The sequence below is a fragment of the Brevibacillus jepli genome (assembly GCF_047229145.1).
GTDB lineage: Bacteria > Bacillota > Bacilli > Brevibacillales > Brevibacillaceae > Brevibacillus.
Map to the genome: position 1 here is coordinate 57,672 of NZ_JBFEFW010000018.1, position 57,671 is coordinate 115,342.

A 57,671-nucleotide genomic window follows, 5' to 3' on the forward strand; every position below is an offset into this window, starting at 1 on the left:
TGCCTTTTCCAAATCAAGTGAATATTTCTCCAGCTCAGCTGGAGACAAAGCGCCTGCGTCAAACAGTGCTTTCATCCGATTGTAGTTGCTCTCGACCACTTTCAGGCTGGCTTCGGCCTGTGTGACGATACTGGCTAGCTGCGTTAGCTGCTCGTTGCGTGCTCCTGCTTTCGTATCTCTCAGCTTTGCCTGAGCACCGGCGATAGCTGCCTGTGCCTGGTTGATCTGCTGCTGATAGTCGGCTGCCTCCAGTGTGACCAGAACGTCGCCTTTCTTGACCACGGCGCCTTCTTTTGCGTTCACGCTGGCTGCTTTTCCCGATACTTTGGAGACGACCTGGATCTCCTCAGATGCTGCCACTTTACCATTGGCGATGACACCCGTAGAGGCAGAGGTCACCTTCCACGTCTTCACAACCGGGACGGTCTCCCCCGCTTGCGATGCAGAAGATGTCTCGCTACAGCCCGCGGTAATGAGCGAGACGGCCGCCATGACTGCTGCGATTGCTTTCCATTGTGCTGTCTTTTTCATGCTTGATTACATCTCCTTCACGTGCACTTTGATCTCGGCGTTCAATCCGGCAACGAGCTCCAGACCTGCTGTGTCATCAATAGCAATTTTGATTGGAATACGCTGGGTTACCTTGGTGAAGTTTCCGCTCGTGTTGGTCGCTGGCATCAAGGAAAATGTGGAATTCGTCGCTTTCCCGATCTCGATCAGATGTCCAACCATTTTCTTACCTGGGTAAGCATCCAATGTAAAATCGACCTTTTGTCCAAGCTTCAGCCGTTCGATCTCAGTCTCTTCCAAATTGGCGGAGATGTACAATTTGCTTTCGTCAATTACGAGAGCGACGGATTGTCCTGTAGAAACAATCTCTCCCTCTTTTGCTTGCGTCTTGATCACGGTTCCTGTAATCGGAGAACGCAACACGCTGTTTTCTAGCATCGTTGTTGCAACGTTGCTTGTATCTTGCTGCCCTACGATTTGATCCGCAATGACGGTGTCGCCTTCTTTGACAGCGAGTCCGGTCAGTTTGCCTGTCATTTTGGGCATGACCCGATAAATGTCACCTGCAATCCGGGCATCTTGTGTGGTCACATAGTGTGCACCTTGATACCAATAGTAGTAACCGATCCCTCCACCACCAGCCACGAACAGGAGCAAAATGACATACAAAACCAGTTTTCGCTTCATGGTTTCTCCTCAACTTTCTCTTTCTTCTAGTTTCGCAATCAACGTTTCCATTGAATAGATGATGTTGTCCAAATCCGCATCGGAAAACCCTTGAAAGGTATGATGAAAATAGCTTTCGGAGAATAGATTAACCTTGGAGAACAACTCCGTAATTTTCTCTGTTTTGCGAATCCAGATCACACGTCGATCGTTCTCATCTCGTATTCGCTCCACCATTTGTTCTCTCTCCAAACGGTCAATAATACCCGATACGGTGCTGTACGAGAGATCAACCGCTTTGCTGAGCTGACCGATCGTCTTTGGTTCACAATGGATTTCCCGAATGACCATTAGCTGAGAGACTGTCAGACCGTATTGGCGCAGTTCCTTTGTAGCCATCGTTCCAAACGTTTTGTTCAATCGCTTCAACAAGTCTCGAATATGTAATGGCTTATCCATTTACGCACTCCTTTCTTAGGTAATATTTCGAACACGAAATTTTAACACATGAAAACTATACTGCGTTTTTCTTTCCGTGACAACTATTTCTTTAGGTTAAACTTTAACTAGGTAATATTTTAAAACATGCGTTGGTCGGGCTGTGGTGGTGGGGAGGAAACAGGAGAAAACGCTCAGCTTCTTGTCCCACCCGCTGCGGGATTCACTGCCCGACTCCATGCAAAAAGCGAAACCGCGTCCAAAGTGGTCCTTTCAGGATGTGTTTCAGAGGTGGACGCTTAAGGGCGTATTTCGCTTTTTGCATTCCGTCTCGGTCGGTGTACCAAAGATCTTCGCTTATTTCTCCTGTTTCCTCTACGAGCTTTCGGTCTTCACCGGGTTTTGAAAGCCTTAAAAGATTGAAGAACGTAATCAGTCACGACAGAGAAGAATATTTCCAGACGTAGCGACTTGTGGAGTCCTACCGAGCGGAGAAGGGATTGGCGGGCAAAAGAAACGCAACCGTGCCCACGCGACGTAGCGGCTACCACTTTTGCGTTTCCCCGCTAATCCCTTCGGAGCGGCCAGTCCAGGCTTCCCCGAGGGACGGAGCACTGAGCCTAGTCTGGAAATATTCTTCTCCCCACCGCAGCCTCGTATCCAAAACGAGAAAACCGACACCTCCCTTTTCATCAAGGAATTGTCGGTTCATTTCCATTCATAATGGATGGAGCGTCCAATGCTTCCTCAGGAGTCGTACGGCGCACACTTGGTACATTTCGCGGCTCATGTTCGATTTCAGGAAAAGAGTGAACGGTCACGTACATGCTTCCGTTGCCAGCGATTGCTCGAATCAAGACCGGGTATGCGTATTTGTTTTGGAAAACAAAATCAGGGCCGTACCAGCTCACTGTCGCATCTCGTCCAGGGGGTACGTATGCTACGTTTCTGGTGTGCGAATAGCGCTGCATAATGTGCAGCCCCGCCTTGTCTACCGCATTGAACAACGTAGACGATACTTGGCAGATTCCTCCCCCGATGCCTTCCGACAGCTCTCCTCTTACAATGATTGGCGCCTGCAAGTAACCTTTTTCCTTCGTACGCTTCCCCACTACCTTATTAAAAGAAAAAATTTCACCTGGCAATACCACGTAATTGTTGATCGCCTGTGAAGCGAGCTTTATATTGTGCACACGATTGCGGTTGCCTGCGTTGAAGTAGGTCGCATATTGTCCGATCCTTTTTTTGCGAACCTGACTCATGAGAGCCTTATCTACCTTCGGGAAAACCTCTTGGTAGCTGACATTCATTGTAGCAGCGCCCGTCCCGTAAAAGTAATCGTAAAAGCGTTCGTGAAAAGCTACGTCGTTTAATCTTCGTCCTTTGGTTTCAGAAACGATGGCTCCAGCGTTATTGATCGTCGCATTAATCGGTTCCATGTACGCCTGTTTGGCCAATTCTTCCACCAATCGCGCAAGCTTGCTGTCATCGACCAAAGGCACACCATCGAAGGGAAGAGAATAATCAGACCGATTGAGAATAGCTACCGTTCTGTTCTCCATCTCTATCTGCAAAAAGCTCGTTGGATCGAGGGGATTGATGAATAGTAACAGAGCCAGCGTCATAGCAAAACCCATCCGGCTGCTCACCTCCTTCATACAACAACGATCATCTTCGTTATTGTAGTATGAGCAGTCAGACAGGTTTCATTCTGATTATCGGAATACGATTAACTCATCCTCGCTAATCTACTGACGATTGCTTGCGTGACGGCCTTTAAACGTTGCTGGTCAACCGCCTCCTGATAAGCGTTGTTCAGTTGGTCACGGAGCTCCTTGGCAGCGAGCAGACTGGCCGTTGCTTCCTTCACTTTTTGCGTATATCTTACCTTGATATCCATTAATTCTTCTTCGTATTTCTCATCTGTTCCAGGGGTAATGGCGCGTGCGTACATATCGATAACCTCATCTGTATCTTTGCTTGGAAAATACTCATGCGGCGCTGTGCTGTCAAAAATGGCGAGGCCCTTCTCAGGAACAATCACCATATCGAGGCTGTGCGGGTCCAGACCACAGTGGTACACTTCCACGTCAAAGCCACGTGCTTGGGCTTCCTTCACCAGCTTCTTCAGCATAGTTGACTTGCCTGAGCCTGGTCTGCCCTTGATAAAATAGCGCTTCTCCAATTGATCGGTCAGCTTCATAATATGATCGACGGGCCCCTGTGGAGTTGCTGCCCCCAAGTACATGCGCCGCACTTTTGCTTTCTTCTCTAATTGCTCCTCTCCGAAGAATAACGCTTTTACTTCTTCCGTAATACGGTTGGCTTCTTCCCTGTTCAGGTTCTCAATGTAAGGGGCCTCCCACTCATCGTGGATGCGCAGTGCCTCACCAAAGGTTTGATAAGCATCTTCACTCCACTCAAAAATCTCCTCGTACCAAGCTGCAATCCGGTCTTTGTAATCTACCAGCTTATCGATGTTTACCATCGCCTGCAAATTGACCTGAATTTCCGTTATACCAGGGGAAGCCGGTCTCCAAATGCGCGGATAGCTTCCATCCATAATCGCTACCCTATATTCAGGCAGAATGACACCATCAAACTGTCCATTCACAAATGGGGAATGAATCCACTCCACCTCATCTGTTTTTTGTGCCATTTGATTGCCGATCGACTCGATCAGTGGCGATGTTATTCCTTCCACCGTCCCTGTCAAAATATAAACGCGGTCCAATCCTCCCAAAACGGAGTCATAAAATGTCTTGTATCCTCGCGCAGTATTCCCTGCGGCATATATGTGGCGCACTTTTCTCGTCATTGCTTTTCCCTCCTGGACTTCTTCTAGCTGCCATTGAATCGATGTATTGTATGCACAAAAGGGAAATTAGGCGTCTGTCTACCAATTGAAAAAGCCGCTGCAAGCTACAATTTCATAGCTCACAGCGGCCTTCTGCCATTCAGGTATTATTTATTCAAATCCGTCATTTTACCGGTTGACATATAAATGATCCATTCGCAAATGTTCGTGACATGATCCGCAATCCGTTCCAAATATTGCGCGACCAAGAGCAAATGCGTTCCCTGCGAAATGGCCTGACTGTTTTTCGTCATCAATTCAATCAGATCGTGGAAAATCGTGGAGTACAGCTTATCAACAATGTCGTCACGTGCAGCGATCTCTTCTGCCGCTTCTTTATTGCGTGCAATATACGCATTTAAGCAATCTCGTACCATCGCCTTGACGTGATCAGCCATCATAGGAATATCGATGAGTGGTTTTACGTACGGGTCTGCCATCAGTCGCCGGGTTGTCTTGGCAATCGAAACGGCATGATCCCCCATTCTTTCCAAATCGGTCACCAGCTTCAACATCGTCCCTACACGACGCAGATCAGTTCCAACCGGCTGTTGCAGCGCAATGAGGCGGAAGCAATCGCTCTGTATGTCTTGCTCCAGCTCATTGATGACAGAATCGCTTGCGATGACCTGCTCAGCTAATTCAGTATCTCTTTCTACCAGACTTTTAATGGATTTATGGATCGCTTCTTCTACCAACGTGCCCATCGTCATGAGCTTCCGGTGCAAGATATCCTTCTGTTCTTCAAAAGCATGCCGCGTCATTTCCCTCTTCCCCCTTCTATTGTCTGACATGTCAAATAGTACAAGGCGATTGTATTGTAGAAGTAAAGCTACTATTTTGTTTGTGTAAATGTTTCAGAAGTTGGTTCGTTTAGGTGATCGGGAGTGTGACTGTGAAGGTTGTCCCTCTTCCTTCCGAGCTCTCTACACTGATATGTCCGTGCAAATTTTCCACGAGATGCTTCACAATTGCAAGGCCCAGACCTGTTCCACCTGAATCGCGGCTACGCGCCTTGTCTACGCGATAAAACCGCTCAAAAATACGCGTGAGATCCTTTTCAGGAATACCGATCCCGGTGTCCATGACTTGAATGGTGATGTTTTTGCTATCTGCTTGTGTCTTAACGTTGACTTTTCCACCTTCTGGCGTGTAGGCGATCGCATTCGTCAACAAATTCAAGATGATCTGCTGCAAGCAATCTTTATCCGTCATCAGCCAAATATCAGGCTTTGGTGAAGGAAGTGTGATCGTCAATTCCTTGCGCTGTGCCTGATCGTGCATGATGGCAACGGCCGAGCTAATCAAATCCTGCAAATGTACCTGACTCAGGTGCAGCGGAATTCGTTTTTGCTCGATCTTGGACAGATCCAAAATATCGCGGATCATGCGGTATAGTCGCTCGCTTTCATCCGAGATAATCTGCAGGAAGTTGCGACACGTCTCCTCGTCCTGCATAGCGCCTTCGAGCAAGGTTTCCGTGAAGCCCTTGATCGAGGTAATCGGTGTCCGAAGCTCATGAGATACGTTGGCAACAAAGTCACTGCGCATCTTCTCCAGCCGGCGGATGTCGGTGATGTCATGCAGCACCACGACCACACCTCTTGACTCCCCTTTGAAGTTAATATAGGGAGCAAAATTCACGTCCAGGATACGCTCCTGCGGATAATAGATGTGTACCTCTTGACGGAACTTCTCGCTTCTGTCGAGGCATCTGTCGATATATTGGCTAAGTCCAAAGCTCTTGCCTGCCTCAATGTGCAGCTTCCCGACGATTTCATGTCCAGCTGTCCCCAACAGCTTCTCCACCGCTGGATTGACGAGCATGATCCTGCGTTGCTCCGAAATGAAGATTACACCACTCGTCATATTCGTCAGCACACCTGACAGCCTTTGTTGGTTCTCCGAGATTTCGTACATCTGCTGCTCCAGACTCGATGCCATGAAATTGATTGCGCCTGCTAGCTGGCCGATCTCATCCTTGGCTTTGATCCTCACACGGCTTTCGTATTGGCGCTGTGTAATGTTGCGGGCTACCCGGGTGATCTCCTCGATCGGACGAATAATAGAAAAGGAAATGCGGGAAACAACAATCGATCCGACTACCAAAGTAACCAATAGGCCCGTGAGCAAGCTGTACCACATCTTGTGGATCGTATCGGTAATATCCTTCATGGACATCGCTGACCGCACGACACCGAATATTTCGTTGTTGAGTTCAACCGGAACGGCTACATACATCATGTCATAGCCGAGCGTCTCACTGAAACGGCGAGAAATACCCGTTTCTCCTTTTAACGCAGCCATCATTTCCGGCCGGTCTTGGTGGTTTTCCATCTCATCCGCGTGGGACGAGTTGTCGTACATCACCTGACCCTCTTTGTTAATGATCGTAATCCGTACTTCATCTATTGGTGCTACTTGTGTGACCCGTTCTGCTAACGTCGCCTCATCGCTAAAAACGTTCGGGAAGCGGACAGCCTGGGCGACGAGCTTCGACTCGCGGGACAATAGCTCATTCAGTGACTGGAGATAGGAATTCTCCAACACCTTGGCAAAATACATCCCCATCACCAAAAGAACGAGGGAGATTAAACCCAGAATAGTCAAAGTTAGTTTGATTCGAAAGCGAGTCAACTTAAATCCCCCGTTATCCTTCCAGTTTGTATCCTAATCCGCGAACCGTCTTGATGTACTTCGGATTCTTCGTATCATCCTCAAGCTTTTCGCGCAAATGACTGACATGCACGTCCACGATTCGAGAGTCCCCGATGAAATCGTAATTCCAAACAGCGTTCAACAGCTGATCGCGAGTCAGTACGCGCCCTTGATGGCTCGCCAAATAGTTGAGCAGCTCGAATTCCTTTGGCGTCAGTTCAACCTTCACGTCTTTACAGAACACTTCGTACTTCTCCGGGTAGATGCGAATATCCCCAAACTGAAGCAGCACCTCTTGAGGCCCTGTAGTCGCTTCAGGCACTGTCTGAAACCGGCGAAGAATCGCTTTCACGCGGGCAATCACTTCTCTTGGGCTGAATGGCTTTGTCAAATAATCATCCGCACCAAGCTCTAGCCCCAAAATCTTGTCGAGCTCGTCATCCTTAGCCGTAAGCATCAAGATCGGCGTATTATTACGTTCCTGGCGCAGTGTTTTACATACATCCATTCCATCCATCTTCGGCAGCATTAAATCGAGAATGATGAAATCAGGCTGCTCGCTTTTAACCATATCCAAGGCCTGTTTACCGTCAAAAGCAGTCACTACTTGAAACCCTGATTTTTCAAGATTAAATTGCAATAGCTTTACAATAGAAGCTTCGTCATCCACTACCAGTACTTTAATCATCTGTGTGTTTCCCCCTAGCGTTGCAATGCTTGCGCTCGATTTTCTAGCCTACGTCCCCTGAAAAATTCTTCTCTCTACATATTCAGTCTGCCAATGCTCATTGCGGAAAACAAGTAATTTTTTTGTAAAGACACGCTGACTGGGCTCATAGAACTTGCTTGCTTGGCAGTAGTATTCCTCGTTTAGGTAAAGGTATCTACGTCAAAAATCTTTGTTGTCTTTCAACTGTTGTGGTCGGGAAGAAGCCCTGCCACATATTTTCCAGTCGCCTGTATCCTCTCTACGTTCGGGCGGTCTCCTTCCAAACATGTGACAGTGCTTCCGTACAGTTATAGATGCAATTCGTGCTTTTATGACGTTTTGAGTAGGCACATCTTAGATCCACTTTCAAAAAACATTATTGAAAAGCTGCGTAGAAGAAGCGAATTTCCAGTCCAAGCGCCTCTGGAGCCCAACCTAGCGTAGGAAAAAATGGCGGGGAATTTCAGCTTCACTTATGGAAACCTTCCTCGAAACTTCTACGTTTGAAGCGCTCCCGCCATTTATTCCGAAGCGGACAGTCAATCCCCCCTTGCGGGGCGTAGGCCGAAGCGTAGACTGGAAATTCGCTTCTTCCCCCACCACAGCAACTTTCATCAATCACAAAAGACGCCTTCCCGAAGAAAGGCGTCTTACACGTATTTTGACCTATTTCAAAACAGCCATCACGCTGCGTACGGAGTCAGCAGATTTGTCGAGCGCTGCTTTCTCCTCAGCAGTCAGATCCAGCTCGATCACATTCTCGATACCGTTTGCACCGAGCAAAGTCGGTACGCCCAGGTAGATATCGTTGTAGCCGTACTCACCTTGCAGAAGTGCGATGGATGGCAGAATGCGTTTCTTGTCCTTGATAATAGCTTCAGCCATTTGTACCAAGGATGCCGCAGGTGCATAGTAAGCAGAACCGTTACCGAGCAGGTTAACGATCTCGCCGCCGCCCTTGCGGGTACGCTCTACGATCGCATCCAGGCGATCTTTCGGGATTAATTTTTCCAATGGGATACCGCCAGCATAGGAGTATCGAACCAATGGAACCATGTCATCACCGTGACCACCCAATACGAAGCCAGTTACATCTTCTACGGACACGTTCAGTTCCATACCCACGAAGGTACGGAAGCGAGCCGTATCCAGAACGCCGGATTGACCGATTACGCGCTCTTTCGGGAAGCCAGACGTCTTGAAGAAGGTGTACGTCATCGCGTCAACTGGGTTGGAAAGTACCAGCACGATAGAGTTAGGTGCATATGTTTTTACTTGCTCTGCAACAGATTTCATAATACCAGCATTGGTGTTAACCAGGTCATCGCGGGACATGCCAGGCTTGCGGGCAATACCTGCTGTGATGATGACGAGATCAGCATCTTTGATGTCTTCATAGTTCGCAGTACCTGTGATGTTCGCATCAAAGCCTAATACGGGAGAGGATTCCATCATGTCCAGCGCTTTACCTTTTGTTGGGTTTTCCAGTTGCGGAATGTCAACCAATACTACGTCGCCCAGCTCTTTTTGCCCCAAAATGAATGCAGTTGTTGCACCAGTGAAGCCACTACCGATAACAGCGATTTTTTTACGGTTGAATGCCATGAACTATTCCCCTCCAAAAATGTAAGTGTAAAAATTTGTCCCCAAATCTATCTTACATGTTTTGAATCAGAGCGTCAGCAAACTCGGAGCATTTCAGCTCGGAAGCGCCTTCCATCAGACGTGCGAAATCGTATGTTACTGTTTTCGCAGAGATGGTTTTTTCCATGGAGTTGATGATCAAATCAGCTGCTTCGTTCCAGCCCAGGTGACGCAGCATCATTTCTCCGGACAGGATCACGGAGGATGGGTTTACTTTGTCCAGACCCGCATATTTCGGAGCAGTACCATGAGTTGCTTCGAAGATCGCATGACCAGTCAGGTAGTTGATGTTTGCACCTGGAGCGATACCGATACCGCCTACTTGAGCTGCCAGAGCGTCAGATACATAGTCACCGTTCAGGTTGAGGGTTGCTACTACATCATACTCAGCTGGACGAGTCAGGATTTGTTGCAGGAACGCGTCAGCAATCACGTCTTTTACGATGATTTTGCCAGCTGCTTCTGCCTCTTTTTGTGCTTTGTCAGCGTCGCCGCCTTCAGCTTTGATGCGATCGTATTGTGCCCATGTGAACACTTTGTCACCGTATTCTGCTTCAGCCAGTGCATATCCCCAGCTTTTGAACGCGCCTTCGGTGAACTTCATGATGTTGCCTTTGTGTACGAGGGTAACGGATTTGCGCTTGTTATCGATAGCATAGTCGATTGCTGCACGAACCAGACGCTCAGTACCATCTTTGGAAACAGGCTTGATACCGATACCAGATGTTTCTGGGAAGCGGATTTTCTTCACGCCCATTTCGTTTTGCAGGAAGTCGATTACTTTTTTCACTTCTGGAGTACCTTCAGCCCACTCTACGCCAGCGTAGATGTCTTCAGTGTTCTCACGGAAGATAACCATGTCAGTCAATTCAGGATGTTTTACTGGGGATGGAACACCATCGAAGTATTGAACAGGACGTACGCAAGCATACAGATCCAGCTCTTGACGCAGTGCTACGTTGATAGAACGGATACCGCCACCTACTGGTGTAGTCAGAGGACCTTTGATTGCGATCAGGTATTCACGAACAGCAGTCAGCGTATCTTCTGGCAGCCACTCGCTGTATTGGTTGAAGGATTTTTCACCTGCGAATACTTCGAACCAAGCGATTTTCTTCTCGCCTTTGTAAGCTTTTTCTACAGCTGCATCCAGAACGCGAACGGAAGCTTTCCAGATGTCAGGGCCAGTACCGTCACCTTCGATAAAAGGAATGATCGGATTGTTTGGAACTACAAGTTTACCGTTATCCACAGTAATTTTTTCGCCTACAGTTGGTTGCGTCAGGTTTTTAAACACAAAAAATCCCTCCAGTGTTTTCTATATTTGGTGATTATGAATATTTCCAGACGTAGGAGAACTACCACCTACTTGTGGTAGTTCTCAAGCTTGCGCTCAGGAGCGATCAGCATGGCTGAACACCTGCCCTCCACGCTCGAAAATAGCGAGTTCTTAGCGGCGGTCAATTGGAACGTAGTGTTGATTGACCGGACCGGTGTAATCCGCGCGAGGACGGATCAAGCGATTATTTTCATACTGTTCCATGATGTGTGCCGTCCAACCGGACATACGGCTGATGGCAAAGATCGGAGTGAACAGGTCCGTTTCAAGACCGAGAGAAATGTAAACAGATGCGGAGTAGAAGTCAACGTTTGGCTTCAATCCTTTTTCGCCTGAAATCATCTCATCGATCTTCACAGACATCTCATACAGCTCAGGGCGACCGATTTGTGCGGTCAGTGCTTTGGACATTTGTTTCAGCCATTTCGCACGTGGGTCACCGTCTTTGTATACACGGTGTCCGAAGCCCATGATTTTTTCCTTGTTATCCAGCTTGGTGCGGATGTAGGATTCTACGTTAGCCATACCGCCGATTTCGTTCAGCATTTTCGCTACCGCTTCATTAGCGCCGCCATGCAGAGGGCCTTTAAGCGTACCAATTGCGGACACGATACCGGAATAAATGTCTGTCAGAGTCGCAACAGTTACGCGAGCAGAGAATGTAGATGCATTAAACTCATGGTCCGCATGCAGGATCAGAGCAACATCAAACGCTTTCACAGCTGTTTCAGTTGGCTCTTGGCCTGTGAGCATGTAGAGGAAGTTTTGTGCGATCGTGAAATCTGCACGTGGAGCTACTGGCTCCAAACCTTTACGCATACGCTCGTAAGCAGCGATCAAGGTAGGAGTTTGTGCCATCAGACGGATAGATTTCCGATAGTTGGCTTCAGGAGACATATCTTGCGCTTCTGTGTCGTAGAGCGCTAGCGAAGAGACAGCTGTGCGCAACGCCGCCATTGGGTGTACGCCTTTTGGATAGTGGCGAATGCTTTCCAGCACTTCTTTTGCCACTGCCGCATTTTCACCCAATTGTTTTTTCAAAGCGTCCAGCTGATCACGCTTCGGTAACGCTCCATGCCAGAGTAAATATACAACCTCTTCAAAAGTTGCATGTTCTGCCAGCTCATCGATGTTGATCCCGCCATAGCAAAGAACCCCATCGACGATCGAACAGATGGATGATTGAGCGGCAACAACGCCTTCAAGTCCACGAGTAGTTGTCATTGAACTCCCTCTCCTTTTCCACTCAAGTAGTAGTGCTTATCTAGCCTTCGCTTGTCCGCCATGACTGATAAACGACCTGATCCGGTAAAAAACCTCTAACGAAGCTTCTTCTATGAAATTGTAAGCAGCGGTTTCTTTCATCCACCACTCTTGACAGGGAATGTATCCACGCAAATCCTCACATGGTCATACATGAAAATGACGCTCATGAAAGGGGAGAGGCGAGAGAAAAGAATCCACTAAGACGACCCAATTATAAAAGATTATTGCGATTTTGTGAATAAGGTTGGCGAAAAAATGTTTCGAAGGGTGAAACGGAGTTTTGTTTTTTCACGATTCTTGCCCCAACTATCAGGCATGCTGCATAATAGAAATATCAGCAATTTGTTCGCACATTCGCGGCGGAAAGGAGAAGTCGTTTGAATCAGGAAAACTGGGTAGAGCGCCTCTTTCAAATCATTCGCTTGTTATGGGTCTGCCTGCTTATCTATGTAGGGATCTGGGTATTCCAACATGCAACACCCTTACTGTACCCATTTATAATCGCTTTAGTCATTGCGCTCATCATCAACAAGCCAGTCACTTTCATGACCAGCAAGTTCAAGTTTCCACGCTGGCTTTCGGTCATAATCGCTCTCTTGGTTTTGATGCTGATCGCTGGCGGAGTGGTCACACTGATCATCACAGAAACGGTCGTAGAAATCGGAGAGCTGGCCAAACGCTTGCCAGTCGTTGCACAGGAGCTGGCCCATTATTTGCAAAATACGATTTCTCAAGACTTCTTGATGGGGCTATACAATCAGATTCAGTGGTTTTACGATCAGCTTGATCAAGGATATCAAGAAAAACTCGCCAGTACGGTAGGCAGTGCGATCTCGACCATCACAAATGTCGGACAGGACTTGATCGTCAAATTCCTGGATGGATTGAAGAACCTGCTTGTCTCACTCCCGAATATGGCTACGGTTTCGGTTATCTCCCTCATGGGCGCCTTTTTCATCTCAAAAGATTTTGCTCTTTGGGAAGCACGGGCTCGCCGTCTTTTGCCAAAAGGGGTTAACAGCCGTCTCGATCAAATTATTATCGATTTGCGCAACGCCTTGTTCGGGTTCGTTAAAGCCCAGCTGACGCTTATCTCCCTAACCGCTGCCATTGTGATTATTGGCCTGTTGATTATGCGTGTCGAATACGCGATTACAATCGGCTTGATCACAGGCTTGGTCGATCTGCTGCCTTATCTTGGCACAGGAACCGTCTTTGTTCCTTGGATCATCTACATGTTTTTCAAGGGCAATTATACGATGGTTATCGGCCTGTCCATTTTGTACGGGATCGTCTTGATTTTCCGTCAAATTATCGAGCCAAAAGTTGTTGCAGAAAACGTCGGTCTCGACCCGCTCCTCACGCTGGTCGCTCTGTTTGTCGGACTCCAGCTGTTCGGATTCCTGGGCTTGATCATCGGACCTGTTTCACTCGTCATGATCAATGCTCTGGTAAAAGCCAACGTCTTCGTCGATGTTTGGGGCTACATCCGCGGGAAGAAAACCTGACCCAACGTAAAAAGAACCGCTTGCGAGCAGCTTGTCACAGCTCGTAGCGGTTCTTTTTCATATGGGAATATCTGTACTATCGGCGAAAAAACAATTGAACACGACCGGACGAGATGAGGTTCCACAACCAACGCTTCAACAGATGACGAATAATCATCCGGGTGTACGGGATGAGGAAGACCAGTCCGATCACATCCGTGACGAAGCCAGGCAACAAGAGCAAAATGCCACCGATCAAAATCAAAACACCATCGATAAGGGAATCAGTAGGCATTTGCCCACGCGCTAACTGGTGTTGAACCATCCGGAATACTTGCATACCTTGCTGCCTCGCGAGCCAAGCTCCCAAAATCCCCGTGAGAATGACGAGGGCGACAGTATTCCAACCGCCGATCCACGAACCAATGGTAATAAGCCCCCAAAGCTCTAATCCAAACGCGACTACAAACAGAATGGCAAAAAAGCGGAACATGCCTATTCCCCTCCTTTATGCTGGGAGTCCAACCACTCGTATATGTCAGGCTCCGCTCGCGATAAGCGGATCGGCCTCAAAGCTGTATTGGTAAATACGTGCATCGTTTCTCCTGACACCAGCAGCTGTTGGTCAGACACTCTCACAATCTCATAAGCAAAGGTGAGACGGACAGGACTGATCTCTTTTACGCGCGTCCGTATTTCTACCTCATCATCGTAGCGGGCGGGCTGTTTGTAAGAGATGTTGGCATCTGTGACGGGTAGAAGTACCCCTTTTTCCTCCAGCTCACGATAGGTGATGCCCGCATTGCGAATCAGTTCCGTTCTTCCTACTTCAAACCAGTTCAAATAGTTCGTATGGTAGACCACACCCATCTGATCGGTCTCGCCGTAGCGGACGCGCAATTGATGGGAATGAATAATGGGAGTCATTTTGGATCGCTCCTTTCTCTATAGAATGATTGTACCATAGTCCTACTACGTGGCTGTAGTGGTGGGGAGGAAACAGGAGAAAACGCTCAGATTCTTGTCCCACCCGCTGCGGGATTGACTGCCCGCCTCCATGCAAAAAGCGAAACCGCGTCCAAAGTAGTCCTTTCAGGATGTTTCTCAGAGGTGGACGCTTAAGAGCGTGTTTCGCTTTTTGCATTCCGTCTCGGTCGGTGTACCAAAGATCTTCGCTTATTTCTCCTGTTTCCTCTACGAGCTTTCCGAGTTAATCGGGTTTTAAAAGAATGGAAAGAATGAAGAACGTATTCAGTTACGCCAGAGAAGAATATTTTCAGACGTAGCGACTTGTGGAGTCCTACCGAGCGGAGAAGGGATTCGCGGGCAAAAGAAATGCAACGTGCTCGTGCTACGAAGCGGCTACCACTTTTGCATTTCCCCGCGAATCCCTTCGGAGCGTGCAGTCTTGACCCCTAGCAGGACGGAGCACTGAGCCTAGACTGGAAATATTCTTCTCTCCACTACAGCTACATAGAACCTCGTATACGTGACTGTAGTGGTGGCGAGGAAACAGGAGAAAACGCTCAGATTCTTGTCCCACCCGCTGCGGGATTGACTGCCCGCCTCCATGCAAAAAGCGAAACCGCGTCCAAAGTGGTCCTTTCAGGATGATTCTCAGAGGTGGACGCTTAAGAGCGTGTTTCGCTTTTTGCATTCCGTCTCGGTCGGTGTACCAAAGATCTTCGCTTATTTCTCCTGTTTCCTCTACGAGCTTCTAGTGTTAGACGGGTTTTAAAAGTCCTAAAAGATTGAAGAATCACATCTGTCACGACAGAGAAGAATATTTCCAGACGTAGCGACTTGTGGAGTCCTACCGAGCGGAGAAGGGATTCGCGGGTAAAAGAAATGCAACGTGCTCGCGCGACGAAGCGGCTACCACTTTTGCATTTCCCCGCGAATCCCTTCGGAGCGTGCAGTCTTGACCCCCAGCAGGACGGAGCACTGAGCCTAGTCTGGAAATATTCTTCTCTCCACTACAGCCGCACAAAAAAACAGGGACAGACTGTTCTTCCAGTCTCCCCCTGTCCTTATTTATTCGGTTCGCTTAGCGAATCGGGCAAGCTCCGCCTTCGCAAGATTCAGCTGTAGACAGATCAGCATCGCCACCCGTTTCATACTGCTGCAAAATCGCAGGATCAAACGGCTTCATAGACTGCTTCAATGCCTCGTACTGCTCTTTGGTGCACTCTTCATAAGGAGCCAATTGGTAGTTTCCGCCATCCAATTGCAAGAAGGATACACCTACGAAATTATCCCAGTTGTCGTACACGATTTCTTCTACTTCTACCCACTCTTCCTTGCGTACTGTAATGGTGTTCGAAGAGTTGTGCTCTGTATATTCTTTCTGGAAACGGAAGTACGTATCGAATTGGCGTTTGGCACTTACTTCGTTCTTCGTTTCTTCTGCACCTGATGCTACAGGGAAATCGATTACGAGAGTACGAGCATTTGCCATGCGCTCTTCATACGTTTCGCCTGGTGTTCCTACCTCTGGGTTGACTGTCCAGCCGAGAGCTTGTACTGCTTTCGCCAATGGATCCTCTGCATTGATACGAATGCGGCGGATGTAGTACGGTGAGTGCGACCAGTGCAGACCACTGGAGACGCCACCAGCTACTTGGGACAGTGTACCTTCTGGCTTCACGGTCGTTACCAGGAGTGGAGAGTTCACACGCAGCTCATACGCATAACGATTCGCCTCGTCACGAGCAGCATCGCCCAGTTGACGTAGGAGTTCGAGCTCTTGTTCTTCTGTGTAGCCTAGCGAAGCCAGCGCATCCTTCACACCAGTAAGAGAAGTTCCGAGCAAGCGGTCACGCTGTTGAACGGTATCCCAATGCGGCAGCTCCAGCGTAACCAGCGTCATGCGCAGGCCGGCACGAGCAGATTTGCGTTGTGCTTCCAGCAAGCCATCGAGATCCAGATACTTGGAGCCATCCTCGCGATCCTTCACGAATTCAACTAGATTGACTGTCGTCAGGTTGCAGACACCATAAGAATCCAGCAAAATTTCTGCACAAGGGTTCAAGCCTTCCGCATTTGGACGACGACGGTTCGCTTCTTCCAGATTGATGAAGCCTGGTTCGCCTTCCAATTGCATCAATGTGAATACGAGGTTCAGGAATGGTTTAGTCGGTTGTTTCGTAAATGCGATAGAGTTATTCGACATGCGGCGGTGATCCAGACCGAAGCGTCCGTCTCCTACATTTTGGATGCTGTCAAACCATACAGGCTTGTGCTCTCCCAAGAGCTCGCCCACACGACGGTGATGGTTCAGCTGATCCTCTGTCCAGAAGCCGTTGATGCCGTATTTCGCCAGCATGCACTCGTAATCATCGTGATCGAACAAGAAAATTTCCGCTGTACGGCGCACGCCACCTACAACGACGTTTGCTCCGATGAGATTCCCAATGTCGAGAATATGTATCGGGCGGATTTTGCCGTATCCTTTATCATCACTCTCGATTGGTGCCAAATGTTGGTCGATTTGGTTTTTCAGCACTTTATCGATACCTTCGAACATTTCACGAAGCGGCTCATGACCACTAGCAGTACCGCCAAAACGCTTCAGTCGCTCGCCTTTTGGACGCACGCTGTTATAAGAGATTTTCACGGTGTGAATGTGCTCGTAAGTGGAATCTGTCAAAATTTGCAGGTAGAGACGGAGGGATTCTACCCAGCCTTCTTTACTGTCGCCCACGTAAATTTTGGCAAAACCGTTATCCAGTACATTCAGCTCAGAACGCTCCAGGCGTTGATGCTTTGGCAGCGGTCTGTATTCAGAAGAGAGCAGCGAAACATTCGTACGAATCGGGCCCAGTCCAGCAGCCATTTCCTTCGTGCATTTGAAGCCCACGCCAGTACCTACCAAGAGAAGGTAGAACAGATCGCCCAGATCATCCCAAGACTTGATGTTCAGGAAGGAGCAGTTGAAGTTCGCCAACGGATACAGATCTGCTACGCCATTGTCAGCACCGCCAACCCACAGGGTACGGCCAGACAAAAACTGGCGTAGGTTAAACATATTGTCAAACAAACCTTCTGCCTCTTTTTCCATCGCGCGAGAATCGGCGTACATTCCGATTTTGTTCAAATGCTGATAAGCCAGCTTAATATTGTAATCCACCGAGCGGCGGCATGTTTCTTTCCAGGTTTCCCGTCTTCCTTTTTCCGGTACAAAGCGCGAATAAGTACGGTAGTAAACAAACTGTCCCAGAGGACTCATATGGATCGGAAAATCAGGATATTGATCTAAGAATTCATCCCGCAAAAATTGGGTTCGGGATACGGTTTCGGTCGCCAGCATATCGTTCCTCCTTCGAATCTTTCCTCTCTAGTTTACCTATCTTTATCTAAAAAACCAATAGTTTCACCTATATATTGTGCGAAATAATTTTCGACAATACTAGATGTTGTGTTTTTCTCAAAAAAACACTTGACACAAAATCCCGAACATTGGACGAAAAAAAAGAGCCTTTTATCCTCATCCTTTTTCTAGCAATGGGGACAAAACGAACATTTTGTCACGGATTGGAAATTCCGAACGTATGGTTTTTACCCGTCCTAACACAAAGCTACCGACCGATTTTAACAGATTCTAACCTGCTTTGCACCACCTAATAATCACCGTTATCTGGTAAAACTTATCAGATAAATAGTCGGCTAATCCTTTCTACACCAAGCGAAAAAAGGGTGACCCGTGGCCACCCTTCAAAAGGCATTCCTGCTAAAGATGAATCGTATTACCTACAGGATTCGAGCGTGTCCTGAGTAGATATGCCCACGTTCGGAATCAACTGTTACGATTTGTCCGTCCTTCAATAAGTCCGTAGCAAATTGCACCCCTACGATGACTGGAACGCCGAGATTCAGGCCTACAATGGCTGCGTGAGAGGTAAGTCCGCCCTCTTCGCAAATCACTGCTCCAGCCTTGCCAAACGCATCAATCATGTCGGAGTCGGTACCGATCGTCACGAGGATGTCTCCTTCTTCTACTTTTGCCAGCGCTTCTTCAGCAGAACGGGCAATGACTACCTTGTTCGTAACAACCTTACGACCGATTCCTTGTCCTTTTGCAACTACATCGCCAATGACGTGGATCTTCATCAGATTCGTTGTCCCTACTTCACGCACAGGTACCCCTGCCGTAATGACAACGAGATCGCCATGACGTACAAATCCGGCATCGAGCGCCTCCTGGACAGACATCTCCAGCATTTCATCCGTAGTGTTAGCCATTTCACCCTTCACCGGATACACGCCATTCACGAGCGAGAGACGACGAATGATAGCTTCATGAGGTGTTACCGCTACGATTGGAGCCTTCGGACGGAATTTGGATACCATCCGTGCTGTGTGTCCGCTTTCGGTCGCTGTGATGATCGCTGCTGCGTCCAGATCCAGCGCGGCATTGGATACAGCTTGGCTAATCGCATCGGTAATCGTCACTTGCTTGAGCTGTGCTTGTGCATACAGGATCTCACGATAATTCAGCTCTTGCTCTGCACGTACAGCGATTCGCACCATCGTTTCTACAGACTCAACCGGATATTTGCCGGCAGCAGTCTCTCCGGAGAGCATAATCGCATCTGTACCATCGAATACCGCGTTCGCTACGTCACTCGCTTCCGCACGTGTCGGACGAGGGTTACGCTGCATGGAATCGAGCATTTGTGTCGCCGTAATGACTGGCTTCGCGAGCTCGTTGCACTTCTTGATCAGCTTCTTCTGAACGAGTGGCACTTCTTCTGCCGGAATCTCTACGCCCAAGTCACCGCGCGCCACCATGATTCCATCTGTTACTACCAGAATTTCGTCTACATTATCGACGCCTTCCTGGTTTTCGATTTTCGCGATAATATCGATCCGCACGTTATGACGCTCCAGGATTTGGCGAATCTCCAAGATATCCGATGCTTTTCGAACGAAGGACGCCGCAATGAAATCAACTTCTTGCTTAATGCCGAATTCGATATCCTGCGCATCCTTTTCTGTAATACCTGGCAGGTTGATTTTGACGCCAGGAACATTGACACCTTTTTTGCTCTTCAGTGTTCCTCCGTTTTTGATCAAGCAGATGATCTCGGTGTCGCGCACCTCTTGTACAGTCAGTCCAATCAAACCGTCGTCGATCAAGATCGTATCACCGATTTTCACATCACGCGGCAATTCCGGATACGTAATGGAGACGCGCTCAGCAGTACCCGCCACTTCTTCAGTCGTGAGGATCAGTGTGTTACCTTCTACGAGCTCAACTGCATCTACAGACAGCGTACCCGTACGGATTTCAGGACCTTTTGTATCCAGCAGGATTGCTACTGGCTTCCCTGTTTCTTGCGATGCCTGGCGAATGTTCACAATTCGTGCCGCATGCTCCTCATGAGAACCATGGGAAAAATTCAAACGCGCTACGTTCATCCCTGCTTCGATCAGTTTTTTCAGTGTTTCAACCGATTCACTTGCCGGTCCGATGGTACATACGATTTTTGCTTTCCTTAACATAAGATGTAAGCCTCCTCGACACTCGTAAAAACTGTCAGATTTATATAGATAGCGTGCGCGCCAATTGATAAATGGATAAATCCAATTGATGCTTGGTCGCCAGTGCTTCTTGAAAATCAACATCAACAATCTGGTTGTTCTGAATCCCAACCATTCGGTCCTGCTTGCCTTCCAATAGGAGGTCAACTGCTGCGGCACCCATTCTGCTGGCCAGCATGCGGTCCATTGCAGTAGGGGAACCTCCGCGCTGAATATGGCCCAGTACAGTCACTCGCGTCTCCCAGCCTGTTTCTTTCGTAATGGCTTCAGCATACGAGGCAGCACTGCCCACACCCTCCGCGACAATAATGATGGAATGCTTTTTGCCACGGCGTTGTCCAGCATGGAGTCGCTCGATGATGTCGTCCAATTCCTGCGACGCTTCTGGGATAATAATGGACTCGGCACCTGCTGCAAGCCCTGCCCACAATGCCAGATCACCTGCGTCACGCCCCATGACCTCAATAATGTACGTGCGTTCATGCGAGGTAGCGGTATCTCGGATTTTATCAATCGCTTCCACGACTGTATTCAGTGCCGTATCAAACCCAATGGTGAAATCGGTGCACGGAATGTCATTATCAATCGTACCCGGTACACCAATGGTCGGGAAGCCTTTTTCGGTCAGCTTCTGCGCTCCGCGAAACGACCCATCTCCCCCAATTACAATTAGGCCCTCGATTCCATGAGCCCGTAATTGCTCCACTGCTTTTTGCTGTCCGGCTTCCGTCTTGAATGCTTCACTGCGGGCCGAGTAGAGAATGGTTCCTCCTCGCTGGATAATGTCCCCAACAGAGCCCAGTGACATTTCCTTGATATCTCCCCTCATCAGCCCTTCATATCCGTGGTATACCCCAAACATTTGTACCTCATGATAATGAGCACGACGTACAGCCGCCCGGACTGCAGCATTCATGCCAGGAGAATCTCCACCGCTGGTGAGAACTGCAAGTTTTCGCATGGAATCCACCTCTCCAATCATATCGTCTTTAGCATGTCATTTAACGGAAACAGTATGTACCATACTTTGTATGAAACATGCTGTATCACTCATTTTCGCATATCTGTTATACAGTCGATAGATATGTGCCATACTTTTTGAAAGCTCTGATAACTCTTTCATTCGACTTCGATTGTAGCAGATTTTCCTCGGAGAAAAAAGAAAAAAACGCCCCCTGATTATTACAGGGAGGCGAATTCTCCGATCTGTTTAAACTTCTCGTAACGGTCCTGTATCAATTCTTCTGGAGTTAAACGACCCAACTGTTCTAGTTGTTCCGTAATGACCGCTTTGACCATTCCTGCCTGCGCAATGAGATCACGATGGGCTCCTCCGAATGGTTCATCAATAATGCCGTCAATGACTCCTAATTCCAACAAATCAGGAGCCGTAATTTTCATTGTCTCTGCTGCACGCATACCCAAGCTGGAATCTCTCCAGAGAATCGCAGCGGCGCTCTCAGGTGCAATCACGGAGTAATAGGAATTCTCCAACATATAGATGCGGTTACCTACGCTGATCGCCAAGGCCCCACCACTTCCGCCTTCCCCGATGACAATGCAAATAATCGGCACGCCAAATGTTGCCATTTCGCGCAGATTGCGGGCAATCGCTTCACTCTGTCCGCGCTCTTCTGCCGCTTTTCCAGGATAAGCACCTGATGTATTAATAAAGCAGATGATCGGCCGGCCGAACTTATCTGCCTGCTGCATAATGCGCAAGGCCTTCCGATAGCCTTCCGGGTGAGCCATCCCGAAATTACGCTTAATGTTGTCTTTTGTGTCTTTCCCTTTTTGGTGACCAATGACAGTAACTGGGCGTCCATCCAGCTTGGCAATTCCGCCCACGATGGAATGGTCGTCTCCGAACAAACGGTCTCCATGTACCTCGAGAAAATCTGTAAAAAGTAGTTGTATATAGTCCAAAGTCGTTGGCCGTTCCGGATGACGAGCCAGCTGAACACGCTGCCATGGAGTCAGATTGCCGTAAATTTGCGCGGCAAGCTCTTTTGATTTTTGTTCGAGACGCTGTACCTCGTCAGAGAAATCAATTCCCTTTTCCTCAGTAAAACGACGCAATTCCTTAATCTTGTCTTGTAATTCTACTAATGGCTTTTCAAAGGAGAGTTCGCCTGCCATGTTTCTACTCCTTCCCGAGACGTGTGCATCTCTACCAGTTTGGACAGCGTATTCCGCACATCCTTACGGTGTACCACCATGTCGAGCTGCCCGTTTTTCAACAAGAATTCCGCTGTTTGGAAGTCTTTTGGCAACTCCTGACGGATCGTTTGCTCAATGACTCGACGCCCGGCAAAACCGATCATAGCCCCTGGTTCTGCGATATTGTAATCTCCCAACGAAGAAAAGCTGGCCGATACGCCACCATATGTAGGGTTCGTCATGACCGAAACGAACAGCAAGCGTTCGCGGTCCAAACGAGACAACGCCGCGCTGGTCTTCGCCATTTGCATCAGACTCAATACGCCTTCCTGCATACGTGCTCCACCAGATGCGCTGAACAAAATGAAAGGCAAACGCCGTTCGATCGCTTGCTCAATGGCGCGCGTGATTTTTTCCCCGACGACCGATCCCATACTCGCCATACGGAAACGAGAATCCATGACCCCAATCACGATGCGGTTACCACCTAGGACACCTTCTCCTGTAATGATCGCCTCATTCAAATTGGTGTTGGCCATATCTTGCTCCAGTTTTTCCAAATAACCAGGAAAACCGAGTGGATTGGCTGTAATCAGATTGGCGTCAAATTCCTCTGTCAGTACCCCATCATCCAGAAGCGCTTGCAGACGCTCTGGAGCGGACATGGAGTAGTGGAACTGGCAGCCTTTGCAGACGCGCAAATTCTTCTCCAAATCCTTCGAGTAGTGAATCGTCCCACAATGTGGGCATTTATTCATCAATCCCTCAGGGACTTCCTTTTCTTTCGTACCCGCTTCCTTGCTAGTGTCGGTGGAAGCTGGGACACGTGCCAATGTCTCTGAAGGAACTGTAGCGAATTTGCGCTTTTTCCCAAAAAGATCTTTAAGCACAGGTATACCCACCTTTCTCTTCAGTGAAGGATCGTACCGAGTACATCCCGGACTTCGTTTAGTTCACTCTCAGGCACAAGAATCTCGTATTGCTTCGATACCTTGCCTTCGCGAACCTTTACCAAAAACCCTTCATCTGTCAAACGTTGCTGTATCCGTTCTGCAATTCTAGCGCTAGGAGCGATGTAGATGACCGTCCACATGCTGGCTTCCTCCTCAATCGTCCAATACAGGTCTGCATCATCATATCACAGCGCCAGCGCCCCTCGCAAATTGGGGGAAAACTATAGCTTGCTGTTCTCCAAATGCTGCTTCATTCTCTCAAGCGCGACGTTTACATCGCCTTCGCGAATGGCTTCCATAATCTGTCGATGCTCTACGAGTGCTGCTCTCGCTCTACCTTCTCGAGACAGTGACTCAATACGAACACTGTTGCTGTACTCGACCAACGGTGTCCAGATGCGGTGCAGAATCGAGTTGCGGCTGGAGCGACAGATTACACGATGAAACAGATAGTCTTCTTCCGCAGGTACCTCGCCTCTTGCTACTCTTTCCTCTGCAATAGCCAGGATGCGTTCCATTTCATCAAAATGCTTGTCTGTCGCCCGTCTACAAGCCAACCGGACAGCATCCAGCTCAAGCATTCGCCGCATTTCGATCAAGTCCTTCTTGGTTTTGGTATCCCGTAGGATAAAAAAGCCAAGAATATCGATCAGCCGATTGTGTCGGTAATGCTTCAGGAAGGTGCCTTCCCCGCGACGCGTCTCAATGAGCCCAAGAAGTTCAAGAGCCCGAAGAGCCTCGCGTACAGAGGAACGTCCAGCGCCCAGTTGCTCAGCCAGCTCTCGCTCGGACGGCAGCTTGTCGCCAACACGCAAGTTTTGCTCCTGAATGATTTCATGGAGTTGCAGGAGAATTCCTTCGTAAACCTTTCGATCTTGTGAAGAGTCGAGCACGATTATCCTCCTTACTCGTACCTTTTCGTAACGAGAATCACCCTCCACGTTTGTAAAAAGCCTACTGGTTTTTCGCGGAGGGTGTTGTCGGCAGTTCTTTAGGCTTCTTGATAAGAAATAGCAGTCAATCTAGATGTCTTTTGTTTTACTTCTTCCGGATCAACTGTGATGCGAGCAACACCAGTCTCCATTGCTGCTTTTGCTACTGCCGCAGCAACGTTTGGTGCTACACGTGGATCGAATGCGGAAGGGATCACTTTATCTGCGTTCAACTCTTCTGCTGTAATCAGGTCTGCGATGGCATAAACAGCAGCCAGCTTCATTTCTTCGTTGATTTCAGTCGCACGTACATCCAACGCGCCACGGAAGATTCCTGGGAAGGCCAGGACGTTGTTTACTTGGTTCGGGAAGTCGGAACGGCCTGTACCGATTACTGCTGCACCTGCTTCTTTTGCTTCTTGCGGCATGATTTCAGGTACCGGGTTTGCCATAGCAAAAATGATCGGATCGCGGTTCATCGAACGAACCATGTCCTGTGTAACAGCGCCAGCTACGGATACACCGATGAATACGTCAGCACCCTTCATTGCATCAGCCAGGTCACCTTGCAGCATGCTGCGGTTCGTGATTTTCGCCATTTGTTCCTTCACTGGGTTCATACCGAATGGACGGCCTTCGTACACGATTCCTTTTGTATCAACCATGATCACTTCTTTAACGCCCATGGAAATCAAAAGCTTCATGATCGCGATACCCGCTGCACCCGCACCGTTCGCTACTACACGGATATCTTCCAGCTTTTTGTCAACCACGCGCAGAGCATTGATCAGACCTGCTGCTGTAACGATTGCTGTACCGTGTTGGTCATCGTGGAAAATCGGGATATTTGTTTCGCGCTTCAGACGCTCTTCGATTTCGAAGCATGCAGGAGCTGCGATATCTTCTAAGTTAACGCCACCAAAAGTAGGCTCAAGCAGTTTTACTGTCTCAACGATTTTGTCTACATCTGTTGTGTTCAGGCAGATCGGGAACGCATCAACACCTGCGAAGGATTTGAACAGAACTGCTTTACCTTCCATAACCGGCATTGCTGCTTCTGGTCCAATGTTACCGAGACCCAGTACAGCTGTACCGTCGCTGACAACTGCAACCAGGTTGCCTTTCATTGTGTAATCGTACACTTTGGACTTGTCATCAAAAATATCTTTGCAAGGCTCGGCAACCCCTGGAGAATAGGCAAGGCTTAGATCGTATGCGTCGCGCACAGGTACCTTGGTCACTGCCTCCAGTTTTCCTTGATGTTTTCTGTGAAGCTCCAGTGCTTCCTCTCTCAGGTTGGACATGAGATCCACTCCATTTCACGATAATAGTTTCTATGATTGCTTGTAGGCGGTAAAAAACGCCTGGGTTATCCCAAGTGGTCTGACCACTAATTGAGTTATGCTCTCAATATAATGCAAAACCTATTCCGTGTAAACCTGCCGAAAACGGCGAAAAAGGGAGGACATTCCTCATCCTCCCCAATTTATAGGCATTTCTTTCCGAATTACGCTGTCTGGACCCACAATTTCTCGCGCTTGCTCCAAAAATGGCTCATCTACATCTACCCAATTCGCTTCTGGAAGGCGAATTGTCTGTCTTTTTCCTTCATAGAAGAGAATGACAGGAATCGTTCCTTTTTTTTCGACAAACAAGCGTGAAAGTCTTTGCAACGTCGAATCGTGCTCTTGCTCTGCCGAAATTTTGACAAATAGGACGGTCTCGGACTTCGGCTGCGGCAATGTTTGCGCATCCCAAAAACGGGAAGCCAATAGCTTGACCATGTCATCCTGATGATCTACTCGCGCTTCTGCGACGACGATTTGTTCGCGTTCGAGCAGTGGCGCGTACTTCGTGTACACCTGGGGGAAAACGACCAGCTCGACTGGCGCCGTTTTGTCCTCCAGTGTAATAAATGCCATCGGGTCCCCTTTTTTCGTTTGGATGCGTCTGGCTTCTGTTACCATTCCAAATACTTTCACCGTTTTGTCGCGCGGTACATCTCCCAAGGAAGAAATGACCGTCACCTCAGGGCGGCTAGCGACATGGGCAAACTGATCAAGCGGATGACCGGATATGTATACGCCGATCAGGTCCCGCTCTTCTTTTAGTTGCTGTGTACGTGAGAGCGGCGGCACCTCGGGATATTCTGCCGGCTCGCGCAATGGTGCCGGGTCCTCTACACCTGCAAATAGATTGAGTTGGTTGGCGTCTCGTTCTATACGCTTGCTGTTTGCTTTCCCTACTGCTTCATCCAGCAATAGCAAAAGCTGACTGCGATGTCCTGGCAATGAGTCCAGTGCGCCACACAAGGTAAGCGACTCTACGACTCTGCGGTTAACTAACCTCGCATCCACACGGGCACAAAAATCAAACACATCGCGATACGGTCTGCCTTTGCGCTCTTTTACGATCGATTCAATCGCACCGTAGCCGACGTTTTTCACTGCGGCCAGACCGAAGCGAATCGCATCCTGCTCGACACTAAAATAGGCCTGGCTCTTATTCACGTCTGGTCCGAGTACGGTAAGCTGCAGCCGCCGCGCTTCTTCCGTATACTCGGCAATTCTCGTCTGACTGCCAATCGACAAGGAAAGCAGCGCTGCCATGAAGGCAAGCGGATAGGTCGCTTTCAAATAAGCCATCTGGTAAGCGATGACGGCGTAAGCTACCGAGTGGGCTTTGTTGAAGCCGTAATCGGCAAAACGCACGATCAGGTCGTATACTTGATTGCCCAGCTCATCCCCGTAGCCTTGCCGGACACAACCAGCGACGAACTTCTCACGCTGCTCCGCCAATAGCTCCCGCTTCTTTTTCCCGACTGCCCGGCGTAAAATATCTGCCTCACCGAGACTGAAACCCGCGAGCGTCGAGGAAATCTGCATAATTTGCTCCTGATAAATCATAAAACCGTGCGTCTCCCGCAAAATCGGCTCCAAGACAGGGTGGGCATACTGTACTTTGCTCTGCCCGTGCTTGGCGGCGATGTACTGCGGGATGATCTCCATCGGCCCTGGGCGATACAAAGCCAGAACCGCAATAATGTCATCGAGGCTGCTCGGCTTCAAATCTCGCAGCACATTGCGCATTCCCGAAGACTCCAGTTGGAAAATGCCTGTTGTCTCGCCACGAGACAGCATCCGAAACGTTTTCTCATCGTCTGTCGGCAGTTTATCCAGATCAATCGATATTCCCTGCTCCTGCAAATGACGCAATGTTTCCTGAATAATTGTCAAGTTGCGCAAGCCGAGGAAGTCCATCTTCAGCAGACCGACCTCTTCGAGAATTTCCATTGGGTATTGCGTAAGGGCCAAGCCTTCATTTCCCGTCTGCAGTGGAACGTAATTGGTCAGCGGCTCACGCGAAATGACGACACCAGCCGCATGGGTAGAGGCGTGTCGCGGCAAGCCTTCTACACCTTTTGCCGTCTCGATCAGCTGGGCTGCCTGTTTGTTTTCCGCACATAGCTTGCCAATATCAGGATTGATCTTCATCGCTCGATCAATGGTCATGCCTGGTGATTGCGGAATCATTTTGGCGACGCGATCCACGATTCCCAAAGACAAGCCTAACGCCCGCCCAACGTCTCGCACAGCCGCACGGGCCGCCATCGTTCCGAAGGTAATGATCTGGGCGACACGGTCGTGACCATACTTGCTTGCCACGTACTGAATCACTTCGTCACGGCGCTCAACAGAAAAATCAATATCAATATCAGGCATCGTCACACGCTCTGGATTGAGGAACCGTTCAAAGAGCAGCTGAAAGCGCAGCGGATCGACATTCGTGATTTTCAAAACATACGAAACGAGGCTTCCTGCCGCGGAGCCGCGTCCCGGTCCAGTCGGTATCCCGTGTTCGTGCGCGTACCGCATGAAATCCCAGACGATCAGAAAGTAGTCGGTAAAGCCTGTGCCTGTAATAATCGATAGCTCGTGATCCAGACGTTGTTGCACTTCTGGCGTTATCTCCCCGTATCGCTCCCGACAGCCCTTTTCACAGAGTTCACGCAAATACTGCGTCGAATCTTGTCCTGCTGGCAACGGATATTCCGGCAAAATATGCGCGCCAAAGGTCAAGTCCAGCTTGCACCTGTCAGCAACAGCTACCGTATTTGCTAGCGCCTGGGGAGCGAAGGCAAAGAGCGTCGCCATCTCCTCGGCACTTTTTAAATAATATTGATCCGTCTCGTAGCGAAAACGATTGTCTTCACCGATCGTCTTCCCTTCCTTGATCGCCAGCAATATGTCATGCTGCTGATAATCCTCTCGGTGAATGTAATGAACATTGTTCGTCGCAATCAGCGGAATCCCCGTCTCCTGGCTCAGCTTAACCAGACGAGTATTCAGCCTGCGCTCAATCTCCAGTCCGTGATCAGCCAGCTCTAAATAAAATTGCTGTTCACCAAACAGCCGCTGATACCAGAGGGCTGCTTCTTTCGCAGCATCCGCTTCTCCAGCCAATAACAGCTTGGCTACTTCTCCTTGCTGGCAGCCGCTAAGTGCGATGAGGCCGTCTGTATGCTTTGCCAGCACTTCTTTGTTTAAACGTGGAAGAATGTAGTTGCCGTCCGTATTCGCGATCGTCGCCAGCTTCAGCAAATTCCGGTAGCCGGTCTCATTTTCAGCGAGAACGATCAGATGACTGGGGGCTGGCGCATTTCGAACGCGATCTTGAAGATTTCCTTCTATTACGTATAGCTCCATCCCGATAATCGGTTTGATGCCTTCTTCCAGACAAGCTTTATAAAACGGGATCGCCCCGTACAGATTGGCATGGTCAGTCATTGCCAGTGCATGCATCCCCATTTCGCGGGCTTGCTTCACTAACGCATCGATACGTGCTGCTCCATCGAGCAGGCTGTACTCCGTATGAACATGCAAATGGACAAAGGAGGTCATGTTATTACCCCTCTCAATTTTCACGATTGAAACATTCTTTCTTACATTATACCGGAAGTATAGCGCATACGGGCGCCAGGAACAAATGTTCTTATCTGTATTTGACCGTTCTCCCCTGATTTTGGTAGGATAATACCAGCATTACTAGAAAGGATGAATCCATCTATGTGGTCTGCCTTTTATATGACCGGCGTTCTCGCTTCCCTGGTAGCCAGTGTCTACTTTAGCGTCCATGCGCGCAGACGAGGCATCCATCCGCTTGAATCGCGCATGTTGCTCGGGAAAATGAATGTGTCGTTGGGGATACTTGTTTCTTTGTTCGGCATCAATCAGTTCACTTTTGATTCTCTCGATACGATTCGCATTGTCGTCGCTTTGGTCATGCTGATTGTAGGAGCTATGAATTTATTTTTGGGAACTCGCAATTATTTCCGTTATCGTACAGCTTGGCAGGCAGAACTGAAAAAAGGGGTATAAGTGTTCAGAGCCTCTATAAGTAAAAAAGGCATGGGAACAGCGTTACGTTCCGCATGCCTTTTGATTTTGGGGAGAAACATCGCTGGAAATACTTTTCCTCTATTCCCAGCTGTTTATCATGGCTAAACCTATAGGGCTCTCGCTATAATGAGTTTGTGTGACATTCTATTGCTTCGACAACCTGAGCGGCAGTGCCGAAGGTTGTCCTTTTTTCTGTTCAAGCGCGGAGGAAACGATTTCCTGCTATTGCAGGTCCTCGGCTTTTGCCCATAGTTCCTCCGGGTTCAGCTCGTAGATCCCCTCTTCTCGATACATATAGTGATTCATGATGAATTCCCGGCGAATCGTAGCATAATCCTCATGGAACTGGCGGATATACTCGTTGATCTCTTGTTCCTTGTACTTGCGACCTTTTTCTAGCCCTTGCACCATGAATTCAAAGACGATCAGCTTTTTCTTTCGTTGGGACGGGATTTGTTTCAGCTTGCCATCTGGCGTAATGAAGCTGCGAATGACCTGCATTTTTTCTGCTGCCATCTGGTGCCTCCTCTGAACATGTAAGTTGTCTTGTGCAAAAAGCTCCTCTGCTGTCGTATCCTTGGCCTTTTCCATGACGTTCACGATTGCCTGGGACTGTCGTTTTACATTTGCTTCATGCAAGTAGAAGTAGATGGTGTTTTTATCACGACGCTCGTAAACGACTCCTGCATCTCGCAGCTTTGCCATATGGTGTGTGATGGTCGGAGGTGTCACGCCTAGCTTGCCCGCGAGCGCCTGGCCATGCAGCGGACCATTTGCTAAAATCGCGAGGATGCGTACGCGCGTCGGGTCTCCGAGTGCTTTGTAAAAGGTGACGAGTTGGTCTAATTGCAAATGGGACACTCCTTTCTTCGTTATTCTCTCTAATTAGACGTTATTCTAATTAGATGATAAGTTAGAATTCTAACCCTGTCAATTCATGGGTGACAAAGCTCCTTTATCGTTGCTGTTGGTGGCAGCGGAAAAAGGAGAAAACGCTCGAGCTTCTTGGGCCCCCTGCATGGGGGTCATTCCTGCACGGCTCCGTGGAAAAAGGGAAACCGCGTCCAAAGTAGTCCTCCCAGGAAGCATGTTCAGAGGTGGACGCTTAAAGGCGTGTTTCCCTTTTTCCACTGCGCCTCGGCTGGTGTCCCAAAGAGCCTCGCTTATTTCTCCTTTTTCCTTGAAGCGGCTGTATTGTTCGTTGTGACTTGAATTGTTTTGTCAGTTAAAGAAGATGATTTGAACATCTTGAATCCACTTTCAAGGATGTTACCCAAAGCTGCGTAGAAGAAGCGCATTTCCAGTCCAAACGCCTCTGAAGCCCAACTCAGTGTAGGAATGAATGGACAGTCCGCTCCCCCCTTGCAGGTCGTAGACAGAAGCTTAGACTGGAATTGCATTCTTCCCCGGGTGAAAAGTCTCCTATATCGCTGCTGTCGGCGGCAGCGGAAAAAGGAGAAAACGCTCGAGCTTCTTGGGCCCCCTGCATGGGGGTCATTCCTGCACGGCTCCGTGGAAAAAGGGAAACCGCGTCCAAAGTAGTCCCCCCAGGAAGCATGTTCAGAGGTGGACGCTTAAAGGCGTGTTTCCCTTTTTCCACGGAGCCTCGGCTGGTTTCCCAAAGAGCCTCGCTTATTTCTCCTTTTTCCTTGAAGCGGCTGTCTACTTCGTTGTTGCTGGTTTGACAGTGAATCAGGATGAATTTAACATCATGAATGAACTTTCAAGATGCCTTTACCAAAGCTGCGTAGAAGAAGCGTATTTCCAGTCCAAGCGCCTCTGGAGCCCTACTCAGTGTAGGAATGAATGACGGGGAATTTCAGCTTCACTTATGGAATACTTCCTCGAAACTTCAACGTTTGAAGCGCTCCCGTCATTCATTCCGGAACGGACAGTATCTACCCCTTGCGGGGCGGAGGCCGAAGCGTAGACTGGAAATGCGCTTCTTCTCCCCACTACAGCCACTTTTCAACACAAAAAAGAACAGTCCATAATAGACTGTTCCTTCCTTTTAACGCTCAATAATTTGTGCAGTAATCATGGCCTGCCCCACGAGTTGTTCGCCGTGGAATACGGATACCTCGACTTTTCCGAAGCGGCGGCTGATATCCAGTAGGCGTGGCTTTACTTCTATGTGACTTTCCATCTGGACTGGCTTTAAGAAATAGACAGTGATGTTTTCCGGGACCATGTCACCGCGACGATGATGGCGCAGCAGGTTACAAGCAGCCTCGACCATGACTGTTGTCATGATCCCGCTGGCAATTGTACCGAGATGGTTGGTCATCTGCGGGCTCACATCTCCCAAATAAACTACCTCATCTGTCTGGCGCTCCTCCCGGAAATGGGACATGATCATATTCGGGAACGTTTCGCTCATTTGTGGTTGCTTGGCTGTAAATTGAAGCGCTTTTAATACGTCGTTGCGGCTTAAGACCCCCACGAGCTTGCGATGGTTGTCTACTACAGGCAACAGTTCAATTCCTTCCCAAACCATCGTGTGCGCCGAAGACGCTACAGACACACGCGGCGAGGTGGTAATCGGGTTCTTCGTCATGACCTTGTCAATCGTCGCTGTTTCCTCGTGTCCGATAATGTCTTTGGAAGTCACAATCCCGATCAGGCGCATCTGCTCATCAACGACAGGGAATCTCGTATCCTGATACAGCTCGGTATACTGATGCCACTTGGCTACAGAATCTGTTGTCAATAATACAGGAGTTTCTGCGAGCGGCTTCAGTATGTCTTCTACCATGACGATTTCCTTTTTGATCAGGCGATCGTAAATGGCTCGGTTAATCATCGAGGCTACCGTAAAGGAGTCGTAGCTAGACGAAATGATCGGCATCGCCAAACGGTCAGCCAGCTGCTTAATTTCCTCGCTCGTATCGAATCCCCCTGTGATTAACACGGCAGCACCTTGCTGCAAAGCGATTTTGTGCGCCTGATAGCGGTTCCCTACAATTAAAAGACTACCGGCATCAATATAGCGCATCATGGCGTCTAGCTGCATGGCGCCTATTACGAATTTATTCAAGGTCTTGTGCAAACCTTCTCGTCCTGCCTGAACATGACCATCGACGATGTTTACAACCTCCGCGAAGGTTAATCGCTCAATATTTTCCTTTTGCTTCTTCTCGATTCTCACCGTACCGACACGCTCAATCGTGCTGACGTATCCTTGAGTTTCCGCTTCTTTGATCGCACGGTATGCCGTACCTTCACTCACATCCAGGTCTTTCGCGATCTGCCGCACGGAAATCTTCGAACCGATCGGAAGGCGATCAATATGTTGCAAGATTTGTTCATGCTTCGTTGCCATATTGCTATTCCCCCTTCCTTCTCTCCACCCGTTCATGTACGTGCGCTCCTTCGACCAATATACCCGAAGGCGAGGCAAAAAAAAAGGGTAGCTTTTTTCAAAGCTACCGACCAGAAAGTATATCATTAAGGGGGTTTTCATCGTGCTTTTATCTTACCCAAGGAATATTACAGGATTATTACAACACAGTTACAGTTTCTTTTCATTTTAGTACGTGTTCAAAAAGACGACTTTTTAACTCATTTTCATTAACTGATGAAGTTTGCCAATAATCCTTGGATAAGCCCGATCATACCACCGAGGATAAACCCGAGAACTGTAATCATGCGGAATTCTTTGCCGGAAATCCCTACTACCATCTCTTCAATTCTTTCAATCGGGAACCCTTCTACCTGACGTGTCACAATATCTCGTATCGCCAGGCGTGAAAAGATTCTCTCTATATTCTGCTGCAATGTTTCAACCATCCATTTGGCCAAACGCGGAACGAGCTCAGTCGTCACCGTCTCGGCAATAGGTGCTGTCAAATGCGACAGAGGCTCATCCACGATACGCAGGCTTTGTTCCTCCAGCTTGGCAAAAAGCACCCGCGACCATTCATCCACCTGATCTCGCCCAATCCAGGCGACCACTTCACCCATATTTTTGTCCAAGAGCTTGTCCGCTTCCTTGTGCAAAAAGTAATGCACGCGCTCCGAAAGCTCCCTGCTTTGCAAAAGCTCATCGAGATAAGGAAGAATTTTGCCCAAAATCTTGTCATCCCCGAGAAACATCCCGACCAAGCCACCGAACATGCCTCCGCCTCCACCCAATAGCCCGCGAACCATGTTCTGCAAGGTTTGCTGTCCTTCTGGTGAATGCAAATATTCACGGAAACGCTTCAAGAGCAATTCACTCACACTACCAAGTGCAACATCCAGACGCTGGCGTCCGTTGTCAGTAAGTAAATCTCGCAGCTTCTTCTCTTCGTATTGCGCAAGCACACGCTCGACAAAGGTATCCCATTTTGCCTCGATTGGCGCGCGGACACCCTCACTCCACGTCCCGTCTTCTCGAAACAACTGAGGCATTACCGTGAGCAATACTTGACGTAGACTACGCTCATCCATCATCCTATCGCGAGCGATGGTGTTCAACCATCCTGCCAACGTGCTCTCCAAGCCGCTCTGGTTCAGCGCACGCTTGATCCCCTCTGTCGTCAGCAAATGTTCTTCGACGAGTCTGCCCATTTGTATCGCGATATCATCGCGCCTTCTCGGAATCAATCCCGGCGTAAAAGGCACTTTCCAACGGCCTATATACCACGGCTTCACTGGCTTAAACAGCATTCTGATGGCTAACTCGTTCGTAATGCCACCGATGACAGAGCCTACTGCAATATTCACTAATAGTATCCAAGCGTTCATAAATCCTTACAACCTCTCTTCTCTACATGGCACCAAACGATTTGGCTGCTCATACCATAGACTAACTTTGCCTGATGGGAAGGGGATACTCATGTCTTACGTACCAACGATCGTTGTCGAAAACGGGACAATATCGGAAGTAGACCTTTACCTGCCCCAGGCGCACTTGCGCAAATGGAATCTTTCAACACCGTCCATCATTACGGTCCAATTTGGGAGCAAGACCGTTTCCGCCCGCGTAGGCGGTGTGGAACGAGGCGGTAAAACCTCGAGCAAAACCTTCATACGACCATCTTTAGCTCAATCGCTGTATCTGCCCAGGGGCGTTCCACTCTTGGTCCGTTATGAGGCGAGCGAGAAAACGCTCGTTTTCGGACCGTATGTAGGAGTGCTTGTTTCGAGCTACAACGCAGCGCTCTCTCTTGGACCGTTTGGACACCTAAACTCTTTCTTCCAGGAGATGTCCGATATTACCCGTAAACGCGGAGGCATCCTTTGCGCGTTTCGGCTTCAGGATGTCAACTGGGATGCAGGCATTGTGCGCGGCCTCGTTAGAAGAGGAGGCGTCTGGAAACAAACAGTACTTCCGCTTCCCCAATGCATTTACAACCGGCTCGTATCCCGCCAACGCGAACGAAGTGAACAGATGACCAATTGGATTCAACGCTGCAAGGACGCTTCCATTCCCTTTTTTAACGAACGTTTTTTGAACAAGTGGAATGTGCACGCCGCTCTCGAGAATCAGCCAACAGCAGCCGATCATCTCCCGAGCATGATTCGTTATCAGAAGCAGGAAGATCTGCGGCAAATGCTTTCTTCGTATCGCACCGTTTATGCAAAACCAGCAAATGGCAGTATGGGGCGCGGGATCATTCGAGTGCGCAGCTCACCCAGTGGATACCAGCTCGCCTTCCCTGGAGGATTGCGTAAATCATTTTCAACCATTCAAGGTTTACATCAGTATTTGCATAAAAGGACAAAAGCTACATCTTATTTGTTGCAGCAAGGCTTACCTTTAATCGGCATCCAGGGACGACCGACAGATTTTCGTGTATTAGTCCAAAAAGACCGAAAAGGCGAATGGTCCGTCACATCCATGGTAGCTCGCCTAGGATTAAACCGTATTGTTTCCAATATATCCAGAGGCGGCCAGATGATGACTCCCCTTCAAGCCTTGCGGGTATGTGGACCATGGGAGAGCTCGATTCGTCCATCCACTCAAACGCTACGGTCAGTAGCACTTAAGCTCGCGATCCTTTTGGAAGAATCACTTCCAGGGCAGTACGCAGAATTAGGAATCGATCTGGGAGTCGATGTCCGCGGGCGGGTGTGGTTATTGGAGGTCAATAGCAAGCCATCCAAGTCAGCCAAAACGGTCCCATTGCCTGAAGGTGCCGAAGAGCTGCCTCGGCGCGCTCGTCCCTCTGTCGTACGCATGCTGGATTATTCAGCCTTTTTAAGTGGTTTTCCCCGGATAATCAAGCCACAAAAGACGATAAAAAGAAGACCGAAGAGTAACAAAAACAGGCGAAGGTGACCTACATGACAGCAACCGAGAGAAGTCTTGGCATCATAACCCGGTGCCAAGGCTCCCACTTTGTAGACAAAGGGTATTACAAAAAGCTCACGCTCTACGGACGCAAGCACGGCATACGCGTCTTCGTTTTTTCACCGCGGCAGGTTAACTTTTCTACCCGAATGGTAAAAGGCTTCGAGTATCGCAATGGCGCCTGGCATGCGAAAGACTTTCCACTCCCAGCCTTCATCTACGACCGTTGCTTTGTGGGCCCATCTTATCGCCACTATAAACCATTTGTGGAAAAGTTGCAAAACGATCGCAACATTACGTTTTTGGGGCATGGTCTGTCTGGAAAATGGCAGGTGCACCAGATGCTCGCCAAGTCCCCTCAACTCGCTCCGTTGCTTCCACCTACTGAAATTTTCTCTTATCCTGCACTACATGCAGCCCTGGAAAAATACGGGGCAGCCATTATCAAGCCTATGGCGGGAACTCACGGTATTGGCGTAGTGAGGATCAAGGAAATGCGCAGTGGATATGAAGCTTCTGGACGAAATCGGGATAATAAGCCCTTCACCAGACGCATCGGGGACATTGCCGGATTAAAGAGCTTCGTGTCAGTCTTTACGGCTGGACGCAAGTTTCTCGTACAGCCCTATTTGGAGTTGCATACCCCCGACGGTACCCCCTTCGATATCCGCATATTGGTTCAAAAAAATGAGCTGGGTAAATGGGGAACCACTGGCAAAGCCGTGCGCCTGGGTGACAGACGCAGTGTAACCTCCAATTTGCACGGAGGAGGGAAAGCGTCACCTCTGGCCTCTTTCCTGTCCCATCACTTCTCACCCGTCAAAAAGACACGCATCGAGCACACCATCAACCGAATAGCGGAAGAACTCCCCCGTTTTTTGGAGGAGTCCCACGGCAGACTCGTTGAGCTAGGGATTGATATCGGAGTCGACACCGCAGGAAATGTTTGGATCATTGAGGTAAACAGCAGACCAGGGCGAACTGTTTTTCGCATGATTGACGACCCGACTGCACAACTGCAATCGATTACTCAGCCTGTTCGCTACGCCCACTATCTCATGAAAGAGCGTGTAGGAGGTTAAAGCATGGAAACGTTAAGAATGCGGCTTCGCATCCTTTCCAACCCCCGTATTAGTGGGATCGTCCTGCCAGCTACTCTCTTCCAAAAACTACAGCTTCGACCCCGTCAAAAGATTAGAATCTTTCTGGGGAAAAAGGAAGTAGTCGCAACTGTCTTACAAGATAAACGCAATCCAGAGTCGAACGTTTTGAAAGTTACGACTCACTTGCAAACCGAACTGGGCATTCCCCATCCTGGACTGATTCAGCTTAAAGTAGAGGAGGCTGGGCTTAGAATTGGTCCTTCGATCGGGATCGTTACCACTGGCATACGTCGAGATCCAAAGCAGCCAATCGGCCCACGCACCTCGTTTTTTTACAAGCTATTGCAGGCTCAAGAGGGTAAAGGTGTTTTCTACTATATATTTTCGCCAACCGATGTGGACTGGGATTCCAATACGGTCCATGCGTGGTTTTTGCGCAGGAACAATTCAGGCGGATACTATTGGAAAAAGCACGTCACAGCCATGCCAGATGTCGTCTATGACCGCATCCCTTCACGTTCGGCAGAAAAGCATGAAGCCGTTCGCGAATTCAAGTACAGACTCGCCAACTACCCCGATTTGCCGATGTTCAATCAGGGCTTTTTTAACAAATGGGGCGTGCACCAGCTGCTTTACCCGAATCCAGAAGTGAATGAGCATATTCCTGAGACGTACACATCCCCTTCTCTTGCAACTGTTCGAAACTTGCTGCGCAAATACCCCATCGTCTATTTGAAGCCCAAAAACGGCAGTCTCGGGTATGGCATTGTCAAAGTCGTCAGGCAAACAGGCGGTGGCTATACCGCTTCCTATCATACAAGCAGCGGCAATGTAAAAAAACAGTTTTCCAAGCTGTCCAGTCTTTATCAGCATGTCTTCCGCAGTCGTCGAGTCAGCTCATACCTGGCACAGCAAGGCATCTCGCTCATGACATTCCATGGACGTCCGTTTGACTTCCGCGTTCATTTGCATAAAAATCAGCAAAACGAGTGGGTCGTCTCTTGCACGGCCGCCAAAGTTGCCGGTACTGGCAGTGTCACAACCCATGTACGCACGGGTGGAACTGTTATTCCCGGAGACGACCTGTTGCAGCACCTGTTTGGCAAACAAAAACCGCTCATGACCCAACGCATTTCTGAAGCATCGATCAGACTCGCTACTGCCATTGAGCTAGCAAAAGGGATTGACTTAGGCGAATTAGGGCTGGACATGGGGATCGATACACAAGGCCATGTCTGGATGTTTGAAGCCAATTCCAAGCCAGGCCGTTCCATTTTCAAGCACGCACGCCTGAGGCAGGCTGATCAAGAATCACGTAAGCTACTCGTCGATTATAGCTGTTACTTGGCCAATTTCTAGTCATACACGATCTGTACCGTTTTTCAGGAAGGAGGAACACCATGCTTCAGCAGCGCTCCGGGTGGCTGACGATCCTCCCTAGCGGTAGATGGTTCGTACAGTTACCTCGGCTAGTCCTCAAACGCTCGCCAAAGCCACTGGTCGCCAATCTTGGTCCCTTTTCTCATACCAAACGGATTTACGCAGGTCTCCCTCGCGTGCAGCTAGGCCGTATTCGCACACGCATTAACTGGAAGATGGCGGGCGACTCCCTGAAGCTCGGCCCTTTATTGGGCATACTGACCGTCGGCGAAGGGTCAACCTTCTTAGGAAACCGTGAAAACTTTAAGGATATTACGCAATCGGGGAAGAAATGGGGAGCACTCGTATATGTGTTCACTCCCCAAGGAATCAATTGGGAGAAGAAGAAGGTGCGCGGCTATTTATACAATAACCGTCAAAACTTGTGGCAAGAAGTGATTCTACCTTTTCCGCATGTGGTTTACAACCGAATTCCAACGAGAAAAGCAGAGCGGCGACCCGAAGTCCGCAGAGCTTTGAGCCGCATTCATGATATGCCAAACGTCACATTGTTTAATCCCGGCTTCTTTGATAAGCAAAAGCTGTTTTCGATGCTTGAGTCCCACCCTGAGGTGCATGCTTTTTTACCGCAGACGAAAAAGCTGGACACCTTGGCCCGCTTCCGCAGCTTTTGTACAGAGCATCGCTTTGTCTACTTAAAACCTGTACGCGGTAAAGCTGGAGAAGGAATTATGCGCATTGATTTCAAAAACGACAGGTGGCTTCTGCAACGCTTAAAAGAGCAAAAGGCCATTACTCGTCGCTTTGCCAATCTCAATGATGTATGGAGGCACATCAGAATTCATGTCAAGCAACAGAAGTACATCATGCAGCAAGGCATCCGCCGTGCTCACTACAAAGGCAAACCTTTTGATGTGCGCGTCCTCGTACAGAAAAACGGCGATGGCGAGTGGGGAGTAACAGGCGTCGGAATCAGACGGTCTGGCTCGCAAAGCATAACCACTCATGTGCCACGTGGCGGCTCTATACACTCTCTATCCACCGTTCTGCAAGCCTTATTCCCCTATAATCCGGAGCAAATGGAACAACATATTCACCATACTGCGCTTGCAATCGCCCGCTCTTTAAATACAGAACTAACGGATTTGGCTGAGATGTCAATGGATCTCGGCTTGACAGCAGACGGGAGGCTATGGTTCTTTGAAGCAAACGCCAAGCCGGAGAAATTCGATGAACCCACGATCAGACGTTTGTCGTTAGCAAATTTGATTCACTATGCACAACATGTATCCCGCCTAGAAGGTAGGCGAGGCGTCTTCGCAGGATAAGGGAGTCGACATGAAAGCTTTTTTCCGATATGTCATTTTACCACCGCAAGCACTAGCCGAATCTCAGTCGACCTTGGTGCGATTTGCCCGTCAGGAAGGGGAACGGCGCATCACCCAAAACACGATTGACTGGCTGACGCGATTGACCCCCAAGATGCTCTCTCGTAAAGATACGAGTGTAGCTCTTGCCATGAACGGGAAACGAGTCATTGGGCTGTTTGCCGTTTCCCGCTGTAGATTGGGTCAATCCTTCCTGGTTGTAGATAAACGCTACCGCAATAGGGGAATCGGCACAGCGTTGACATTAGCCATGTGTCAACACTTCCCTAAGCTGTACGTGCGGGTAGCACTGGACAATGAGGCAAGTCTCACCTTATTCCGCTCCATTGGCTTTACGCCTGTCAAAGCGAGTATCGGAATCACTAGAAAACCAATGCTTTGGCTCGCGTATGGAAGCTGGAATCCAACTGATCTACAAGAACATGCCGTGTAGACTCCGGCATGTTTTTTTCGTTTCGGATGCATGACCTGACCGCCCTTGGAAAAAATACTCCGTGGAGGTGGTCTTAACCATGACCCATACATTTAACCATATGATGCAATCCCAGCAACAACCGCAATTTTTTGGAGCCATGAGTCCTGCAGGTGCTATGTTCCAGCAAGGCTACGCCGGAACCAACGTGCAGGAAGTACAGCATTGGAACCACGGCGGTCATGCTCAATCTATTGGAACACCTTCATTGGGTATGTCCTCCGGTGGGGCACAATCGATTTTCTCCCCAGGTTTTGCAAATACCAATGCCCAAGAAGTGAGACAACTTAACAACACTGGCTATCCACAACAACAGCAGCATTACGGCTATGCTCAAAATCAAGCGCTTCAGTCCATGCAAAACCAATCTACTGGCTATGCGCAAGGTCAGCAGGCTGGCTACATGCAAGCACAGCCTTCTTATCAGCAGTCGGTTGGACAAGGCTCCATTTTCTCTCCGGGCTTTGCCGGCACGAATGTTCAAGAGGTTCAAGCCCGCAATCAAGTTGGCTATAGCGGCTACGGAGGACAAGCTGGCTATACGAATCAAGCAGCGTATCCGCCAGCGATGACTGGCAGTATTTTTGCGCCTGGCTTTGCCAATACCAATGTTCAGGAAGTTCGCCAGTTGAATAACACTGGCTACGGCATGCAAGTGCAACAAGGTCAGCAGCAGCAACATCAGCTGCAACCACAGGCATATGCCAATCAAGCGTTCAGCAATCAGGCGTACAGCAATCAGGCTGGCACAGGAGCACAATCGATCTACTCTCCTGGCTTTGCGGGCACGAACACACAAGAGGTTCGCCAGTTGAACACCCCTGGTCAGATGGCTCCTCACACAGGCTCCATTTTCCCTGGCACTTTCTAATGAGAAAAGCGTGACCATCCATCGCGATGGTCACGCTTTTTGTTAGGAGAGATAGTTTAGCGGTCTGCATTTTCCCAAATCGCCTGATACACAGCATGCAAATCTTGCAGACTCTCTTCATCCACTGTAAAAATGATGCTGCCAAACACGTAGGCATCATTCTGCACGCAGGACCATCCATCCCCGGTTGGTTGAAACTGCGCCTCCACACACGCCTCCGTCTGATCCAGTAGTTGCCGTACCGCTACATGCTTTTCCAACGATGGTCGATAGCTTTCCATCACTTGCGCAAGGCGTTCATCCTGACGCCCCAGCCGATACAGGGCAAGCTCAATCTGGAGCCAGCAGGTCACATAAAAATGAAACTCCAAAAATAACGTGTGTACGGCTGCACGGATTTTGTCGTGGTCACCAGCTTCCAAGGCTGCACGTGCTTCCTGCTTTTTCTCCTGAATCAGGTCAAAATGACTGACTGCTCCACGGTAAAACTTGCGCACCACGTTGTACAACATCTCTGGCGTACGCTGCGGAAGATTTCGATGTCGGTTTTGCACATCTCGCATGTCTTGTTCTCCTCTTTCCGACGCTCGTTTTCTTCTATTGTACAACAATGGTGTACGATGCTGGCAGCCTACTCTTTCCCGTTTTTCCAGTAGTCATAAGCATGGATGGCCAGCCCCCAATAAGAAGAGTATCGATCCAGTGCTTTTGTCACCAGATCCAGCTGCCGATCCATTTCGCCCATGCCTTCCTCGTAAAAGGTGATGCCATTCCCTTCGTGGCTTTCTTTCGTCTCCACTGCGACGACCAATTTTTTCTGGAGGCTCTCTGCGTACTTCATTTGATTTTCGACTAAGCCGATGATTCCAGGAGCCCGATCACGAAAAGCCATCAAGGTCGTATGATCAAGCTGTTTCATCATCCAATGTGAAAACGGCAATTCGGGCTGACCCGGAGTAGGCGTCTTGTCCAGCCATGCAGCAAGATCGACACTCGCTTCCAAGGAGGTTCCGTCTTTGGTCTCCTCGACAAAAGCCTCGATATTGCCCATCCACTGACGTAAAACCGCCTCTTTATCCTCTCGCCAAACGGGCAGGACGTATGGCTCGATGTCCAGATGAATGCCATGAAACTGCTCTTCGGTGGAAACGGACTGATTGTAGTCTTTCACCCAATTGACCAGCTTCATGATCTTGCTTCGACTCTCAGTCAAAGCCCAGATCGGATGCCCGCCCAACGCATGAACCTCGATACCAGCTGCACGAGCGTCTTTTACGAAATCGCGATAATAGGAAATCGGCTGTTCCAAATCGAGACGAACGTAGAGGAGATTCACCCCGTTTTGTTCCGCAAAGGCGAGGATTTCCTCCTTTTCCGTGCCAATCAATTCTGCACGCCATATGTAGGTGCCTTTGTAGCGTTGCTTCGTTACCGGGGGCAGTGGAGCCGCCTCCTTCCAGTAGCGATAATCATGAATAGCCACGCCAGAGAAGGACGAATGCTGTTCCAAGTGTGCAGGCAATTCCTCTAATTGCTGATTCATGTAAGCCGGGCCTTCCTCTGCAAATGAGGAGTGGTCTTCATCCAGCGGCTTTATATTCACAGCGACCAAGACACGCGACTCTAATTCATCTGCATCCTTCATTTCCTGATCGATCAAATTCAGGATGCCATTTTGACCGGAAAGTGTGTCACGATACGCCATGATACATACCGTATCAAACTCGCTCATCATCCATTTGGACAAGGACATCTCTTCTTGTCCCGGAACGGGAATATCGTCCAGCCAAAAAGGAATGGCTGCACTGGCAACCAAATCCTGTTCTTTTGACACCTCGGCTGTGAACGCCTGCACATTGGCTTGCCATTCACGAATAATCCGCTTCTGATCCGTCTCCCAAAACGGCAGGAGATACGGCTCGATGTCTAACTGAATCCCGCGAATACGCTCATTCTTCTCTGCTTCGCGGTTATAGCTTTTTACCCAGTGGACGATGTTCATCATTCGCTTCTCATTACTTTTGAGCGCCCAAGCTGGATGACCGGCTACCGCATGAACCTCGATCCCCATCGCTGCTGCTTCGCGGATAAAATCGCGGTAGTACTCATAGGGCTTGTTCATTTCGATTCGCAAGTAGACGAGATTAATATCGTTACTTTTGCAGAAATCGAGTATCTCTTGTTTCTCTCTCCCGATCATTTCGGATTGCCAGATCCACGTTGCTTTACTCTTCTTCTCCGCGGGGGAAAAGCCGAACAGAAAGCCGACCGTCAGGCAGAGAACACTTAAATAGATGCGCGCAGCTTTCATTCGTCAAAGTTGCTCCTCTCGTTGACTTGCGTGCTTCCAGCTCTCGTAATCATGGATCGCACTTCCTGCAAACGCCGGGTTGCTAGACAGCTCCTCCTGCAAAATGGCCAATTGGTTGTGCATCTCTTCTGTGCCTTCTTCATAGAAGCTCACATGAGCGCCTTCCATCGTTTCCATGATGTTGACACCTACGACAACCGACCCTTTCTTGTGTACATTGGCCTCATCTACAATCTTTTCTACCAGATCAATGATCCCATTTTGCCCAAGGGCTTGATTGCGATAAGCCATTAACGTGATACTGTCGAGTCGCTGCACCATCCAGTTGCTCACTTTCTCATCACTGCCAGGAACGTTAACCGAGTCGATCCAAAAAGGCAAGTCGGCACCGACAGCGAGATCCGTATCCTTCTTCGTCTCCGCTGCCAGATAGCTGACATTTTTCAGCCATTGCCGGACGATTTCTGCCTGATCTTCCTTCCACGCTGGCAACAAGTACGGTTCAATATCGACGTGGATTCCCGAGAACCGCTCATCTGGCTTGGCATTGCGATTGAACGCCTTCACCCAAGAGATGAGATCGCTGATACTCTGGCGATTCGCTGTGAACGCCCAATTCGGGTCACCACCAAGCGCCTCTACCTTGATACCCTCTTGGTTCGCTTTTTCAATGAATGTACGGTACGTCTGTGGCGCAACAGCATCAGGTTCTGCATGGAGATAGATCAGGTTAATGTCGTTTTTCTCGGCAAACTCAATCATTTCATCGGTTTGGGTCTCGATCTGCTTGGCATCCCAAATCCAGGTTGCTTTTGTTAGTTCAGAGCGGGTGTTTGCTAACGATACCATAATGATAGAAGCCACTGTCACAAGGAGCAGCACTATCCATAGCCAGCCATATCGACGCAAGACCTTCATCAGCGCTGGTCGATACCGTAATGCTGTGTCGTTGCTCCTACTCCGGCAAAAGCCCGCTCCCCAAACGTACTGCCGTCAATCGCTGAAAACGGTGGAACCCTCGTGTAATCCTCAATATTCTTGTTTTTGACAAGCGCGTGCGGCCCGACTTGGCAGCCTTCACCGACCTGTGTTTCTCCGAACAGGCACGTCCCTGGATAAAGAACCGTATCTCGCCCGATGATTACGTCAGAATCAATGTAAGTCGAGTTCGGGTCTATCATTGTGACTCCGTTTCTCATATGGAAATCGTTAATTCGCTTGCGCATCAGCTGTTCCAAATGAGCGAGCTGCACACGGTCGTTTACACCATTGCCCTCTTCGGGGTTATCTGTCGCAAACGCTGCAACCAAAAGACCCTGCTCCTGCAGAAGTCCCAGAACATCTGGCAAGTAGAATTCCCCTTGGGCATTTTCGTTTGAAACCATCGGCAGCATCGAAAACAGCTTTTGATTGTCGAAGCAAAAGATTCCGGTGCTGATCTCATTCACCTTTTTTTGTCCCAGGGTCGCATCTTTTTCCTCGATAATTTTTCGGACATCGCCATTCTCATCGCGGATGATCCTGCCATAACCTGTAGGCTCGTCCACAATGGAGGTCAAGACGGTCGCTGCTGCTTGTTTTTGCTGATGATACGCTAGCAAGCTTCGCAGCGTCTGTTCTTGTACGAGCGGTGTATCTCCATTCATGACAATCGTCACGCCATCCTGCTCCCCGAGAATTTCGTGGCTCATCCAAACAGCATGAGCGGTACCCAGCTGTTCCGGTTGATAAGCATACTGAACGCGGTTTCTCAATTGCTCTTTGACTACTTCGGCTCCATGACCGACAACGACTACCAAGTGGCGAAGTGACAATGCTTCCAATCTCTCTACAACATGTTCAATCATCGGCTTCCCGCAGATTGGATGCATGACCTTGTAGAGCGAAGATTTCATTCTGGTTCCTTTTCCTGCTGCGAGTACTACGGCATGTATGTTCATCCTATCGCCTCCGTCTTGGTCAGCTCGCCTTTTGCAAGCTGACCTTGTTGGATTTGCTGATCGAAGTATGGTTTTAATTCATAGGTCAAAGTGTCAATCATCATGCTCAAATCAATGTCTTTCCTCTGCACGCCCAGCTGATAGGCCTGAAGCATGATCTCCAGTAATATCTCCTGATTCAACGTCCGCTTCGAGGTGTTCATTCATCTTCCCCCTTTTTCCTATTACTCTCTAGCGTCATTACGACTGACGTTTCAGTTTACTCAACTGTTACACTTTTGGCCAAATTTCGTGGACGATCTACGTCATTGCCGAGCGCAACTGAAGTGTAATAGGAAATGAGCTGGAGGGGGATGACGCCCAGTACAGGTGTAAGCAAGGCATCCGTCTGCGGAATCAGGCACACATCATCAACGGAGCGATGCAGCTCTACATGTCCATCCAATGTAATACCGAGAACCTTTGCTCCACGCGCTTTTACTTCTGTAATATTGCTGATCATCTTCTCATGCAGCTCATCCTGTGTAGCCAAGGCAATGACTCTCGTTCCCTCTTCGATAAGTGCCAGCGTTCCGTGCTTTAGCTCCCCTGCTGCATACGCCTCCGAGTGAATATACGAGATTTCCTTCAGCTTCAGCGAGCCTTCCATAGATACTGCATGGTCAAGTCCTCGTCCGATGAAAAACAGATGCTGCTCGTCCTTGATCGATTCAGCGAAATGACGAATCTCATCCGCATGCTCGAGAATATGTTCGACTTGATCCGGGAGTGCCGTCAGTTGGTGAATCAGCGATGCACGCGTGCCATCATCCAGCGTCCCCTTCGCTTGGGCCAAATAGATGCCGAGCAAGTAAAAGGCAATCAGCTGCGAAGTATACGCCTTCGTAGAAGCAACCGCGATTTCTGGTCCGGCATTCGTTGTAATCACGTCATCCGCTTCACGGGCAATTGAGCTTCCGACTACATTCGTGATGGCAAGCACGTTAGAGCCGTTTCGTTTGGCTTCCCGCATCGCTGCCAGTGTATCTGCCGTCTCTCCGGATTGGCTGACCGCAATCGTCAGCGTGTTGGGTTGGAAAAGCGGACGACGGTAACGAAACTCTGACGCTACATCTACTTCTACCGGAATCTGCGCCAGACGCTCGACCACATGCTTGCCGATCAAGCCCGCATGATACGCAGTACCGCAAGCCACAATGTAGATTTTCTCTACAGCCCCAGCTCTTGCTTCCGTTAGCTGAAGATGAGGAAAAATAACGTTTTGATTCCTGTCGTCGAGCCGCCCTGTCAGCGTATTGCGCAGCGCACGCGGCTGTTCATAGATTTCCTTTTGCATATAGTGAGCAAAGCCGTCTTTTTCTGCCTGCTCCTTGTCCCACTCAATCCGTACCAGCTCTCGCTCGATCGGCTCAGTTGTATCCAGCCGCAGTACGCGAACAGAATCCTTGGTCAGTATCGCTAGGTCGCCATCTTCTAGCACGTACACATCGCGTGTATGCTCCAGAATGGCAGGGATATCAGAACCGATGAAATTCTCATTCTCCCCTACTCCGATAATCAACGGACTTGCGACACGAACGGCGATCAGCTTGTCAGGCTCATGCTCCGTCATGACACCGAGGGCGAATGCACCACGTATTTTCGCAGCGACCTTCTGCACAGCAGCGACCAGATCGTCGTCATATTCTTGTGATAAAAGGTGAACGATGACCTCTGTATCTGTCTCGGAAGTAAACGTCACGCCTTTTTCGATCAGCTCCTGCTTGAGATCCAGGTAGTTTTCGATAATGCCATTATGCACGATCGAGAACTTGCCCGATTGATCAAAATGCGGATGTGAGTTTTCGTCAGATGGTCGTCCGTGCGTCGCCCAGCGTGTATGCCCAATGCCAATGGAACCCTGCAGGCCGGATTTTTGGGTCTGTCTCTCCAGCACGTCGATTCTTCCTTTTGCCTTGCGTATGCTGATCGTCTCTCCGTCGCAAATCGCAATCCCAGCTGAATCGTAGCCTCTGTATTCCAGCTTTCGCAGCCCGTTGATCAAGATCGGCTGCGCTTCCCTGTTTCCGATATATCCCATAATTCCGCACATGTCTTGTGTTCCTCCCTCGTTGCATGAAATGTTCGGACTGTGTATTATGCGAGCAAGCTGACAACTTCTTTCTCCTGCCTGATGGCGACAGAGGTACCGATGCGATACACATTCGGGTTGGTAATACCTTCAAATGCGTTGCGTGTATCGATAATCGCCACTCCCAAATCCGCCAGCTCCTGATAAGGAAAAATTTTGTGATTCGTGATGAGCACCATGCAATCGTATGTCTTGAACGCCTCGTAGTCATTGGCGATGGAATGAACCACCTCGCCCTTTTTATTCACGAATCGCTGTGCATACGGGTCGTAGTAGTCGACGGTCGCTCCACTATTGGTGAACAGCTCGTATATTTCCAATCCTGGTGATTCCCGCAGGTCATCGACTTCCGGCTTGTACGCCATGCCGAGAATCAGAATGCGTGAGCTGTTAATCGCTTTGGCGTATATATTGAGCACCTGTGCTGTCTTGTTTCGCACGTAGTCCGGCATGTTGTCGTTAATCGATTGGGCGATCTCAATAAACTGGCTGTGAAAACGAAAGCCCTTGGCCTTCCACGACAAATACATCGGATCGAGCGGTATGCAATGCCCACCGATTCCGGGTCCCGGGTAAAACGGCATGAACCCGAAAGGCTTGGTCGATGCGGCCTTGATTACTTCCCAAACGTTGATGCCCATTCTGTCGCACATCATCGCCATTTCATTCATGAAGGCAATATTGACGCTGCGGAAGGTGTTTTCCAACAGCTTGGACATCTCCGCCACCTTGGGTGAGGAGACGGGGACTACGGTTTTCACCAGATTGCCGTACAACAGTGTGCCCAGCTCGATGCAGCGCTCTGTCGTCCCACCGATCACCTTAGGCGTATTGTACGTACTGTATTTGCGATTACCCGGATCGACCCGCTCTGGTGAATAGCAGAGGAAAAAGTCGATGCCAGCCCGATAGCCCAGCTTTTCAAATTCTCTTTGGATGAGCTCCTCAGTCGTGCCTGGATAGGTCGTGCTCTCAAGTGTAATGAGCATCCCTTTTTTCATGAATTTTTTGATTTGATCGACTACATTCGTGATGTAGGAGGTATCCGGGTCCTGATTGGGACTGAGTGGCGTCGGAACGCAAATGCTGATCGCATCCAGCTCTTCGATTACGCTGTAGTCTGTCGTCGGAAAAAAGCGGTTGGTCGCGAGGCATTCCTGCAAGGTTTGATTGGAGATATCCTGCACATAGGATTCTCCCTTTTTCAGGCTCTCAATTTTGCCTTCGTGCAGATCAATTCCTACAACGGTGTATCCGCTCTTGATCGTCTCTACTGCCAGAGGCAGCCCGACATACCCAAGCCCAATCACACCAACTCTTGCTGTCTTTCGTTGAATCTTCAGTTGCAGTTCCTCGTATCTCGCCATCCTCGTTTCTCTCCTTTTCTCTTTATGAAGTTATGAGATTAGCCGTTTCACCCGGGCTTCCAGCTCAACCGGAGAAAATGGCTTTGTCATATAATCAGATGCACCCATCGCAAACGATTTTTGCACATCCTCCTCCAGACGTTTGTCTGTGAGCACCATAATCTTGCTCATCGAAGCGCTGATATGCTTAATTTTTTCCATGAGCTGGTATCCATTGAGGATAGGTAGATTCAGATCAGTAATCACCAGATCAGGGGCAACCTCCTGATATTTTTCCATGCCGTCCACCCCGTCATTGGCTATCGTAACGAGATACCCCTTGCGCTGAAAGTAGATGCTCAAGAACTCATTGACGGTCTCATCATGGTTGACGAGCAGGATACTCGCTGGCTCTTCTCTATTCGCATCAGCGTTCTGCTCGTAAATCTTGATCTGGCCATGTGCGCCTGGTTCTTTCATCTCTTGGATCATCCGCATCAGCATTTGACCGGACGAGCGCGAGCTTTCTGGGAAACTCGCAATCAAGAGACTCCCGGTGAGCAGCTTGTGCTCCTGCAAATAGTCTTTTACGCGTAAGGCATAAAAATGGGTGTTCGAAAGCTTCTGTCCCTCTAGCAATATTCCGAAGAGCTGCTTGTTTTTGTCATACACGTAATGTAAAGCAATCTCGGAGCCATCTCCTGAGTGAGTGCCCAGGTCTTGCTTGATCAGCTCCAAAGATTCTTTCGTGAGGGTTTTGCAAGCCGCCAGAATAACCCCACACGCCAATTGTTTCTCTTCCATCTTGCTCAGATGCTCGTAAAAAACAGGTACGAGATTACTCATGATCTAGCCTCCAAACTTGAAATGTTTTCGCTGCTCTTCGTCTGCCAGCTCGTCCGCGTCATCGTTCCCCACGAGTTGTTGTTGCGCAAATATTCAATATGTCCGAGGAATCTCCAGATGACGCCGATTTGCCGATAGCCGAAAAACATCAGAATCGTATAGAAAAGCATTTTGACGATGTCCCTGAACCGCGGATACCGTCGAAACGCGATTTCCTCCAGCAATAAGGAGCCGATACCAAGCAGCACGCCATACAGCACATTGAGCAAGCCGTAAATCAAGAGAACGTAGCCGTTCGTCATGTCCAGCATGGTATAGCCGATGAGAGCCAAGAGACCTGTGATGCGAAAGTACGGATTCAATGTTTCAAACAAAATATTGAAGGGTAGCGTAAGCATCCCGAACAGCTTGTACTTGGGGCGAAACGCCATGTGTCTACCGTACTCGATCATGTTTTTGAGATTGCCTCGTCCCCATCTTCGCCGTTGACTGCCCAAAATCTTGAGTGTATCCGGCGCTTGCGTCCAGCAGACTGCATCCGGACAAAACGCCACGCGGTACGGCAGCTTGTTTTCCAGCATGTACTTGTGCAGCTTGATGATGATGTTCATGTCTTCGCCGGGGTACCCCTCACGATAGCCGCCGACCTTGATGATGTAGTCCTTGCGAAAAACACCGAACGCGCCTGAGACGATAATCAATCCGTTGATCGCACTCCAGCCGATCCGCCCCCCGAGAAACGCCTTAAGGTATTCGACGGATTGCATCATGGGCAAAAACTTGTCTGGCAAACGAATGTCTTTCACGACGCCGTCTTCGATCTTGCAGCCGTTGGCGATGCGAATATCTCCGCCGATCGCGACTGTTTCATCCGGGTTTTCCATGTACACCTTGGCAATGCGGATCAGTGCGTCTTTTTCCAGCAAGGAATCTGCATCAATGGAAGCGATCAACGGATAGTGGGAGAGATTGATCCCCGCATTGAGCGAGTCAGCTTTACCCCCGTTCTCTTTGTCGATCAAATACAGATTCGGAAAAGCCGGATTGTGATAGACTCCCCTGATTTTCGACGTATGCAGGAGCGGCTGCACAGGCATGTGCTCAGAGTAAACTAGCGAAAACTCGTTGATTAATACCTGCAAGGTTGCATCCTTCGAGCCATCATTGATCACGAGCACCTCATATCGCGGATAGTTCAAGGAAAGCAAGGACCTTACATTTTCGATAATGGTCAGCTCCTCGTTGTATGCCGGTACGAGAATCGAGATCGGCGGAACGTGTTCGGAGCCCGACAACGTCTGGAATCTTGAATAAATAGAGCTTTTCAAGATCCCCATAATGCTCTTGAACGAGAACATCATGATAATGAAGTACAAGGAGTTGATCGCGATCACGTAATAGACCGCAAACATTCCGTAGTAAAGTAGAAAATCTCTCATGGCAGCCTCCTTTCGCTTTATCTTTCCAGTGCTTGTACAGTAGAGATCGTTTTGCGATACGACTTGCGATACAGATGCAGCTTTTCGTTGTATTGCACGAGCTTTTCTGTGGCTGTCGCATCGTGTATCACCAGCTTCTCTTTTTCCAGCTCCTCCTGGATGACTTGATGAGCCATCTCGCTCTTCTGACCATTTCTCTCTTCCTGCAATATTTCGCACAGGGCCGCAAAGCCTTCGACCTCCAGCTGGGCTAAGCTGCGTGCACTGTGATGACGAACCCACCAGCTTGCATCGCCCACCGCTTTTTTCAGCGACGGAATGTAGGGAAGCAATTTCAATGTGCCAATTGCCTTTGCTACCATTGCCCGGATCTCCCAATCTTTGTGATTCATAAAATCAGTGACCGTCTGCTCATTCAAATAGCGCACATCGCGGCACATGAGCTTGACTGCTTTGATTCGAACTTCTTTGTCAGTCGATTGAATCAGTCGGCGCAAGACAGGCTCCATTCCCGGCTGAGCATGAACTGCGTAGCCGATCAGCCCGACTTTGACCAGTTCCCCATCGGATTCTTGTAATAGCTCTGCAAAAAGCGATGCCGTATCCACCTGCGAATCACTGATGATGTCAACGACGAGCTGGTGGACATTTTTCCTCGCACGGACGACTTGGACCACCATCTCTCGCAAATCATCTGTGTTTCGAGCACATTTGGCGATGGAGCGCGCAATGATAAATACACTTGTGTCATTCGCGTTTTTTTGCAGGAGGGTGAGTAGACCCGGCACAGCCAGCTTGGAGCGCATGATCCCCAAATTGTAGGCGGCATCCACTCTCGTCCATTTCCACGCGCCATTTAGTCTTTGGATGTCCAGCTCTACGAGTCCCATATCCTCGCAGAGCCGGATGAGCTTGTCCCGATGAATGCCCGTGACTCGCTCCATTAGTTCAAACAGCTTTTTCTGAATGATTTGCTTTTCTTTTTGTGTCACTTCGCCATAAGGCACTTGCAAACGCTCCTCTTCTTCCCCGTGCGCTTGCAGGTAAATGAAGTAGTCGCGATATTTTTCCAGACAACGCATGGTCTGTTTCTCCACCGAAATGTTACGCAGCTTCAGTGCGAACAAGACAAGCAGGCCCAGCACTGTTAATCCACATAGCGCGTACAGGAAAACAATTGCCGTCGCCAATGGTGTTTGCACGTTTGCCACTCTCCTATCCACTCAAGACCCAGTACCGATATTCACCGGAGACTTCATCTCGTGGAATGCTTTTTTTAGTATGGAATAGCTCTGTTTTTTTCGTTCGTGGTAGCGGACTTCTTCCCAGCCTGGCCATGTATACATCGGGAGCTTCGTCACTGCGTGAGCCTTCTGACCGACGATTTGTTTTGTGGCTGTATCCACCAAGATCGGGAGAATGCGAATGCCTTTTGTCGTCTTCGTCGTAAAGGTTTTGCCATCATCGTCATAGCTCATGACGGACAAGGAGCTCGGGTCTGTAAACCCCAGAAGCATCCACGGTACCCTTAGCTCTACTACCTTGCCTTTTGCCTGCCAAGCGGTTCGCGAGTCGTACTGCGGGTCTTGTGCATTTGTCGTTCCCCGGATCAGCTTGCCGACCTCGACTTCCTCCAACGGATAGTATTTCTTGCTGTCTGGCGGCTCCATCTCAAGGCTAACGGCCAGCTTCCACGGCTTGAAGATCCCGGAATCGTCCTTTTGCTCCTCTTCCTTGACCTCTAGCATGCCGTAGCGTTTTCCGTACAGACGTGCATGAAAATCGTAATTGGCGGCGATCTGAATCTGACTCTCGTCTGCTTTTCCCAGCGCAATCAGCGTCTCTAGTCCCTCATCCAGCGTCAGACCGGGCAGCTGTGCAGCATGCTTGTTCCCGCCAGGAATCGTATCTACGCCTACATACAGCTTTTGTTTTGCCGGGTCGAACACTTCCTGCAATTGCGCGAGCAGATAGACGTAGCCTTCGTCATGTGTCATCCAGATTTCGTCGATGCCCGGGACTTGGACATCGAGGCGCTGCTTTTCTTCTGGCACGAGCTGATCCCAGTCTGCGCGATCCCCATCGATGGCCAGTACGCCTTCTTTGTTCGGATACATGCCCAGTACGCCAAACAACGATTCATTGGTCAAAACGTTGATCCACAAGGAGCGCCGATCTTCTGGCAGCTCAAAGCGCATCGTGTTCCATGTTTTTTTGAACCACTCATCCTGCCATACAAACAAGATCGCTCCTGCATAGCCTTCCTGATGAATTTCTTGCAAAAGCTCGACATCGACCTCTCCCTGCTGCTTCTCTGAATGACCACCCTGATTGCGCCCCAAATTGCCCAGATGGGCGACTCCCACCGATGCCGGGACCCCGAATTCCGTCACCATGATCGGCATGTTTTTGTGGTACTCCTTCAGTTGACGCAAATACGCTTTGTACGTATCGATTTGCCCTGCGTCGTTCTTCAGCTGTTGCAGGGTGGTGTCATAGCGGAAGAAATCCGGGTAATACGGGTACACGTGATAGGAAGCGAAGTAGCCTGCCTCCCACTGCGTTGGCTCTATATGGGTAGGATCGACACTGACCAAATCCTCATGTTGGATCGGCTCTCCGGGATGAGATAAGGGGTCCGTGGTCACCCAATTGGTGAAAGTCATCGGATGCTGCCAACCGTACTTGCTCTCCTCCATTGCAACGGTGTCTACCATTTCGGCGAGCCAAGTCTCAAATGCCGTAGCATTCGAAGTTGCGTGGAAGTACTTCCCTTGATAGGGCGCCACTTTTTGATGCAGACGGTTGGTGTTTTGCACCATCACGGGGTCCCACTCGGTTCCAGTGTGCCAGCCGATCAAGTATTTGCCTGCATTGGCGCGATATGTTCCGCTTGCCTTTCCCTGCTTTTCCGGCAGGGTGATGTCCCCGTAGACAGCGCCAACAGCATCCTTGATTTCCTGTCGAAACTGCTCGCGAATCTCGGGAAGATAGGCGTCCTTCTTTTCAATCAACAACTCTTCTGGACTCCAAATGCCTTGCATCAAGTAGAGAGGGTCCCCTTCTTTTCGCCGATTGTAGTCGACTAGCGCTTCATAAAAGACAGGAGAATGGATCGTATACACACGAATGACGTTCGCTCCCATCTCATCGATCATCGCGAACCAGCGCATGTAATCCTCTCTTGTTATGGGAAGCTCACCCGGATAATGACCCGGTAACGATGCTCCCAGATTGACGCCTTTCGCAAAAAACGGCTGCCATTTCTGGTCTTGATAAACCTCGAACAGCTCACCGTTCGCGCGAAATTTTAACTGAGCACCTGTCGTCGTCTCCATGCTTTCGACATGATCTGCTGCCCAAAACCACCAGAAGGCACTTACCCCTACTACGATCAGCATAGTGAGGCTCATCCAGCGCCAGCTTCTTGTCTTTGTTGGCTCCATTTCTCGTCAACCTCCGATATGTTGCCACGTCACAGTCATTGTAAACATAGGGAGCAAATCGTTCCCATAGACAAAATTCACTATTGTACTTTTTTCAGATTTGTCATGAAATTGTAATGTTGGGACAGATTCGGCTCCATTGTCCTACGTTTTTTGGAGGGAAGTCCTGCAACCGGGACGGTCTTCTGGCCCACACTTTTTCTCAATTAGGTACATTTACTCTTCCTTTTTTTTCCTTTTTACTTGTGAAAATGGTAGGTTGCTACTATTTGGAAAAGGATGGTTTTTGTCGATATAAGGGATTCTTTACAAAAAGAATATAGAAGTGCCCTCTCCCCTTGCTTCTCAGGAAGGATTGTTTATAATAGACATTAAGAGTCTACAATAACTGTTTTAATGTCAGTAGTGCAGGACTTAGACTGAGTCTTCTTCGTTTTTATTGCAGATATTAAATATCTATAAAGGAGGTTACTATGAATCAGCTTATCGATGTAGGGATTATTGGCGGCGGACCAGCAGGGCTGAATGCAGCACTCGTGCTTGGCAGGGCAAGAAAAAGCGTGGTGATTATTGATGAAGGTCGGCCGCGTAATCGAGTTACACGTAAGTCACACGGCTTTCTGACGAGAGATGGTATCGCTCCAGGCGATTTTCGGCGAATCGCAAGGGAACAAATCAGCGCCTACCCCTCCGTCCATTTCGTTGAGGATACAGCTGTCACGATCACGGGACACGATGGTCATTTCCTCATGACGACCGCACAAGGAACGACTTATCAAAGCAAAAAGCTACTGTTCGCAGTGGGCATGAAGGATCTCCCCCAGGATGTGAACGGATTGGCAGAAGTGTATGGGAAAAGTGCCTTTGTCTGCCCATATTGTGATGGCTGGGAAGTACGTGACCAGCCGCTCGTCGTGATCGCCAAGGGAGCGAAGGCAGTGCACTTGGCAAAAGTACTGTCCGGTTGGACCGATCACTATACGATCTGCACCAATGGACCAGATGAATTCACGAATGAACAAAGGTTAGAGCTGCAGCACCATCGCATTCCTGTCTTTGAAGCCCCGATCGAACGAATTCAATCCGTCGATGGTAGCGTACAGCAAGTTGTCCTTGCAGACGGCACCAGCATTCCGTGTTCCGGAATCTTTTTTGCTCCGAATCTAATCGCTGGATCAAACCTGCCGCAAGCATTAGGCTGCCAGGTAACGGAAGCAGGAACTGTCATCGTCGATCGTACTGGGAAAACGAGCATACCAGGTGTCTACAGTGCAGGAGATGCGTCAACCACACAATATCAGGTGGTAATTGCCGCCGCTCTCGGATCTGCTGCTGGCATCAGTATCAACAACGAACTGCTAGCAGAAGTATGGAATCGTCAAGGCTAACTTCATGCCATCGTTTTTCTTCCTATGTAAAAAGGACAATCCCTCCGCCTGCTATAGACGGTTGGGACTGTCCCTCTTCTATTGAAATAATGGTTCTTGCTTAGATTACAGTGTATTCTGTCCTGGCTTCCAGTTCGCCGGGCACAGACCACCTGCTTGCAGGGCTTGCAAAATACGCGTCGTTTCTGTCACGCTGCGGCCTACGTTCATGTCTGTTACCACTTGGTAACGCAGAATGCCGTCTGGATCAATGATGAACAAACCACGGTGAGCGGCACCAGTTTCTTCATCCAACACACCGTAAGCGCGTGCTGTCTCTTTCTTAAAGTCGCTCGCAATCGGGAAGTTGACTTCACCGATTCCGTTTTGGTCGCGCGGTGTTTTGATCCAAGCACGGTGCGTATGTACGCTATCCGTGGACACTCCCAATACTTCACAATCCAAGTCTTCGAACTCTTCCATGTTGTCACTAAACGAAGTTACCTCTGTCGGGCAAACAAACGTGAAGTCGAATGGCCAGAAGAACAAAATCAGCCATTTTCCTTTGTAATCAGCCAGCGTTGCGGGCTCTTCCAGTGTTTCGAGGTTTTTGGTCGTGAGCATGTTAAAGTCAGGTGCCGGTTTTCCTACTTGAAGTTGAACCGTTTGCAATGTTGTCATGATCTATCTCTCCTTTATTTATGGTGTTTGATGAAAATTACTTCGCTGCCTCTTCCAATGCTGCCATTGCTTTTTTGATACGTGTCGGGTTGAAGCCCAAAATTTGCTTTTCACCAATGACTGTCAAGGGAACAGACATCACGCCCAAACGGCTCAGCTCTTGGCCGTACTCTTCCTTTTCATCGATGTTGCGCTCTTCGAAAGAAATGTTTTGTTCTGTCAAATAACCCTTCAATTGCTTGCAGAAGTTGCAATTTGTGCTGGAGTATACGATTGCTTGTGCCATGTTTGATTCTCTCCGTTTCTTCTATTTGTATTGTGGGACAACTTTGGAACGCTTGTTGATGTATTTGTCTACAGCCATGGCAGCAATCGCACCGTCTGCCGCGGCGACTACTGCTTGCTTCACAGCCGTTTTTCGTACTTCACCCGCTCCAAATACGCCTGGAACAGAAGACTGCATAAACTCATCCAGAATCATAAATCCTTCCTCATCGAGGGGTACTTGTCCATCCAAGAAATCGGTCCCCGGCTTGCTGCCCGACAAGAAGATGAAGACACCATCTACGGACAGCGTTTCTTCTGTTCCTTCTGCCGTGCGAACGCGAAGCCCTTCGACGGACTTGTTTCCCATGATTTCCAACGGGCGGGTGCGGAAGCGCATTTCTGTGTTCGGAAGCTCTGGCATTTCTTCTACCCCTTGCAAGTCAGCGCGCGGTATCAGGAAAGTGATCTTGTCCGTAAATTTGGTCAGCGCATGGGCTTCCTCCAATGCTTCCTCCGTATCACCGATAACCGCCACATGCTTGCCTTCGTAAAAGGCTCCGTCGCATGTCGCGCAAGTGCTTACCCCACGTCCGAGCAATTCCTCTTCTCCCGGAAGCATACGGTTACGTCCTTTGGAACCAGTCGCTACAATAACCGCCTTCGCTTCGAAAGTTCCATGAGCCGTGAAGATGCTTTTTTCCTCATCCTCTATATCTACCGCAGATATCGTTGTCTGGATGAATTCTGCACCGAAGCTCTCCGCTTGTCTGCGCATTTTATCCAACAATTCTTTTCCAGTCATCTCGCCTTCCACACCTGGATAATTGGCGATTTTATGTGTCAGG

At 49.2% G+C, this 57,671-nt stretch carries 48 protein-coding genes (2 of these 48 cut by a window edge); 9 read left to right on the forward strand and 39 right to left on the reverse strand.

Translation table 11 applies throughout. From position 1 onward, the window contains the following. The 11 genes from AB1L17_RS19545 to citZ form a co-directional block, all read right to left on the reverse strand. A protein-coding gene (locus AB1L17_RS19545) for an efflux RND transporter periplasmic adaptor subunit (RefSeq protein WP_412846776.1) crosses the window boundary here: on the reverse strand, positions 1 to 531 show its 5' end (the start). Its footprint begins 699 nt before the window's first position; 531 of the gene's 1,230 nt are visible here — the first part of the coding sequence; it begins with the start codon at positions 529 to 531; its stop codon lies beyond the left edge, outside the window. A 6-nt stretch (positions 532 to 537) separates the two neighbouring features. Beyond that, complete coding sequence (locus AB1L17_RS19550; RefSeq protein ID WP_412846774.1) at positions 538 to 1,197, reverse strand: HlyD family secretion protein; 660 nt, start codon at positions 1,195 to 1,197, stop codon at positions 538 to 540. A 9-nt stretch (positions 1,198 to 1,206) separates the two neighbouring features. Further along, entirely contained in the window at positions 1,207 to 1,635 is a 429-nt protein-coding gene (locus tag AB1L17_RS19555) for a MarR family winged helix-turn-helix transcriptional regulator (protein ID WP_412846773.1), read from the reverse strand. Between the two features lie 671 nt (positions 1,636 to 2,306). After that, positions 2,307 to 3,251, reverse strand: a complete 945-nt coding sequence (locus tag AB1L17_RS19560; RefSeq protein ID WP_412846772.1) for a VanW family protein — start codon at positions 3,249 to 3,251, stop codon at positions 2,307 to 2,309. 92 nt (positions 3,252 to 3,343) lie between these two features. After that, a complete protein-coding gene (locus AB1L17_RS19565; RefSeq protein ID WP_412846771.1) occupies positions 3,344 to 4,432 on the reverse strand; it encodes a PRK06851 family protein in 1,089 nt (362 codons plus the stop codon). A 146-nt stretch (positions 4,433 to 4,578) separates the two neighbouring features. After that, positions 4,579 to 5,235: a phosphate signaling complex protein PhoU gene (gene phoU, locus AB1L17_RS19570; RefSeq protein ID WP_412846770.1), complete on the reverse strand. Its 657-nt coding sequence runs from the start codon at positions 5,233 to 5,235 to the stop codon at positions 4,579 to 4,581. Positions 5,236 to 5,344: 109 nt separating this feature from the next. Next, positions 5,345 to 7,108: a two-component system histidine kinase PnpS gene (pnpS, locus tag AB1L17_RS19575; protein ID WP_412846769.1), complete on the reverse strand. Its 1,764-nt coding sequence runs from the start codon at positions 7,106 to 7,108 to the stop codon at positions 5,345 to 5,347. 13 nt (positions 7,109 to 7,121) lie between these two features. Beyond that, the gene (locus tag AB1L17_RS19580; protein ID WP_412846768.1) at positions 7,122 to 7,817 is read right to left on the reverse strand and encodes a response regulator; all 696 of its coding nucleotides are present in this window, start codon (positions 7,815 to 7,817) and stop codon (positions 7,122 to 7,124) included. 687 nt (positions 7,818 to 8,504) lie between these two features. After that, on the reverse strand, positions 8,505 to 9,443 hold the full coding sequence (mdh, locus tag AB1L17_RS19585) for a malate dehydrogenase (RefSeq protein WP_412846767.1): 939 nt from the start codon (positions 9,441 to 9,443) through the stop codon (positions 8,505 to 8,507). Positions 9,444 to 9,495: 52 nt separating this feature from the next. Continuing rightward, positions 9,496 to 10,779, reverse strand: a complete 1,284-nt coding sequence (icd, locus tag AB1L17_RS19590) for an NADP-dependent isocitrate dehydrogenase (RefSeq protein WP_412846766.1) — start codon at positions 10,777 to 10,779, stop codon at positions 9,496 to 9,498. Positions 10,780 to 10,932: 153 nt separating this feature from the next. Beyond that, a complete protein-coding gene (gene citZ / locus AB1L17_RS19595; protein ID WP_412846765.1) occupies positions 10,933 to 12,045 on the reverse strand; it encodes a citrate synthase in 1,113 nt (370 codons plus the stop codon). A 419-nt stretch (positions 12,046 to 12,464) separates the two neighbouring features. On the opposite strand from citZ, the gene ytvI reads away from it, so the two are divergent. After that, entirely contained in the window at positions 12,465 to 13,595 is a 1,131-nt protein-coding gene (gene ytvI / locus AB1L17_RS19600; protein ID WP_412846764.1) for a sporulation integral membrane protein YtvI, read from the forward strand. Between the two features lie 76 nt (positions 13,596 to 13,671). On the opposite strand, the gene AB1L17_RS19605 is transcribed toward ytvI, so the two are convergent. The 11 genes from AB1L17_RS19605 to AB1L17_RS19655 form a co-directional block, all read right to left on the reverse strand. After that, positions 13,672 to 14,067, reverse strand: a complete 396-nt coding sequence (locus AB1L17_RS19605) for an FxsA family protein (RefSeq protein WP_412846763.1) — start codon at positions 14,065 to 14,067, stop codon at positions 13,672 to 13,674. Positions 14,068 to 14,069: 2 nt separating this feature from the next. After that, the gene (locus AB1L17_RS19610; RefSeq protein WP_412846762.1) at positions 14,070 to 14,501 is read right to left on the reverse strand and encodes an acyl-CoA thioesterase; all 432 of its coding nucleotides are present in this window, start codon (positions 14,499 to 14,501) and stop codon (positions 14,070 to 14,072) included. A 1,120-nt stretch (positions 14,502 to 15,621) separates the two neighbouring features. Beyond that, positions 15,622 to 17,883, reverse strand: coding sequence for a ribonucleoside-triphosphate reductase, adenosylcobalamin-dependent (gene nrdJ, locus AB1L17_RS19615; RefSeq protein ID WP_412846761.1), 2,262 nt, complete (start codon positions 17,881 to 17,883; stop codon positions 15,622 to 15,624). 440 nt (positions 17,884 to 18,323) lie between these two features. Further along, a complete protein-coding gene (gene pyk, locus AB1L17_RS19620) occupies positions 18,324 to 20,078 on the reverse strand; it encodes a pyruvate kinase (protein ID WP_412846760.1) in 1,755 nt (584 codons plus the stop codon). Positions 20,079 to 20,118: 40 nt separating this feature from the next. Next, positions 20,119 to 21,078 carry a 6-phosphofructokinase gene (pfkA, locus tag AB1L17_RS19625; protein WP_412846759.1) on the reverse strand — a complete coding sequence of 320 codons (960 nt, stop codon included), beginning with the start codon at positions 21,076 to 21,078 and terminating at the stop codon, positions 20,119 to 20,121. Between the two features lie 221 nt (positions 21,079 to 21,299). Continuing rightward, positions 21,300 to 22,256: an acetyl-CoA carboxylase carboxyl transferase subunit alpha gene (gene accA / locus AB1L17_RS19630; protein WP_412846758.1), complete on the reverse strand. Its 957-nt coding sequence runs from the start codon at positions 22,254 to 22,256 to the stop codon at positions 21,300 to 21,302. Next, positions 22,223 to 23,167, reverse strand: a complete 945-nt coding sequence (gene accD, locus AB1L17_RS19635) for an acetyl-CoA carboxylase, carboxyltransferase subunit beta (RefSeq protein ID WP_412846757.1) — start codon at positions 23,165 to 23,167, stop codon at positions 22,223 to 22,225. Before accD ends, accA begins: the two co-directional genes overlap by 34 nt. A 20-nt stretch (positions 23,168 to 23,187) precedes the next feature. Then, positions 23,188 to 23,370, reverse strand: coding sequence for a hypothetical protein (locus AB1L17_RS19640; protein ID WP_007725347.1), 183 nt, complete (start codon positions 23,368 to 23,370; stop codon positions 23,188 to 23,190). Positions 23,371 to 23,451: 81 nt separating this feature from the next. Continuing rightward, on the reverse strand, positions 23,452 to 24,123 hold the full coding sequence (locus AB1L17_RS19645; protein WP_412846756.1) for a FadR/GntR family transcriptional regulator: 672 nt from the start codon (positions 24,121 to 24,123) through the stop codon (positions 23,452 to 23,454). 98 nt (positions 24,124 to 24,221) lie between these two features. Then, on the reverse strand, positions 24,222 to 25,466 hold the full coding sequence (gene ystJ / locus AB1L17_RS19650; RefSeq protein WP_412846755.1) for an NADP-dependent malic enzyme: 1,245 nt from the start codon (positions 25,464 to 25,466) through the stop codon (positions 24,222 to 24,224). A gap of 168 nt (positions 25,467 to 25,634) precedes the next feature. After that, positions 25,635 to 29,063 (reverse strand): DNA polymerase III subunit alpha, encoded by a 3,429-nt coding sequence (locus AB1L17_RS19655; RefSeq protein ID WP_412846754.1) that lies wholly within the window; start codon positions 29,061 to 29,063, stop codon positions 25,635 to 25,637. A 165-nt stretch (positions 29,064 to 29,228) separates the two neighbouring features. Here AB1L17_RS19655 and AB1L17_RS19660 point away from each other — a divergent pair, with 165 nt between their 5' ends. Next, positions 29,229 to 29,540, forward strand: coding sequence for a YtpI family protein (locus AB1L17_RS19660; protein WP_412846753.1), 312 nt, complete (start codon positions 29,229 to 29,231; stop codon positions 29,538 to 29,540). Positions 29,541 to 29,783: 243 nt separating this feature from the next. Here AB1L17_RS19660 and AB1L17_RS19665 read toward each other — a convergent pair whose 3' ends face one another. The 3 genes from AB1L17_RS19665 to AB1L17_RS19675 all read right to left on the reverse strand — a co-directional run bounded on the left by AB1L17_RS19665 (position 29,784) and on the right by AB1L17_RS19675 (position 34,289). Then, positions 29,784 to 30,413, reverse strand: a complete 630-nt coding sequence (locus tag AB1L17_RS19665; RefSeq protein WP_412846752.1) for a DUF2087 domain-containing protein — start codon at positions 30,411 to 30,413, stop codon at positions 29,784 to 29,786. Between the two features lie 1,159 nt (positions 30,414 to 31,572). Further along, positions 31,573 to 32,883, reverse strand: coding sequence for a DRTGG domain-containing protein (locus AB1L17_RS19670; protein ID WP_412846751.1), 1,311 nt, complete (start codon positions 32,881 to 32,883; stop codon positions 31,573 to 31,575). Positions 32,884 to 33,131: 248 nt separating this feature from the next. Further along, positions 33,132 to 34,289 (reverse strand): DUF445 domain-containing protein, encoded by a 1,158-nt coding sequence (locus AB1L17_RS19675; protein WP_412846750.1) that lies wholly within the window; start codon positions 34,287 to 34,289, stop codon positions 33,132 to 33,134. Between the two features lie 91 nt (positions 34,290 to 34,380). Here AB1L17_RS19675 and AB1L17_RS19680 point away from each other — a divergent pair, with 91 nt between their 5' ends. From AB1L17_RS19680 to AB1L17_RS19705, 6 genes are all read left to right on the forward strand, one after another. After that, positions 34,381 to 35,826 (forward strand): YheC/YheD family endospore coat-associated protein, encoded by a 1,446-nt coding sequence (locus tag AB1L17_RS19680; protein ID WP_412846749.1) that lies wholly within the window; start codon positions 34,381 to 34,383, stop codon positions 35,824 to 35,826. Positions 35,827 to 35,831: 5 nt separating this feature from the next. Further along, a complete protein-coding gene (locus tag AB1L17_RS19685; protein WP_412846748.1) occupies positions 35,832 to 36,920 on the forward strand; it encodes a YheC/YheD family endospore coat-associated protein in 1,089 nt (362 codons plus the stop codon). A 3-nt stretch (positions 36,921 to 36,923) separates the two neighbouring features. Then, a complete protein-coding gene (locus tag AB1L17_RS19690; protein ID WP_412846747.1) occupies positions 36,924 to 38,300 on the forward strand; it encodes a YheC/YheD family endospore coat-associated protein in 1,377 nt (458 codons plus the stop codon). A gap of 41 nt (positions 38,301 to 38,341) precedes the next feature. Further along, a complete protein-coding gene (locus AB1L17_RS19695) occupies positions 38,342 to 39,649 on the forward strand; it encodes a YheC/YheD family endospore coat-associated protein (RefSeq protein ID WP_412846746.1) in 1,308 nt (435 codons plus the stop codon). A 10-nt stretch (positions 39,650 to 39,659) separates the two neighbouring features. Next, the gene (locus tag AB1L17_RS19700) at positions 39,660 to 40,142 is read left to right on the forward strand and encodes a GNAT family N-acetyltransferase (RefSeq protein ID WP_412846744.1); all 483 of its coding nucleotides are present in this window, start codon (positions 39,660 to 39,662) and stop codon (positions 40,140 to 40,142) included. A 79-nt stretch (positions 40,143 to 40,221) separates the two neighbouring features. Beyond that, entirely contained in the window at positions 40,222 to 41,052 is an 831-nt protein-coding gene (locus AB1L17_RS19705; protein ID WP_412846743.1) for a hypothetical protein, read from the forward strand. A 56-nt stretch (positions 41,053 to 41,108) separates the two neighbouring features. On the opposite strand, the gene AB1L17_RS19710 is transcribed toward AB1L17_RS19705, so the two are convergent. The 11 genes from AB1L17_RS19710 to AB1L17_RS19760 form a co-directional block, all read right to left on the reverse strand. Then, positions 41,109 to 41,615 carry a hypothetical protein gene (locus tag AB1L17_RS19710; RefSeq protein WP_412846742.1) on the reverse strand — a complete coding sequence of 169 codons (507 nt, stop codon included), beginning with the start codon at positions 41,613 to 41,615 and terminating at the stop codon, positions 41,109 to 41,111. 68 nt (positions 41,616 to 41,683) lie between these two features. Next, positions 41,684 to 43,363: a hypothetical protein gene (locus tag AB1L17_RS19715; protein WP_412846741.1), complete on the reverse strand. Its 1,680-nt coding sequence runs from the start codon at positions 43,361 to 43,363 to the stop codon at positions 41,684 to 41,686. A 3-nt stretch (positions 43,364 to 43,366) separates the two neighbouring features. Beyond that, positions 43,367 to 44,212: a hypothetical protein gene (locus AB1L17_RS19720; RefSeq protein ID WP_412848880.1), complete on the reverse strand. Its 846-nt coding sequence runs from the start codon at positions 44,210 to 44,212 to the stop codon at positions 43,367 to 43,369. A 68-nt stretch (positions 44,213 to 44,280) separates the two neighbouring features. Then, positions 44,281 to 45,303, reverse strand: a complete 1,023-nt coding sequence (locus AB1L17_RS19725; protein WP_412846738.1) for a sugar phosphate nucleotidyltransferase — start codon at positions 45,301 to 45,303, stop codon at positions 44,281 to 44,283. Continuing rightward, positions 45,300 to 45,506 (reverse strand): hypothetical protein, encoded by a 207-nt coding sequence (locus AB1L17_RS19730; RefSeq protein WP_412846737.1) that lies wholly within the window; start codon positions 45,504 to 45,506, stop codon positions 45,300 to 45,302. Before AB1L17_RS19730 ends, AB1L17_RS19725 begins: the two co-directional genes overlap by 4 nt. A 56-nt stretch (positions 45,507 to 45,562) precedes the next feature. Continuing rightward, positions 45,563 to 47,395, reverse strand: coding sequence for a glutamine--fructose-6-phosphate transaminase (isomerizing) (gene glmS / locus AB1L17_RS19735; RefSeq protein ID WP_412846736.1), 1,833 nt, complete (start codon positions 47,393 to 47,395; stop codon positions 45,563 to 45,565). Between the two features lie 44 nt (positions 47,396 to 47,439). Continuing rightward, positions 47,440 to 48,801 (reverse strand): nucleotide sugar dehydrogenase, encoded by a 1,362-nt coding sequence (locus AB1L17_RS19740; protein ID WP_412846735.1) that lies wholly within the window; start codon positions 48,799 to 48,801, stop codon positions 47,440 to 47,442. A 30-nt stretch (positions 48,802 to 48,831) separates the two neighbouring features. Further along, positions 48,832 to 49,626, reverse strand: coding sequence for a response regulator transcription factor (locus AB1L17_RS19745; protein WP_412846734.1), 795 nt, complete (start codon positions 49,624 to 49,626; stop codon positions 48,832 to 48,834). Next, positions 49,623 to 51,065: a glycosyltransferase family 2 protein gene (locus AB1L17_RS19750; protein ID WP_412846733.1), complete on the reverse strand. Its 1,443-nt coding sequence runs from the start codon at positions 51,063 to 51,065 to the stop codon at positions 49,623 to 49,625. The genes AB1L17_RS19745 and AB1L17_RS19750 overlap by 4 nt, the downstream gene beginning before the upstream one ends. A 17-nt stretch (positions 51,066 to 51,082) precedes the next feature. Then, complete coding sequence (locus AB1L17_RS19755; protein WP_412846732.1) at positions 51,083 to 52,267, reverse strand: HEAT repeat domain-containing protein; 1,185 nt, start codon at positions 52,265 to 52,267, stop codon at positions 51,083 to 51,085. Positions 52,268 to 52,288: 21 nt separating this feature from the next. Next, positions 52,289 to 54,511, reverse strand: a complete 2,223-nt coding sequence (locus AB1L17_RS19760; protein ID WP_412846731.1) for a hypothetical protein — start codon at positions 54,509 to 54,511, stop codon at positions 52,289 to 52,291. A 473-nt stretch (positions 54,512 to 54,984) separates the two neighbouring features. Between AB1L17_RS19760 and AB1L17_RS19765 the strand changes: the two genes are divergently transcribed. Further along, positions 54,985 to 55,899: an NAD(P)/FAD-dependent oxidoreductase gene (locus tag AB1L17_RS19765; RefSeq protein WP_412846729.1), complete on the forward strand. Its 915-nt coding sequence runs from the start codon at positions 54,985 to 54,987 to the stop codon at positions 55,897 to 55,899. Between the two features lie 105 nt (positions 55,900 to 56,004). Here the strand turns inward: AB1L17_RS19765 and AB1L17_RS19770 are convergent, their stop codons facing one another. The 3 genes in view from AB1L17_RS19770 to AB1L17_RS19780 are tightly spaced (at most 37 nt apart) and all read right to left on the reverse strand, a layout consistent with a single transcriptional unit that may run on beyond the window. Beyond that, the gene (locus AB1L17_RS19770; RefSeq protein WP_412846728.1) at positions 56,005 to 56,559 is read right to left on the reverse strand and encodes a peroxiredoxin; all 555 of its coding nucleotides are present in this window, start codon (positions 56,557 to 56,559) and stop codon (positions 56,005 to 56,007) included. A 37-nt stretch (positions 56,560 to 56,596) separates the two neighbouring features. Then, the gene (locus AB1L17_RS19775) at positions 56,597 to 56,845 is read right to left on the reverse strand and encodes a glutaredoxin family protein (protein WP_412846727.1); all 249 of its coding nucleotides are present in this window, start codon (positions 56,843 to 56,845) and stop codon (positions 56,597 to 56,599) included. 21 nt (positions 56,846 to 56,866) lie between these two features. After that, positions 56,867 to 57,671, reverse strand: the 3' portion of a protein-coding gene (locus tag AB1L17_RS19780) for an NAD(P)/FAD-dependent oxidoreductase (protein ID WP_412846726.1). 119 nt of this gene lie beyond the right edge of the window; only the last 805 of its 924 coding nucleotides appear in the window; its start codon lies off the right edge, out of view; its stop codon occupies positions 56,867 to 56,869.

Bases quoted from the DNA above. Each gene is read 5' to 3' on its own strand.
- AB1L17_RS19550 (WP_412846774.1), bottom strand. From the start codon at position 1,197: ATGAAGCGAAAACTGGTTTTGTATGTCATTTTGCTCCTGTTCGTGGCT.
- AB1L17_RS19555 (WP_412846773.1), bottom strand. From the start codon at position 1,635: ATGGATAAGCCATTACATATTCGAGACTTGTTGAAGCGATTGAACAAA.
- AB1L17_RS19560 (WP_412846772.1), bottom strand. From the start codon at position 3,251: ATGGGTTTTGCTATGACGCTGGCTCTGTTACTATTCATCAATCCCCTC.
- AB1L17_RS19565 (WP_412846771.1), bottom strand. From the start codon at position 4,432: ATGACGAGAAAAGTGCGCCACATATATGCCGCAGGGAATACTGCGCGA.
- phoU (WP_412846770.1), bottom strand. From the start codon at position 5,235: ATGACGCGGCATGCTTTTGAAGAACAGAAGGATATCTTGCACCGGAAG.
- AB1L17_RS19580 (WP_412846768.1), bottom strand. From the start codon at position 7,817: ATGATTAAAGTACTGGTAGTGGATGACGAAGCTTCTATTGTAAAGCTA.
- mdh (WP_412846767.1), bottom strand. From the start codon at position 9,443: ATGGCATTCAACCGTAAAAAAATCGCTGTTATCGGTAGTGGCTTCACT.
- citZ (WP_412846765.1), bottom strand. From the start codon at position 12,045: ATGACAACTACTCGTGGACTTGAAGGCGTTGTTGCCGCTCAATCATCC.
- AB1L17_RS19605 (WP_412846763.1), bottom strand. From the start codon at position 14,067: ATGTTCCGCTTTTTTGCCATTCTGTTTGTAGTCGCGTTTGGATTAGAG.
- AB1L17_RS19610 (WP_412846762.1), bottom strand. From the start codon at position 14,501: ATGACTCCCATTATTCATTCCCATCAATTGCGCGTCCGCTACGGCGAG.
- nrdJ (WP_412846761.1), bottom strand. From the start codon at position 17,883: ATGCTGGCGACCGAAACCGTATCCCGAACCCAATTTTTGCGGGATGAA.
- pyk (WP_412846760.1), bottom strand. From the start codon at position 20,078: ATGTTAAGGAAAGCAAAAATCGTATGTACCATCGGACCGGCAAGTGAA.
- pfkA (WP_412846759.1), bottom strand. From the start codon at position 21,078: ATGCGAAAACTTGCAGTTCTCACCAGCGGTGGAGATTCTCCTGGCATG.
- accA (WP_412846758.1), bottom strand. From the start codon at position 22,256: ATGGCAGGCGAACTCTCCTTTGAAAAGCCATTAGTAGAATTACAAGAC.
- AB1L17_RS19640 (WP_007725347.1), bottom strand. From the start codon at position 23,370: ATGTGGACGGTCATCTACATCGCTCCTAGCGCTAGAATTGCAGAACGG.
- ystJ (WP_412846755.1), bottom strand. From the start codon at position 25,466: ATGTCCAACCTGAGAGAGGAAGCACTGGAGCTTCACAGAAAACATCAA.
- AB1L17_RS19655 (WP_412846754.1), bottom strand. From the start codon at position 29,063: ATGACCTCCTTTGTCCATTTGCATGTTCATACGGAGTACAGCCTGCTC.
- AB1L17_RS19660 (WP_412846753.1), top strand. From the start codon at position 29,229: ATGTGGTCTGCCTTTTATATGACCGGCGTTCTCGCTTCCCTGGTAGCC.
- AB1L17_RS19670 (WP_412846751.1), bottom strand. From the start codon at position 32,883: ATGGCAACGAAGCATGAACAAATCTTGCAACATATTGATCGCCTTCCG.
- AB1L17_RS19675 (WP_412846750.1), bottom strand. From the start codon at position 34,289: ATGAACGCTTGGATACTATTAGTGAATATTGCAGTAGGCTCTGTCATC.
- AB1L17_RS19680 (WP_412846749.1), top strand. From the start codon at position 34,381: ATGTCTTACGTACCAACGATCGTTGTCGAAAACGGGACAATATCGGAA.
- AB1L17_RS19685 (WP_412846748.1), top strand. From the start codon at position 35,832: ATGACAGCAACCGAGAGAAGTCTTGGCATCATAACCCGGTGCCAAGGC.
- AB1L17_RS19690 (WP_412846747.1), top strand. From the start codon at position 36,924: ATGGAAACGTTAAGAATGCGGCTTCGCATCCTTTCCAACCCCCGTATT.
- AB1L17_RS19695 (WP_412846746.1), top strand. From the start codon at position 38,342: ATGCTTCAGCAGCGCTCCGGGTGGCTGACGATCCTCCCTAGCGGTAGA.
- AB1L17_RS19700 (WP_412846744.1), top strand. From the start codon at position 39,660: ATGAAAGCTTTTTTCCGATATGTCATTTTACCACCGCAAGCACTAGCC.
- AB1L17_RS19705 (WP_412846743.1), top strand. From the start codon at position 40,222: ATGACCCATACATTTAACCATATGATGCAATCCCAGCAACAACCGCAA.
- AB1L17_RS19710 (WP_412846742.1), bottom strand. From the start codon at position 41,615: ATGCGAGATGTGCAAAACCGACATCGAAATCTTCCGCAGCGTACGCCA.
- AB1L17_RS19715 (WP_412846741.1), bottom strand. From the start codon at position 43,363: ATGAAAGCTGCGCGCATCTATTTAAGTGTTCTCTGCCTGACGGTCGGC.
- AB1L17_RS19720 (WP_412848880.1), bottom strand. From the start codon at position 44,212: ATGGTATCGTTAGCAAACACCCGCTCTGAACTAACAAAAGCAACCTGG.
- AB1L17_RS19725 (WP_412846738.1), bottom strand. From the start codon at position 45,303: ATGAACATACATGCCGTAGTACTCGCAGCAGGAAAAGGAACCAGAATG.
- AB1L17_RS19730 (WP_412846737.1), bottom strand. From the start codon at position 45,506: ATGAACACCTCGAAGCGGACGTTGAATCAGGAGATATTACTGGAGATC.
- glmS (WP_412846736.1), bottom strand. From the start codon at position 47,395: ATGTGCGGAATTATGGGATATATCGGAAACAGGGAAGCGCAGCCGATC.
- AB1L17_RS19740 (WP_412846735.1), bottom strand. From the start codon at position 48,801: ATGGCGAGATACGAGGAACTGCAACTGAAGATTCAACGAAAGACAGCA.
- AB1L17_RS19745 (WP_412846734.1), bottom strand. From the start codon at position 49,626: ATGAGTAATCTCGTACCTGTTTTTTACGAGCATCTGAGCAAGATGGAA.
- AB1L17_RS19750 (WP_412846733.1), bottom strand. From the start codon at position 51,065: ATGAGAGATTTTCTACTTTACTACGGAATGTTTGCGGTCTATTACGTG.
- AB1L17_RS19760 (WP_412846731.1), bottom strand. From the start codon at position 54,511: ATGGAGCCAACAAAGACAAGAAGCTGGCGCTGGATGAGCCTCACTATG.
- AB1L17_RS19765 (WP_412846729.1), top strand. From the start codon at position 54,985: ATGAATCAGCTTATCGATGTAGGGATTATTGGCGGCGGACCAGCAGGG.
- AB1L17_RS19770 (WP_412846728.1), bottom strand. From the start codon at position 56,559: ATGACAACATTGCAAACGGTTCAACTTCAAGTAGGAAAACCGGCACCT.
- AB1L17_RS19775 (WP_412846727.1), bottom strand. From the start codon at position 56,845: ATGGCACAAGCAATCGTATACTCCAGCACAAATTGCAACTTCTGCAAG.